This window comes from Rhodospirillales bacterium, assembly GCA_016712595.1.
Taxonomy (GTDB): Bacteria; Pseudomonadota; Alphaproteobacteria; order Rhodospirillales; family Defluviicoccaceae; genus Defluviicoccus.
Genome location: JADJQT010000001.1, coordinates 2329734 through 2387404, shown reverse-complemented (window position 1 = coordinate 2387404; position 57671 = coordinate 2329734). Strand labels below are relative to the sequence as shown.

The 57671-nt window shown below is 64.5% G+C and carries 51 protein-coding genes and 4 pseudogenes (2 of these 55 cut by a window edge); 33 read left to right on the top strand and 22 right to left on the bottom strand.

Features of this window, described 5'->3' with window-relative positions:
* The 7 genes and pseudogenes from IPK66_10755 to IPK66_10725 form a co-directional block, all read left to right on the top strand.
* Positions 1-2257: the 3' portion of an EAL domain-containing protein gene (locus tag IPK66_10755; GenBank protein MBK8175713.1), read on the top strand. Its footprint begins 380 nt before the window's first position; 2257 of the gene's 2637 nt are visible here — the last part of the coding sequence; its start codon lies beyond the left edge, outside the window; the stop codon is at positions 2255-2257.
* Positions 2258-2603: 346 nt separating this feature from the next.
* A complete protein-coding gene (locus IPK66_10750) occupies positions 2604-2855 on the top strand; it encodes a helix-turn-helix domain-containing protein (GenBank protein ID MBK8175712.1) in 252 nt (83 codons plus the stop codon).
* Entirely contained in the window at positions 2852-3040 is a 189-nt protein-coding gene (locus tag IPK66_10745; GenBank protein ID MBK8175711.1) for a hypothetical protein, read from the top strand. The genes IPK66_10750 and IPK66_10745 overlap by 4 nt, the downstream gene beginning before the upstream one ends.
* A gap of 162 nt (positions 3041-3202) precedes the next feature.
* The gene (locus IPK66_10740; protein MBK8175710.1) at positions 3203-3655 is read left to right on the top strand and encodes a transposase; all 453 of its coding nucleotides are present in this window, start codon (positions 3203-3205) and stop codon (positions 3653-3655) included.
* A 109-nt stretch (positions 3656-3764) separates the two neighbouring features.
* A complete protein-coding gene (locus IPK66_10735; GenBank protein ID MBK8175709.1) occupies positions 3765-4226 on the top strand; it encodes a transposase in 462 nt (153 codons plus the stop codon).
* Positions 4223-4569 (top strand): annotated as a pseudogene (tnpB, locus tag IPK66_10730) (IS66 family insertion sequence element accessory protein TnpB). Before IPK66_10735 ends, tnpB begins: the two are co-directional and overlap by 4 nt.
* Before the next feature lie 44 nt (positions 4570-4613).
* Positions 4614-5924, top strand: a pseudogene (locus IPK66_10725) (IS66 family transposase).
* A gap of 102 nt (positions 5925-6026) precedes the next feature.
* Here IPK66_10725 and IPK66_10720 read toward each other — a convergent pair.
* The 6 genes and pseudogenes from IPK66_10720 to ppk2 form a co-directional block, all read right to left on the bottom strand.
* The gene (locus IPK66_10720; protein MBK8175708.1) at positions 6027-7127 is read right to left on the bottom strand and encodes an IS1595 family transposase; all 1101 of its coding nucleotides are present in this window, start codon (positions 7125-7127) and stop codon (positions 6027-6029) included.
* A 245-nt stretch (positions 7128-7372) separates the two neighbouring features.
* Positions 7373-7507 (bottom strand): annotated as a pseudogene (locus IPK66_10715) (IS630 family transposase).
* Between the two features lie 139 nt (positions 7508-7646).
* Positions 7647-7985, bottom strand: a complete 339-nt coding sequence (locus IPK66_10710) for an exosortase system-associated protein, TIGR04073 family (GenBank protein ID MBK8175707.1) — start codon at positions 7983-7985, stop codon at positions 7647-7649.
* Positions 7986-8100: 115 nt separating this feature from the next.
* Complete coding sequence (locus IPK66_10705) at positions 8101-9057, bottom strand: DUF1311 domain-containing protein (GenBank protein ID MBK8175706.1); 957 nt, start codon at positions 9055-9057, stop codon at positions 8101-8103.
* 67 nt (positions 9058-9124) lie between these two features.
* Positions 9125-9846: pseudogene (locus IPK66_10700) on the bottom strand (helix-turn-helix domain-containing protein).
* A gap of 258 nt (positions 9847-10104) precedes the next feature.
* Positions 10105-11019: a polyphosphate kinase 2 gene (gene ppk2 / locus IPK66_10695; GenBank protein ID MBK8175705.1), complete on the bottom strand. Its 915-nt coding sequence runs from the start codon at positions 11017-11019 to the stop codon at positions 10105-10107.
* A 380-nt stretch (positions 11020-11399) separates the two neighbouring features.
* Here ppk2 and IPK66_10690 point away from each other — a divergent pair, with 380 nt between their 5' ends.
* The 3 genes from IPK66_10690 to hemB all read left to right on the top strand — a co-directional run bounded on the left by IPK66_10690 (position 11400) and on the right by hemB (position 14087).
* Entirely contained in the window at positions 11400-11576 is a 177-nt protein-coding gene (locus IPK66_10690; GenBank protein ID MBK8175704.1) for a hypothetical protein, read from the top strand.
* A gap of 205 nt (positions 11577-11781) precedes the next feature.
* On the top strand, positions 11782-13059 hold the full coding sequence (locus tag IPK66_10685; protein ID MBK8175703.1) for a PLP-dependent transferase: 1278 nt from the start codon (positions 11782-11784) through the stop codon (positions 13057-13059).
* Positions 13059-14087 (top strand): porphobilinogen synthase, encoded by a 1029-nt coding sequence (hemB, locus tag IPK66_10680; GenBank protein ID MBK8175702.1) that lies wholly within the window; start codon positions 13059-13061, stop codon positions 14085-14087. The genes IPK66_10685 and hemB overlap by 1 nt, the downstream gene beginning before the upstream one ends.
* A 78-nt stretch (positions 14088-14165) precedes the next feature.
* Here the strand turns inward: hemB and IPK66_10675 are convergent, their stop codons facing one another.
* Together IPK66_10675 and IPK66_10670 are read right to left on the bottom strand one after the other, a co-directional pair.
* Complete coding sequence (locus tag IPK66_10675; protein MBK8175701.1) at positions 14166-14630, bottom strand: chemotaxis protein CheW; 465 nt, start codon at positions 14628-14630, stop codon at positions 14166-14168.
* A 104-nt stretch (positions 14631-14734) separates the two neighbouring features.
* Positions 14735-15586 (bottom strand): alpha/beta hydrolase, encoded by an 852-nt coding sequence (locus tag IPK66_10670; protein MBK8175700.1) that lies wholly within the window; start codon positions 15584-15586, stop codon positions 14735-14737.
* A 244-nt stretch (positions 15587-15830) separates the two neighbouring features.
* Between IPK66_10670 and IPK66_10665 the strand changes: the two genes are divergently transcribed.
* Entirely contained in the window at positions 15831-18251 is a 2421-nt protein-coding gene (locus IPK66_10665) for a penicillin acylase family protein (GenBank protein ID MBK8175699.1), read from the top strand.
* A 31-nt stretch (positions 18252-18282) separates the two neighbouring features.
* Here the strand turns inward: IPK66_10665 and IPK66_10660 are convergent, their stop codons facing one another.
* Positions 18283-18528: a hypothetical protein gene (locus tag IPK66_10660; protein ID MBK8175698.1), complete on the bottom strand. Its 246-nt coding sequence runs from the start codon at positions 18526-18528 to the stop codon at positions 18283-18285.
* Positions 18525-19034: a flavin reductase family protein gene (locus IPK66_10655; GenBank protein ID MBK8175697.1), complete on the bottom strand. Its 510-nt coding sequence runs from the start codon at positions 19032-19034 to the stop codon at positions 18525-18527. Before IPK66_10655 ends, IPK66_10660 begins: the two co-directional genes overlap by 4 nt.
* Before the next feature lie 192 nt (positions 19035-19226).
* Here IPK66_10655 and motA point away from each other — a divergent pair, with 192 nt between their 5' ends.
* The 4 genes from motA to IPK66_10635 all read left to right on the top strand — a co-directional run bounded on the left by motA (position 19227) and on the right by IPK66_10635 (position 23122).
* Positions 19227-20090: a flagellar motor stator protein MotA gene (gene motA, locus IPK66_10650; GenBank protein ID MBK8175696.1), complete on the top strand. Its 864-nt coding sequence runs from the start codon at positions 19227-19229 to the stop codon at positions 20088-20090.
* A 10-nt stretch (positions 20091-20100) separates the two neighbouring features.
* Entirely contained in the window at positions 20101-20985 is an 885-nt protein-coding gene (gene motB / locus IPK66_10645) for a flagellar motor protein MotB (protein MBK8175695.1), read from the top strand.
* 101 nt (positions 20986-21086) lie between these two features.
* Positions 21087-21848: an arginyltransferase gene (locus IPK66_10640; GenBank protein ID MBK8175694.1), complete on the top strand. Its 762-nt coding sequence runs from the start codon at positions 21087-21089 to the stop codon at positions 21846-21848.
* 161 nt (positions 21849-22009) lie between these two features.
* Positions 22010-23122 (top strand): TRAP transporter substrate-binding protein, encoded by a 1113-nt coding sequence (locus IPK66_10635; GenBank protein ID MBK8175693.1) that lies wholly within the window; start codon positions 22010-22012, stop codon positions 23120-23122.
* Between the two features lie 43 nt (positions 23123-23165).
* Here the strand turns inward: IPK66_10635 and IPK66_10630 are convergent, their stop codons facing one another.
* The 4 genes from IPK66_10630 to IPK66_10615 all read right to left on the bottom strand — a co-directional run bounded on the left by IPK66_10630 (position 23166) and on the right by IPK66_10615 (position 27239).
* A complete protein-coding gene (locus IPK66_10630; protein ID MBK8175692.1) occupies positions 23166-24824 on the bottom strand; it encodes a TRAP transporter large permease subunit in 1659 nt (552 codons plus the stop codon).
* Positions 24824-25378, bottom strand: coding sequence for a TRAP transporter small permease subunit (locus IPK66_10625; GenBank protein ID MBK8175691.1), 555 nt, complete (start codon positions 25376-25378; stop codon positions 24824-24826). Before IPK66_10625 ends, IPK66_10630 begins: the two co-directional genes overlap by 1 nt.
* A gap of 31 nt (positions 25379-25409) precedes the next feature.
* Positions 25410-26162: a hypothetical protein gene (locus IPK66_10620; GenBank protein ID MBK8175690.1), complete on the bottom strand. Its 753-nt coding sequence runs from the start codon at positions 26160-26162 to the stop codon at positions 25410-25412.
* 177 nt (positions 26163-26339) lie between these two features.
* Positions 26340-27239 (bottom strand): transporter, encoded by a 900-nt coding sequence (locus tag IPK66_10615; GenBank protein MBK8175689.1) that lies wholly within the window; start codon positions 27237-27239, stop codon positions 26340-26342.
* Between the two features lie 304 nt (positions 27240-27543).
* On the opposite strand from IPK66_10615, the gene IPK66_10610 reads away from it, so the two are divergent.
* Positions 27544-28527: a helix-turn-helix domain-containing protein gene (locus IPK66_10610; GenBank protein MBK8175688.1), complete on the top strand. Its 984-nt coding sequence runs from the start codon at positions 27544-27546 to the stop codon at positions 28525-28527.
* Here the strand turns inward: IPK66_10610 and parC are convergent.
* Entirely contained in the window at positions 28524-30755 is a 2232-nt protein-coding gene (gene parC / locus IPK66_10605) for a DNA topoisomerase IV subunit A (protein ID MBK8175687.1), read from the bottom strand. The genes IPK66_10610 and parC overlap by 4 nt on opposite strands.
* Before the next feature lie 4 nt (positions 30756-30759).
* Positions 30760-31530: a DNA repair protein RecO gene (recO, locus tag IPK66_10600; protein MBK8175686.1), complete on the bottom strand. Its 771-nt coding sequence runs from the start codon at positions 31528-31530 to the stop codon at positions 30760-30762.
* Positions 31531-31804: 274 nt separating this feature from the next.
* Between recO and IPK66_10595 the strand changes: the two genes are divergently transcribed.
* Entirely contained in the window at positions 31805-32032 is a 228-nt protein-coding gene (locus IPK66_10595; protein MBK8175685.1) for a hypothetical protein, read from the top strand.
* A gap of 92 nt (positions 32033-32124) precedes the next feature.
* On the opposite strand, the gene era is transcribed toward IPK66_10595, so the two are convergent.
* The 5 genes from era to IPK66_10570 form a co-directional block, all read right to left on the bottom strand.
* Positions 32125-33099, bottom strand: coding sequence for a GTPase Era (gene era, locus IPK66_10590; protein ID MBK8175684.1), 975 nt, complete (start codon positions 33097-33099; stop codon positions 32125-32127).
* Positions 33089-33805: a ribonuclease III gene (rnc, locus tag IPK66_10585; GenBank protein ID MBK8175683.1), complete on the bottom strand. Its 717-nt coding sequence runs from the start codon at positions 33803-33805 to the stop codon at positions 33089-33091. Before rnc ends, era begins: the two co-directional genes overlap by 11 nt.
* Positions 33802-34536, bottom strand: a complete 735-nt coding sequence (lepB, locus tag IPK66_10580; protein MBK8175682.1) for a signal peptidase I — start codon at positions 34534-34536, stop codon at positions 33802-33804. The genes rnc and lepB overlap by 4 nt, the downstream gene beginning before the upstream one ends.
* Before the next feature lie 87 nt (positions 34537-34623).
* Positions 34624-35052 carry a holo-ACP synthase gene (locus IPK66_10575; GenBank protein ID MBK8175681.1) on the bottom strand — a complete coding sequence of 143 codons (429 nt, stop codon included), beginning with the start codon at positions 35050-35052 and terminating at the stop codon, positions 34624-34626.
* Complete coding sequence (locus tag IPK66_10570) at positions 35049-35813, bottom strand: pyridoxine 5'-phosphate synthase (GenBank protein ID MBK8175680.1); 765 nt, start codon at positions 35811-35813, stop codon at positions 35049-35051. The genes IPK66_10575 and IPK66_10570 overlap by 4 nt, the downstream gene beginning before the upstream one ends.
* Positions 35814-35892: 79 nt before the next feature.
* On the opposite strand from IPK66_10570, the gene IPK66_10565 reads away from it, so the two are divergent.
* The 3 genes from IPK66_10565 to IPK66_10555 all read left to right on the top strand — a co-directional run bounded on the left by IPK66_10565 (position 35893) and on the right by IPK66_10555 (position 38718).
* Positions 35893-36780 (top strand): LysR family transcriptional regulator, encoded by an 888-nt coding sequence (locus tag IPK66_10565; GenBank protein ID MBK8175679.1) that lies wholly within the window; start codon positions 35893-35895, stop codon positions 36778-36780.
* A gap of 109 nt (positions 36781-36889) precedes the next feature.
* Positions 36890-37492: a glutathione S-transferase N-terminal domain-containing protein gene (locus IPK66_10560; GenBank protein ID MBK8175678.1), complete on the top strand. Its 603-nt coding sequence runs from the start codon at positions 36890-36892 to the stop codon at positions 37490-37492.
* Positions 37493-37521: 29 nt separating this feature from the next.
* Complete coding sequence (locus IPK66_10555) at positions 37522-38718, top strand: YbfB/YjiJ family MFS transporter (GenBank protein MBK8175677.1); 1197 nt, start codon at positions 37522-37524, stop codon at positions 38716-38718.
* A 38-nt stretch (positions 38719-38756) separates the two neighbouring features.
* Here the strand turns inward: IPK66_10555 and IPK66_10550 are convergent, their stop codons facing one another.
* Positions 38757-40103: a glycoside hydrolase family 5 protein gene (locus tag IPK66_10550; GenBank protein ID MBK8175676.1), complete on the bottom strand. Its 1347-nt coding sequence runs from the start codon at positions 40101-40103 to the stop codon at positions 38757-38759.
* A gap of 353 nt (positions 40104-40456) precedes the next feature.
* On the opposite strand from IPK66_10550, the gene IPK66_10545 reads away from it, so the two are divergent.
* The 13 genes from IPK66_10545 to IPK66_10485 form a co-directional block, all read left to right on the top strand.
* On the top strand, positions 40457-41557 hold the full coding sequence (locus IPK66_10545) for a GNAT family N-acetyltransferase/peptidase C39 family protein (protein ID MBK8175675.1): 1101 nt from the start codon (positions 40457-40459) through the stop codon (positions 41555-41557).
* Positions 41557-43224: a RimK family protein gene (locus IPK66_10540; GenBank protein MBK8175674.1), complete on the top strand. Its 1668-nt coding sequence runs from the start codon at positions 41557-41559 to the stop codon at positions 43222-43224. The genes IPK66_10545 and IPK66_10540 overlap by 1 nt, the downstream gene beginning before the upstream one ends.
* Before the next feature lie 504 nt (positions 43225-43728).
* On the top strand, positions 43729-45783 hold the full coding sequence (locus IPK66_10535; GenBank protein ID MBK8175673.1) for an AGE family epimerase/isomerase: 2055 nt from the start codon (positions 43729-43731) through the stop codon (positions 45781-45783).
* Between the two features lie 51 nt (positions 45784-45834).
* A complete protein-coding gene (locus tag IPK66_10530; protein ID MBK8175672.1) occupies positions 45835-47379 on the top strand; it encodes a thiamine biosynthesis protein ThiJ in 1545 nt (514 codons plus the stop codon).
* Between the two features lie 154 nt (positions 47380-47533).
* Entirely contained in the window at positions 47534-49213 is a 1680-nt protein-coding gene (locus IPK66_10525) for a thiamine pyrophosphate-binding protein (GenBank protein ID MBK8175671.1), read from the top strand.
* A gap of 121 nt (positions 49214-49334) precedes the next feature.
* Positions 49335-50228 (top strand): alpha/beta hydrolase, encoded by an 894-nt coding sequence (locus IPK66_10520; protein MBK8175670.1) that lies wholly within the window; start codon positions 49335-49337, stop codon positions 50226-50228.
* 64 nt (positions 50229-50292) lie between these two features.
* A complete protein-coding gene (locus tag IPK66_10515) occupies positions 50293-51870 on the top strand; it encodes a GMC family oxidoreductase N-terminal domain-containing protein (GenBank protein ID MBK8175669.1) in 1578 nt (525 codons plus the stop codon).
* Between the two features lie 48 nt (positions 51871-51918).
* On the top strand, positions 51919-52650 hold the full coding sequence (locus tag IPK66_10510) for an EthD family reductase (protein ID MBK8175668.1): 732 nt from the start codon (positions 51919-51921) through the stop codon (positions 52648-52650).
* A gap of 70 nt (positions 52651-52720) precedes the next feature.
* Positions 52721-53053 carry a Nif11-like leader peptide family natural product precursor gene (locus IPK66_10505; protein MBK8175667.1) on the top strand — a complete coding sequence of 111 codons (333 nt, stop codon included), beginning with the start codon at positions 52721-52723 and terminating at the stop codon, positions 53051-53053.
* Positions 53050-53403, top strand: coding sequence for a hypothetical protein (locus IPK66_10500; protein MBK8175666.1), 354 nt, complete (start codon positions 53050-53052; stop codon positions 53401-53403). The genes IPK66_10505 and IPK66_10500 overlap by 4 nt, the downstream gene beginning before the upstream one ends.
* 74 nt (positions 53404-53477) lie before the next feature.
* Positions 53478-55055 carry a GMC family oxidoreductase N-terminal domain-containing protein gene (locus IPK66_10495; protein MBK8175665.1) on the top strand — a complete coding sequence of 526 codons (1578 nt, stop codon included), beginning with the start codon at positions 53478-53480 and terminating at the stop codon, positions 55053-55055.
* A gap of 70 nt (positions 55056-55125) precedes the next feature.
* On the top strand, positions 55126-56127 hold the full coding sequence (locus IPK66_10490; GenBank protein ID MBK8175664.1) for an alpha/beta fold hydrolase: 1002 nt from the start codon (positions 55126-55128) through the stop codon (positions 56125-56127).
* A 62-nt stretch (positions 56128-56189) separates the two neighbouring features.
* Positions 56190-57671, top strand: partial view of an alpha amylase C-terminal domain-containing protein gene (locus tag IPK66_10485; protein MBK8175663.1) — the 5' portion only. It continues 978 nt past the right edge of the window; only the first 1482 of its 2460 coding nucleotides appear in the window; its start codon is at positions 56190-56192; its stop codon lies off the right edge, out of view.

Below are 57671 nucleotides of genomic sequence, written 5' to 3'. Positions count from 1 at the left end.
GATTGACTTGTTCATAAATTTTAATAATGTTTATTATATCAGAAAGGCAATGACTATATGGGGAAATGCAGAACCTATTGTTACAAAGTTGTTTAAAATTTCTGATGAGTTGCATAATGAAATTGAGTCAGAATCACCGTCGCAAAAAAAAATAGACGATCTATTAAAATCAGTTTACATCATTAACCAGGAACTAACGGCACTTGAAGATGATTTCTCCTATACTCTTGGCGAAGGTTCGCGATGGCTCGAGGGGTTCGTTTTAAAACTTCTTTTTTCTATCGCTATTACCGTTGAGACGACAGGTCTGATTCTGACGATATCCGTAAGCCGGAACATTCAAAAAGGACTGACAGAAATCATCCGCGCGGCAAATTCTTTCGCGAAGGGAGACTATGGAACACGGGCAAGAGTGTTCTCCCAAGATGAAATCGGTGTTGTCGCCGACGCATTCAACCAGATGTCGGGCGAGTTACAGTCACGCGTTAGTGAGCTTGCCGAGGTTAATCAGCAGCTCAGACAGCAGATCGTTGAACGGGAGCGCACAGAAGCAAAGCTAAGACGGACCTTTGCCTTGCTCGGCCAGCACGTCAACAATACGCCGCTCGGTGTGATCGAATGGGAGCAGGAAAGCTCCTCCGACGATGCGCCACGCGTGCACCGCTGGTCCGGACGATCGCAGGCGATCTTCGGCTGGACCAGCGCTGAAGTCTCCGAGCGCTCAGCGGAGGCGTTCGGCCTTTTCTTCGAAGGGGACGCCGAGCGCGCGGCGGATGCGCGACGCGATCTGACCGAGGGACGATGCCCGCGCAACACCCTCAGCCTTCGCTGCTATACCAAGCAGCGGCGGGTCCTGCATTGCCAGTGGTACAACTCGGTACTCCACCTCAAGGAAAGCGGCAAGATCACCATCTTGTCATTGATCGAGGATGTCACCGAACAGGTCGCGGCGCTGGAGAACGTCCACCGCCTCGCACACCATGACATCCTCACCGGGCTACCGAATCGCTCGATGCTGCACGACCGCCTGGGGCAGGCTCTGGCCGGCGCGCGACGGCATCGGCAGGGCGTCGCGGTGATGATGATCGACCTCGATCACTTCAAAAACGTCAATGACGCCCTCGGCCATACGATCGGTGACCAACTGTTGAAGGGGGTCGCCGCCCGCCTGTGCAGCCGCCTTCGCGCCAGTGATACGCTCGCCCGTGTCGGCGGGGACGAGTTCGTTCTGATCCAGCCCGATCTCGTCGACCAGAAGGGCGCCTCGATCATGGCGCACAAACTCATCGACGCGCTGGCCGAGCCGTTTTTCGTCGATGGCAACCGTTTGCACGCCGGCATCAGTGTCGGAATTACCATATTCCCCCACGACGGCGCGGAACCGGACGGTCTACTGCGCAACGCAGACATGGCCCTTTACCGCGCCAAGCGCGACGGGCGTGGCCAGTACCGGCACTATTCCCCCGATATGGACGTCGAGCTCAAGGCCAGCCGCAGCATCGAGAACGGTCTGCGCCAAGCGATCGAGCACGGCAGCCTTACGCTGCACTATCAGCCGACCTTTGGCCTCAACGACGGGCGCATGCAAGGAGTCGAGGCACTGATCCGCTGGCCCCATCCCCGCGGCGGCTTCGTCCCGCCCGCGAACTTCATTCCGGTTGCCGAGATGTCCGGGCTGATCGTTCCGCTCGGCGAGTGGATTTTGCGCCAAGCCTGCCATCAGGCTCAGGTCTGGAGAGCGGATGGGCGACGGTTGCGGGTCGCGGTCAATCTTTCCGCCGTCCAGCTTCGTCAGCCGGATTTCGCCTCCCTGATCGAGCGCGTACTCGGTGAAAGCGGCCTTGCCGGCCCGGCGCTCGAACTCGAGGTTACTGAAAGTGTCTTTCTCGATCCTTCCAAATCGGCCATCACCAGGGCGCTGTACGAGGTCGCTGAGTTGGGCGTCGGCCTTGCCATCGACGATTTCGGCACTGGCTATTCCAGCCTCGGGTATCTGAAGCGCTTTCCGTTCACCCGCATCAAGATCGACGCGTCGTTCGTGCGCGATATCGGTGCCGAGGCCGACGCCGACGCCATTGTCACGGCGATTATCGCCCTCGGCCGCGGCCTCGACAAAGCGGTCACCGCCGAAGGCGTCGAGACGGACCTCCAGCTCAACTTTCTTCGCGCCCACGCCTGCGACGAGGCCCAGGGCTACCTCCTCGCCCAACCGCAGCCGGCGCACGAAATCGCGGAGGAGACGCGCGTCAGCGCCTGAAAAGCCGTTTTCGCGCACACGCGCATTTCCGTGAGCCTTCAGCGGACGACACGAACTCCGGTGAACGGCAGGGCCTTGCGCAGGAAAGATCGATGGCTCGGCCAAAGCGGAAGGAACATTATTCGCACTTGCCGAGATACCAGCTCGCCATGCCGATCAGCACCGCGCAGGCGACACGGACAGAAATTTCGTTTCCGGTTCCGTGATCGAGATGACCGACCGAAAAGAGCGCGGGGCCCACCAAGGCGAAAATGGACCTGCGGGACAACCGCCCTAAGCAGGATTCCCTTGGGCGATCCACATATGGCAGGCTCTGGTGGAGGGATCACTGGATTTTGGTGTTGTCATGGCGGGTCGTCCTCGGGTGGTGGCGACGGCGGAGCAGTGCGAGGAGTTGCGTGCGCTGGCCGGTTCGCCGGATCGGGCGGAAGCGGATCGGGCGCGGTCGATTTTGTTGTCGCTGCAGGGTTGGTCGAGCGCTCGGATTGCCGAAGCGTTTTCGGTCGAGCCGAACAGCGTGCGCCATTGGCGCTGGACGTTCGGTCGCGAGGGGTGGCGGGCCTGCGCGCCCGCAAGGCACCGGGGCCGGAGCCGGTGAAGGCGCGGGCGGCGCTGGCGGTGGTCTCGGCAGTGCTGACGGACGAGGTTGCCGATCGGCGGAACTGGACGCTGCCGCGGTTGCAGAACGAGATCGAGCGGCGCACCGGCGAGCGGATTTCCAAGTCGCGGCTGAGCGTGGTGATGCGCAAAAAGGGGGCTGGCGGCGACCCCGGCACACGCTGAAGGGGCGGCAGGACGCCCAGGCCGGTCGATCGCTCCGGCCTGCGGCTTCGTCTGCTGAAGCAGCAGGCCCAGGCCGGCGACATCGTGCTGCTGTTCGAAGACGAGTCCGAGGCGCTCACCCATCCTTATCTCGCGCATGTGTAGGCCGGGCGCGGCGCCGACCTGCGCGTCGCAGCGCCCGGCCAAGCGCGCAAGGTGGCGATGATCGGCGCGCTCGACTTCGCGGCCGGCACGCTGGTCGTCGAGACCAGCCGGAGCAAGCGAAGCAGCGATTTCATCGCTCTGCTGACGCGGCTCGACGAGCTCCATGGCCCGCGCCCCGGCCGACCGACGAAGCCGGTCGTGCTCGTCATCGACAACGGTCCCATTCATACCAGCAAGGCGTCGCGTGCCGCCCTCGCCGCGCGGCCATGGCTGTGCGTCGAATGGCTGCCGAGGTACGCCCCCGAGTTGAACGACATCGAACATGCTTGGCGTGACCTGAAGCGGCATTTCCTCGCCCATCAGACCTTCCGAGACCTCGACCATCTCGACCGCGCCATCCATGCTGCCGTCACTGACCTCAACAACGAACGCCAATCCAAAACGTGTGCAAACCTACGAATCGCTGCTTAGCTCCAAATCCGAGCCAAATGGTACGCATCCGGTGATGGCCGCCTTGTGGTGAGGCGGGATTTTGTGCGGCATTTGGCTCGGATTTGGAGCTAGCGGCAGCGCAAGATCGATGTCTTATCGTCAGGGTGAGGTACTGGGACGGGTCGAGCGGCGGCGTCGGTTCTCGCTCGGGCAGAAGCTTGCGGTTCTGGCGGAGGCGTCGGCGCCGGGAGTGGTGATCTCGGCGGTGGCGCGGCGGCATGGGCTGCTGCCGGCACAGGTGTTCAAATGGCGGCGTCTGGCGGCGCTGGTCGTGATCGACATCCCCGGTGCTTCGGAATTGCCATCGTTCGTCGCCGTCGAGGTCGCGGAAGACGCGGTCGCGAACGAGGTGGCGGCGACGGAGGCCGTCGCGGCGGGGCCTGCGGGCAGGGCTGCGGGTGTGCCGGCGATGATGCCGCCCGCGAAGCCTGGGCAAGGCCGGTCGGGGGTGATCGAGATCGAACTCGGCGCGGGTCGCTGTGTCCGCGTGGTTGGCGATTTCGACGCCGAGGCGCTGCGGCGGGTTCTGGACGTTTTGGATCGGCGATGATTGCCGTTCCGACCGGCGCCCGGGTGTGGCTGGCGACCGGACACACCGACATGCGGCGCGGCTTCGATGGGCTGGCGCTGCAGGTGCAGGAAAGGCTGAAGCAGGACCCGCACTGTGGTCATTTGTTCGTCTTCCGTGGAAGACGCGGTGACCTTTGAAGATCCTTTGGCACGACGGCCAGGGCCTGTGCCTGTTCGCCAAACGTCTCGAACGCGGTCGGTTTCTGTGGCCGTCGGCGGCCGATGGAACGGTGACGATCACGCCGGCGCAGCTCGCGTATCTGCTCGAGGGCATAGACTGGAGGATGCCGCGGCGAACCTGGCGTCCGATCGCCGCCGGATGAGATAACAGCTTACAAAGGCGTGAGAATCTGATTCAGTTCGGGTCGTGATGACGACGCCCGAGCCGCTGCCCGCCGACCTCGCCGAAGCGCACGCGATGATCATCGCCGAGCGCGCGGCCCGGTGTGCTGCCGAGGCCGAAGCGGCGATCGCGAAGCAGACGAAGCGGGTTCTCGACCTGGAAATCGAGCGCCTCAAGCTGGAGATCGCCCGGCTGCGCCGGCAACGGTTCGGCACGTCGTCCGAGCGCAGCGCCCGGCTGGAGCAGCTGGAGCTGGCGCTGACCGAGCTGCAGGAGACCGTCGCCCAGGCCGATGCCGCGGCCGAGCTGCGGGCGGCGGAACGGAGCCCGACCCCGGCGCGCAGCGCCGCGACGCCACGCAAGCCGGCGCGCCGGCGGTTGCCGGAACACTTGCCGCGCACCCGCGTCGTGTATCCCGCGCCGGCGACGTGTCCCTGCTGCCGCTGACCGCGGCGATCGAGGCGCACGTCCGCGCCGCCGCCCGCATCCACGCCGACGAAACGCCGGTGCCGGTGCTGGCGAAGGGCAAGACGAAGGAAGGTCGGCTGTGGACCGTCGTCCGCGACGACCGGCCGTTCGGCGGTCCCCACCTGGACGGAACAGGCCCGCCGGCCGCCGTCTTCTTTTATTCGCCCGACCGCAGCGGCGTGCACGCCGAACGCTTCCTCGCGGGCTGGATCGGCATCATGCAGGCGGACGCCTTCTCCGGCTTCGGCCGGCTGTACAAGACCGATCGCCGGCCTGGCCCGATCACCGAGGCCGGCTGTTGGGCACATGGCCGCCGCGGCTTCTTTGAGCTGGCGGAGCTGCAGCAGGGGCCGATCGCCATCGAGGCGGTCAAGCGGATCGACGCGCTGTTCGCGATCGAGCGCGAGATCAACGGCGCCTCGGCCGAGCAGCGTCTGGCCGTCCGCAACCAGCGATCCCGCCCGCTGATCCTCGACCTCGAAGCCTGGCTCCGCGACCAGAACGCGAGGCTGTCGGCGAAGTCGAAGACGGCAAAAGCCATCGACTACCTGCTGAAGCGCTGGACCGCCTTCACCTGCTTCCTCGACGACGGCAGGGTTTGCCTCTCGAACAACGCCGCGGAACGCGCGTTGCGTGGCATCGCCGTCGGCAGACGCAACTGGACCTTCGCCGGCTCGGACGAGGGCGGTCGTCGCGCGGCGGCGGCGATGTACACCCCTGATCGAGACGGCGAAGCTGAACGGCATCGATCCCCGCGCCTGGTTGGCCTCCGTCCTCGCCCGCCTTCCCGGCCACCCCACCAGCCGCATCCACGAGCTGCTGCCCTGGAACTGGCAGGCACCAGAGCCAATCAGCACCGCCGCATAGCCGCTCACAACTGCGCCGGTCCGGCAACCCACTCCAGCCGCGGCCCTCGCCGGATGGGTACAGATCGGTTGCCGCGCCGGTCGCCACTGGCCAACGCCGCGTTTATAAGCAAAACGCAGCGATTGGCGATTTGATCGAGATGCTGCCGTTGCGGGTTCGGCGGAGTTGGCGGCCGACGGCGGTTCTGAGGACCGCAACGAGTTGCATAGCAGGCGGGATGCGGTCCCAGAGGGTTCGAACGTGCTCCCGTCCACGGGGTGACCGGCGGGTGGTCTGGCCCGCGACGACGCGCTGTGACCACCGGAAGCCCATCTCGTGGAAGTAGAGGTCGGCGTGCTCCGGACTGATATGATGGAACACGCCGGCGACGGTACGGCGGACGCGGGAATTGAACCCCTCGACGGAATTGGCGTGGACCGTGCCGCGCGCATATTCGCGCTTGGCATGCTGAACCGTATCGTGCGCTGCGAAGCTCTGGCCGACGGCGGCAAAGGTGCTCCACGCATCGCTCATCAGATGGGTCGCGGCCACGTCGATCTCCTTCTCGAGGACTCGTTCGGTCTCGACGGCAGAGAGGTCGACCACCACCGAGGCCCGTGCGCCACCCGCGACCGTCCCGATCTCCGCGTCACGCGGTCGTTCGACCACCGCGAGGACGCACGCCTTGGTCGTCCGCTTCTGGCCTTTCCGGCCACGGCCGACCGGCGGTGTGTCCCGCTGTTTGCGCGGACGGCCGCCAAGATAAAATTCGTCGATCTCGACCGTTCCCTCCAGCTGGGTCTCGCGCGCCATCATCAGCCGCAGGGCGTGCCCCATGCGCCAAGCCGTGGGTTGGCTCACGCCGAGGGCCTCGGCCAGGCGCACCGACGACAGCCCCTTATCGGATTGCAGGGTCAGCCACAGCGCCTTCAACCAAGTGGCGAGCGGCAGCTTGGTAGAGTGCAGCGGCGTTCGTGTCGTCACCGTGAACTGGAACCGGCAACTGCCGTTCGAGCACTGGTAGAGACCGGGTCTCGCCCGCCAATTCCCCATATCCCGCCCGGCGAGCGCGATCGAACGTCGGTATCCACACGCCGGACAGACCCGCCCGGTCGGCCAGATCATGCTTTCCATCAGGCGGCGGCAGCGCTCGTCGCTGAACGCTCGCACCATGTCATCGACCGTCCTGATCCCAGCCAGCGTCGATCGAACCAAATCTGACATCGCCACCACCCGACTATCGCGAACGTCACTAGAATCAGCCAGAAAGCAGCTTTGTTCAACGATTTTGCTGCGTTTTGTTTGTAAACGCGGCCAACGCCAAGGCGCTTCACTCATGACGCAGGGGCTTCGATCGGGTCGCTCTTGGCAGCCGGCTTCCCGCGCCCGCTCGGTGACCGACACACCAGCCCGCAGCCCGGGTTAAGTTGCAGGGCGGGTCTTCGAGCGGATTCCGTTCAGTTTGGATCTTAGCCGGACGAGGAGAAGTAGCTGGCGCATTCGTTGGGCTGGAAGATGTCGACGAGTTTGCCGATGAGGTTCCAGAGTCCTGAGACGGTTCGCCCCGCTGCCTTGCGCAGCATGGCCTTGAGCCGGGCGATGGCCGGGCGGCCCTGCCCGATCGCGTCGCCGTTGAGAGCTTAGCCCATCGCCCCGACAATCAGCAGTGTGCGCGTCCGCGCAAGCCGTTCGACCATAAGTGGGGCACTTGCGCCGCGCCAGTGTCCGCGCCCTAAAGCCGCGTTACTCGAAGTAATCCCACGGGTATTCGGGGTGAAGGATGGGGCGGTAGCCGGACGGGGCTGGAAACGGCGCGGAGACGAGTTCGTAGACGCCGATGAGCTCGCGGGCGACGATCATGCCGAGACCCTTGGCGAGACCGATCGGCACGCCGATGGCGCCTTGTTCGTTCGTCTCCTTGACAACGTTGCCCGGCAGTTCCATGAAGCCGCAAGTGATGCCGGCTATGCCGCGGCCGAACTTGCGGGCCGCGGTCTGAGCCTCGGCCGGTGCGATGAGCGCGATGGTGAGCGAGGCAGCGAGAGCGAGGGACACGGCAAGGATCAAGGCTTGTGAGCGCATCGCGATCGACCTTTGGCGTTAACGTGGCGATGTGGACCGGCGGGCGAACGTCCGTCTATGGTGTGCTCTTGAGTACGCGCGATGACATGCGGGCCACCGCGCGCCGGTGCAAGTCTTACTTCTGCGAGAACGGCCGGTAGCCGTCGGGCAGCGAGTAGGCGAAGGGCGCATCACCGAAGTTGGCGACGATCAGTTCACCGTCGAGCATCGCGCCCATCTCGGCGCTCGAGGTAACCTCGGCGCTGTAGGGACGGCCAAGCTTGATGTCGAGGCCGCCGGAGCTACCCGGCGCGTCAGCCCAGGTGCCGTTCTGGCGGCTGTAGACCTTGCCTTGGGCGAGGTCGACGGCGACGCCGTAGACCAGCGGCGAGGCCCTGGCGGAGGTCTTGCGGATGTTGATCAGGTTGCCCAAACCGCCGCCAGACTCGCTGGCAACACCGATCCACAGGGCCGTCTCGGCCTGCTTGGCGATCGCGCCCCGGTCCATGCGCACTTCGAAGTACCACTTGCCGGTCGAATGCGTATTCGGCGAGATGATCTCGTAGCGGGCGTTATCGGCGAGATCATCCTCCCCCTCTCCTTCCTCGTCGACCGAGGCCGACGCCAGCATGTCCTCGAGCTGGGCGACGCGGGCGCGGGTGAAGCGGACCACGCACACGGTCTTCTTGGGATCGGCGAGGATGGTGCGCATCCAGCGTTCGCGGTCACTCTCCTTGCTGTCGAGCGCGCAAGCCCGATCGCGCTGCTTCAGCCACGCCCGCTGGTCGTCGCGCAACTTCAGCTTCGTTGCATCGTCAAGTTTCCCGCGCAATTCCTGATAGGTTGCATTGATCGTCTGATCGCTGTCGCGCAGCTCCTGCTCAAGGCAGGCGGAGACGTCGGCGCTGGTCTGCGGATTGTCGCAGTCGAGCGCCAGAGCCGGGCGGCTCGTCAGCGCCGCGCCCATGACGGCAGCGACGAACGCAAAAGCGGCACAGCCAAGACCCTGGTGAATGCCCTTCTTCATTGGCGCAAGCCCCCTGTCGCGTGGTTCGGATGCGGCGACGTTGGTATCGTCCTTAGCGGATGCCAAGACTACACCCCAACCTAGTCATTCTCCAGCGCCGCGGCGGCGAGGCACGGCGATGGCTGTGCTGACCGATCAACTTCTCTCTGCCGATCGGCAGGGAGTCAAGGAAGGTTTGTATCAATATCTTGCCGTAACGCCATCGCCCTGGCGGTGCGAACCTCGTTGTATTGACGGAGCCATTTGTCCGGGTCGGCCTGTAGCTCGGCGATCGCCACCTTCGAATAGCGTCGACGAAGCTCTGCGATAGATGCAGCCGCCCCCCTTCAGCGTGCCGACGGAGAAGGTGTCCTGGGCACCGCAGTAACCGGAACAGGCGCTGTCGAACTCACTGTGCGCCTCCTTGTCGGTCTTCGCCTTCTCCAGAGCGGCGAGTTGGCTCTCGGTCAGGATCGGCCGCCCCGCGCCACCCTGGCCTCCAAGGCTTTCAGCCGCTTCGCCATGGTGGTAAGGTGGTGGCGAACCCAGATACACTGCGGACGCCGGTGAGGGGGACGCGGAGGCCCTCTTTCGCCAGCTCGTTGGCCATCCGTATGTGTCCCCAGGCCGCCTGCTCCCCAGCCAGATCGAGGATGCGCCGTTCGATCGTCTTGGCCATCCGATTCTTCGGGTTCGGCACCCTACGCGACATCTCGATCAGCGCCGCCTCACCATCCTTCTCGTATAGATCTCTGAACCGGTAAAAGCTGTCGCGGGAAAAACCCACGATCCGGCAGGCGTGGCTGACGCTGCCGAGCTGCTTCGCCAGCTCCAGCATCCGATCTTGTTGCAGATAATCTTTTCGGCTCCGGTCATCGTGTCGACTCCTCGCCCCGATACCCCATTGTCTACGCTCGGAGACGACACCCCCACCATCCCAACCTGTCAGATTTAATCTAAACGGATGCATGTCGTAGCTGCGCCGACACTGCCGATCCAAGGCTCAACGCCCGTCTTGACAAGTCGTGCGGTGTATTTGATCGACAGATAGTGGGCGGATTCAAGCGGTTGTCGCAATACTTCGACCGAGGAGAGTGCGATAAGCGCTCTCGAGGCTCGTACTTATGTACGGGATCAATATCGCTGCGGAACGTACAACTCCTGCGGCAGAACTTTTCGCTCGTACTCGGGGTTGAAAACCCGGTCCGGTAAACTGATCGGCTCATGCTGGACCTCCGCATACGGGATCTGGTCGAGCAGATGGTGAATGCAGTTCAGGCGCGCGCGTTTCTTGTCGGTGGCTTCGACGATGAACCACGGAGCCTCGGGAATGTTGGTGCGGGCGAAGGTTTCTTCCTTGGCCTTGGTATAGGCTTCCCAGCGAACGCGCGACTGAAGGTCCATCGGGCTCAGCTTCCATTGCTTGAGCGGATCGTGGATGCGCATCAAGAAACGTAACTGCTGTTCCTCGTCGGTTATCGAAAACCAGTACTTGATGAGGCGGACGCCGGACCGCACAAGCATGCGCTCGAACTCCGGCGTGTCCTGGAAGAATTGGTCGACTTGCTCCTCGGAGGCGAATCCCATCACCCGCTCGACGCCTGAGCGATTGTACCAGGACCGATCGAACAAGACGATCTCGCCACCCGCCGGCAAATGCGGCACATAACGCTGGAAATACCATTGGGTGCGTTCGCGGTCGCTCGGCTTTTGCAACGCCACCACCCGGCAAATACGGGGATTGAGTCTCTGCGTGATCCGCTTGATGACACCGCCCTTGCCGGCGGCGTCCCGGCCTTCGAAAATCACCAGGATTTTTTCGCCCTTCGCCTCGACCCAGTCCTGGAGTTTGATCAGTTCCGCCTGCAAGGTCAAAATCGCCCTAAAATAGGTCGCGCGGTCTATGCTCGGCGGATGTTTTTGTTTGTATATCCGGCGTAGCTCCATGGACAAAGCCGGCTCAGATAGTTCCAATTCGTAATCTTCGTCCAAGGCGTCTTCCAGCTCTGCCTCTAGCCACTCCTTAACGTCTCCGTCTAAATTCCCCATTATTTTTCTCCATTCCGAATGATGACCGAGGGCTCCTCGACAAGGTAAGCAGCCATGCCTGCCTCCCCCCGGCAATCCCTGCCATGCGGTGTTCTCGACGCTTCCGGCTTTGCAGGGACTCATCGTTACGCTTCCGCAGCGCGCGACGAGACGGCGCCCGATCGTTGCCGTACGCCCGTCAACCATCTCGCAGATTAGCCACGAGGTGAAACTTCGTGTCGACCACAAAGAGTCAGGAACTGACCTGCTGCCGCTTAGGGAGCTTCTGCGTATGCAGACGAGCGAGCAGACGCCGAGCACCTGCGATCTTGTTCGCCTCGATCGCGTCTGCAAGGGCAAGACGCCGCGCGACGAAGACTGGATGAGCGGGACCGATCCTGATGCGCCATCTGATTGGCGCCGAGACCCCGAAGGTGGTCACAGCCCGTGGCCGGGTGCTGCTATTCGTCGTCCACAGCGAGGAAATCTTGGCGATGCTTTTCTTCACCGTCTCTGACGCCGACGACCGCGGCGATTCCGCCCTCCTCATTGTCGCCGTCACCACCGACCCGACATGATCACGGCAGATACATCGTCAACGAGCTGAAATGGTGATCAGCCGGCCTTGCCTACGGGAGAGCCAAGCAAATGCTGGCGATTTTGGCGGGCGGCCGTGTATGGTTATAGGTGTATATCTGCTCCGCGTTCGGCTGGAGCCGTGCCAAGCGCAGGCGATAAACGAAGCGATAAACATAGAGGACAACCTTCGTGAGCCCGAAGAGGATGCATCCGGAGACAATCGCCGTGCACGGCGGATATCGCAGCGATCCTGCGACCGGCGCCGTCGCCGTGCCGATCTACCAGACCACGTCGTACCAGTTCCACGACACCCAGCACGCCGAGAACCTTTTCGCTCTGCGCGAACTCGGCAACATCTATACCCGGATCATGAATCCGACCTGCGATGTGCTGGAGACGCGGCTGACAGCGCTTGAGGGTGGCGCTGCGGCGCTGGCTTGTGCCTCCGGGCAGGCGGCCTCGACCCTCTGCATCCTCAACCTGTGCCAGGCCGGCGACAATTTCGTCAGCTCCACTGACCTTTACGGCGGCACGTGGAACCTGTTTGTGAACACGCTCGCATCCCTCGGCGTCGAAGCGCGCTTCGTCGATCCAAGCGATCCCGAGGCGTTCGTGCGCGCGAGCGACGCACGCACACGCTGCTGGTATGCGGAAACGCTGCCCAATCCCAAGCTGCAGGTCTTCCCCATCCGCGAGGTCGCCGACCTCGGCCGGGCGATCGGCGTGCCACTGATCGTCGACAATACCGCGGCGCCGGTGATCTGCCGGCCGTTCGAGCACGGCGCCGCCGTGGTGATGTATTCGACGACGAAGTTTATCGGCGGGCACGGCACGTCGATCGGCGGCGTCGTCATCGACGGCGGTAACTTCGACTGGCAGGCCCACGCCGAGCGGTTTCCGACGCTCAACCAGCCCGACCCCAGCTACCACGGCGCCGTATGGGTGGAAGCGGCCAAGCCGCTGGGGCCGATCGCCTATATCCTGCGGATGCGCGTCGTCCTTTTGCGCGATATCGGCGCCGCGATGAGCCCGTTCAACGCCTTTCAGTTCATTCAGGGCATCGAGACCCTGCCCCTGCGCATGCGCGCGCACTGCGCCAACGCCATCGCCGTCGCCAACTTTCTCGCCGAGCACAGAAAGGTCGAAACGGTGATCTTCCCGGCGCTGCAGAGTGGCGAGAAGCGCCGGCGGGCCGATGCCTACCTCACCGGCGGCTACGGCGCGCTAGTCGGCTTCGAGTTGCGCGGCGGGCGCGATGCCGGGCGCCGGTTCATCGACGCGTTGAAGCTCGTCTACCATGTCGCCAACATCGGCGATGCGCGGACGCTGGCCATTCATCCAGCCTCGACGACGCACTCGCAGCTCTCGGCGGAAGACCGCCTCGCCACTGGCGTCTCCGAAGGCTACATCCGGCTTTCCATTGGCATCGAGCATAGCGACGATATTCTGGATGATCTTCGCCAGGCCCTGGACGCCGCCTGATGCACGGGAACTTGCCACCACCACCGGCGCGCCCGCCGCTCGGCGCATTTCCTCGTACCCGGCTGCGGCGAAATCGCAAAACCGCTTGGTCACGGAGCCTTGTCGCCGAACACCGCCTCAGCCCGGCGGATCTAATCTGGCCGGTGTTCGCCGTCGACGGCGTAGGGCGGCGCGAGCCGATCGCCTCGATGCCCGGCGTCGATCGTCTGTCGTGCGACCTTCTGATCGAGGCCGTCGGCGAGGCGGCGGAGCTCGGCATTCCGGCCGTCGCCGTCTTTCCCTCGGTCGATCCGGCGCTGAAGACCCCCGATGCGCGCGAGGCGCTGAACCCCGACAATCTCGTCTGCCGCGCCGTGCGGGCCATCAAGCAGGCACTGCCGGCGATCGGCGTGATCTGCGATGTTGCCCTCGATCCGTTCAGCAGCTTCGGCCACGACGGGCTGATCAAGGACGGGCGCGTGCTGAACGACGAGACGGTCGAGGTGTTGTGCCGCCAGACGCTGGTGCAGGCTGCGGCCGGCTGCGACGTGCTGGCTCCGTCGGATATGATGGACGGCCGCGTCGCAGCGATGCGCGACGTCCTCGACGCTGCCGGCTTCATCGACGTGCAGATTATGTCCTACGCGGCGAAGTACGCCTCGGCGTTCTACGGGCCGTTTCGCGACGCGGTCGGCTCGGCCTCACAGCTCAAGGGGGATAAGAAAAGCTACCAGATGGACCCGGCGAACGCCGTCGAGGCGCTACGCGAAGTCGCGCTCGACATCGACGAGGGCGCCGACATGCTGATCGTCAAGCCCGGGCTGCCCTACCTCGATATCCTGCGCGCCGTCGCTCAGACATTCGGCATGCCGACATTCGCCTATCAGGTCAGTGGTGAGTATGCGATGCTCAAGGCCGCCGCGGCCCATGGCTGGATCGACGGCGATGCCACGCTGCTCGAAACCCTGATCGCGTTCAAGCGTGCAGGCGCGGCCGGTATCCTCACCTATACCGCCATTGAGGCGGCACGATTGCTCCGCCGCGGCTGATCCCCGCGCGCGGACGGCCCCGTCGGCGCCAGCCGACATCAAACAGTCCGGCGCGAGCCGCCATCAAGCAGCCCGGCGTTAGCCGATATCGAGCAGACGATCGACGTCGAGGACGACCATCAGGCCGTCTTCGAGGCGATAGACCCCGTCGGTCACGTCGCGCCAGGCGCAATCGAGCGTCGAGGGCTTGTCTTCACGGCGATACTGCGGCAGCTCGATGATGTCGCCGATCTGATCAACGAGCAGCGTATAGAGCTCGCCGCGAAAGTCGACGGTCACGCCCATGCTGGGCTTGCCGTCGTCCCGCTCGACCAGCCCGAGCCGGGTTCGCACGTCGACGACCGTCACGATCCGACCGCGTAGGTTGATTGCGCCCTTGATCGAGGCCGGCGCCAGCGGCACCGGCGCGATCCGCTCCGGCATCAGAATGTCCTGTACGCGGAACACCGGAACGCCAAATGTCTGACCCGCGACGTTGAAGGTGGCGAAGGTCTGCGCTTCCCCTCCCACGTCGTCATCCGCGACCGCCAGTTCCGCCGTCATCATGTTGCCCATGCGACCACTCGCTCAGAAAAACCGTGTGGGCCGGTTCTACACTGGCGATAGTTAACGTCGGCTGAACGCCAGGGGCGGCGGCGTCATCGTCCTCAGCTCAACAGCCACGCGCGAACGGCGGCGATCTGCGCCTCGTCCATCAGCATCGGCGCGTGGCCGACCCCGGGAATCTCGATCAGCTCGGCGCTCGGTCCGCGGGTAAGCATCTCCTGCGCCGTTTCGTGAAGCAGAATATCGGACTCCGCGCCGCGCAAAATCAGCACCGGACAAGAAATTGTCTCCCAAAGGCCCCACAGATCGACATCCGAATCGAACCCCTCCTTGAACGGTGCGGCGATCCCCGGATCGTAATTCAGCCGCAGGCCGCCTGTGGCCGGATCGATTCGGGCGCTGTGCTCGGCGAGATGGCGCCACTGCGCGTCGCTCAGCGCACCGAACGGCGCATTGATCGTTCGCAGGTAGGCTTCGAGGGCGGCAAGATCGGCGAATTCAGGGTCCTTGCCGACATAGGCGGAAATACGCTGCAGCGCGCCCCGGGCGATGAAGGGGCCGATATCATTGACGACGAGTCGGCGGATCGGGCTGTTCGGCTGCGCGGCCAGCATCATGCCGAGCAGGCCGCCGAGCGAGGTGCCGACCCAGTCCACCTGCTCGACATCGAGACGGGCGATCAGCGCCGCGAGATCGGCGGCATAGGTCGGCGGCCGGTACTCTGAGTGCTCGGACAACCAGTGGCTGCGTCCACGGCCAGGAAGATCGGGACAGATGATGCGGGCGTCTGCCTGTAGCGCCGCCGCCAGATGATCGAAATCGTGACCATTGCGGGTCAGGCCATGGACACAGACGATGCTCGTGCCGGCGGCGCCGTCCGTCCATTCGCTATAGACAATCTTGTGGAAGCCGTGCGCTCCCAGGCTGGAAAAACTTTTTTCGACCATGGGCATGGCGGTTTTGCGGGCTCCGTTACGATTGGCAAGGCAAGCGGTCCGGCGATCGGGCCGGCGACGTGGGCACCGCGAACGCGGCTGAGAAGATAATGGCGCGCCCGGCCGCACTGCGCCAGTCTGCTCGTACCTGTCTGTTCGCGCCAACTGCTGGCGACGGTCCATTCGCCCGCACAGGCGCGTCGCGCTCGACGCGGGAATTTCCGCTTGATCTTCGCATCATCGGCGCCGCAGAACATCGCCCATGCCTCGGTGGTCAACATGGGCGATCCGGCTGGCCGCGATGTTCGCCGTAGTCGTTGCCGCAGGGATCGCATGGCTGTTCGCCTCGGCGTGGCCGACGACCGGCGCCCGGAAGATCGCCGGGCTCACCGCGCCGGTGGAGATCCTGCGCGACGCCTGGGGGGTGCCGCATATCTTCGCGGGAAGCGGGGAGGATGCTGCCACCGCGCTCGGCTGGGCGCACGCAGAAGACCGCCTGTGGCAAATGGAGATGACGCGCCGCCTCGGCGCCGGCCGCCTCGCCGAAGTTTTCGGTGCCTCGGCGCTGCCGTCGGACCGATTTATGCGCACGCTCGGCCTCTACCGCCTGGCGAAACAGCAATTCCCCTTGCTTTCCACCGGAACCCAGCACCAGCTCACAGCCTACGCCGTCGGTGTCAATGCCGCGATCACCGCGCGGCGCTGGCGATTGCCGCCGGAATTCTTGCTGTCGGGCGTCGAACCCGAAGCCTGGACGCCGGCGGATTCGCTCGTCTGGCTCAAACTGATGGCGATGCGCCTGTCGGCCAACTATCGCGACGAGCTTCTGCGTGCCCGTCTCGCCCAGAGGCTCAGCGCCACGCAGCTGCGCGCGCTCTGGCCGGACGATCCTCCCCTCGACCCCCGCGCGCCCCTCGGCGCCGCATCGCCCCTCGATCCAAACGTCCTCGGTCGCCTCGCCCTCCTCACGGCCGGCCCGCCCGGCCAGCCCCAGGGTGCCTCGAACGCCTGGGTCATTGCCGGCGCGCGCACCACGAGCGGGCTGCCCATTCTCGCCAACGATCCGCACCTCGCCTTCCAGTTGCCGCTACCCTGGACTCTCGCCCGGATCACGACTCCCGACGGCACCCACACCGGAGCCACGGCCCCCGGTTTTCCCGCAATCATCCTCGGACACAACGATCGCATCGCCTGGGGGATTACCAGCTCCGATATCGATGTCGAAGACGTGTTCGTCGAGCGCACCCGTCCCGGCGATCCTGGACACTACGACGCCCCGCAGGGCCCTCTTGCCTTCCAGGTGAGCGAAGAGGTGATCAAAGTCGCAGGCGGCGAGCCGGAGCGGCTGATCGTGCGGCGCTCGCGCCATGGCCCGGTGCTGTCCGATTTGGGGGTCAGCGTCCCTGAGCCAGCGGAAACACCAGCGAGCGACGGCGGCTCGTCCGGCGCACCGCTCGCCGTGGCGCTCGCCGCGACTTGGCTCGCCGAGGACGACCGCACGCCCGATGCCCTCCTCGCCGTCGGGAACGCGCGCAACTGGGACGAATTCCGCGCCGCCGCCGGGCTGGCGACAGCGCCGCAACAGAACGTGTTCTACGCTGACGTCGACGGTCATATCGGTTTTATCGCCGCCGGACGCATTCCGTTACGCCGCAACGGCGATGGCCGGATGCCGGTACCGGGATGGACGGGCGACTATGACTGGGACGGATTTCTGCCGTTCGAGGCCCAGCCGCAGGCGGTTGATCCGACGGCAGGCGTCCTGTTCAACGCCAACAACCGCCCGATGATCGAGGTTAGCCCGAGGTCCGCCGGCTACTGGCTGATCCACGGGTCCTGGGACGACGGCTTTCGTGCCCGGCGCATCCAGGACCTGCTCGCCGAAGCGCCTCCGCAAAGCCTCGATGCCGTCGCGGCGATGCAGATCGATGCCGTATCCTTGTCGGCGCGCGCACTGTTGCCGCGTATGTTGAGCGCGCTGCCGCATCCGGAGCGCCACGCCGTCATGCTCGATCTGCTGCGCCGCTGGAGCGGCGCGATGGACCGCTCGCGTCCGGAGCCGCTGATCTTCACCGCCTGGCTGCGCGAACTGGTGCAAGAGCTGACCGCCGATGCCCTTGGCCCCGAATTCGAGCGCTATTGGGCGGATCGCCCGCGCTTCGTCGAGGCGAGCTTGACGGGCGAGAACGGCTGGTGCGCTGCCCTTGCCGCATCCGGCGGCTTTGATTGCCGCGCGCGCGTCCAGGCGGCCCTCGATCGGGCGATCGATGGCCTGCGCGCGACGCTCGGCGACGACGTGCGTGCCTGGCAGTGGGGAGAGCTGCATCGCGCCCGCTTCGATCACCCGTTCTGGCAGCACGTCCCGCTCATCGGCGGTTTCGCCAGCCGGAGCATCGCCGACGATGGCGGCAACGATACGATCAATCGCGCGGCGATGCGCTTTTCCGATCGGCAAGATCCCTATGCCGCCGTTCACGGCGCGGGGTTTCGCGGTGTCTATGATCTTGGCGATCTGAGCCGCAGCCGCTTCGTCCTCGCCGCCGGCCAGTCCGGCAACCCACTATCGGCGCACTACCGTGACCAGATGCCGATGTGGCGCGATGGCGACGGCGTGTGTCTTGATCAATCTTTGGATTCCCTGCGGTCTCGCGCCTCTTCGCGCCTGGTATTGCACCCGGAATAATCCTGGACACCGCCCGCGAAACCCGCGCCGTTCAGCCGGTGGGCATGTCCAAGGTGAGGGCGCGCATGACCAGCGCGCTGTCGATTACTCCCCGCGAGGCGATTTTCAGTCCGGCGCTGTGCCCGTAGCATTCTGGCCCCGCGTCACTCCAGCGAACGAAACCAGCGGCGAGCACCGGCGCGGGCGCGAAGAGTTGTGCGACGTAGCGATGCATGAACTCCCGTGGAAACAGCACCGCGGCGTCGCCGGCCGGCGCACGAAGGATGATGTATTTCACGACTCGGCAATGACCGGCGGGAGCGCGGCGGAATCGATCCGTTCGTACGCTCCGCGAAAGCGCAGCAAGGGCCGCATGTTGTGCTCGAGGTGGACGTGCTCGACCCGGCCGACGACGATGTGGTGGTCCCCCTCGTCATGCAACGACGAGCGGGTGCATTCGAGGCTGGCAAGACACCCCTTGAGACGAAAGCAGCCGTTGGCGCCGATTGTCCCCTCGACGCCGACGAACTTGTCCTCCCGCCGCGAGGCGAAGGCGTCCGACAGGTGTGCTTGCGTTTCGCTCAGGACATTAACGGTGAAATGCCGGCCGGCGAGCCAGGCGGCGATGTTGGCGCTCTGCTTACCGATGCAAAACAGCACCAGCGGCGGATGCAGGGACAGGGACGAAAAGGCACTGATTGTCACGCCGGCCGGCCGGCCATCCTTGCCGACCGTGGTCACGACGCACACACCGGACGCGAAACGGGCAAGCGCTTCGCGGAAGGTATTGGGATTGACGCTCACGAAAGCTCCCCGGTCATCTCGGCGCAAAAAGCGCGCGTGAGATTAACACGTAAATAACCATCGGCTGCTAGCGTATCGCTCGGCTGCCCTTCCAGAACCGTCGAACGGAGCAGATCGGAAGCAGACGATGGCGAAGCTGTCTACGTAGGAGCACACGTTCAGGTCCGTCAAGCAACGAAATGAGTTGAGCCAATGCTTTGTATCGTCGGATTGATTATTGTCCTCGGGTGTGTCGTCGGCGGATATATCGGCGCCGGCGGACATCTTGAGGTGCTTTTCCAGCCGTTCGAATTCATCATCATCTTCGGTGCCGCGATTGGCTCGTTCGTCGTGTCAAACCCGATGTCGATCATCAAGGGGACGATGAAATCCTTCGGCACCCTACTGAAAGGCTCGAAGCTGAAGAAGGACAGCTACATCGAGCTGCTGTCGATGCTGTTCGCCACGTTCAAGCTGTCGAAATCCAAAGGGGACCTCGCGCTCGAATCGCACATCGACAAGCCTGAAGAGAGCGCTCTGTTTCAGGGCTATCCCGGCTTCGCCAAGGATCACCACGCCGTCGAGTTCTTATGCGACAACCTGCGACTGCTGACGATGGGAACGTGTGCGCCGCATGAGCTTGAAGCGGTGATGGACGCCGAACTCGATGCGCACCATGCCGACAACCACGCAATCTCGGGCGCGTTGCAGAACGTTTCCGATGCCATGCCGGCTCTCGGAATTGTCGCCGCGGTGCTCGGCGTCATCCATACCATGGGCTCGATCACCGAGCCGCCCGAGGTCCTGGGTCACCTGATCGGTGGCGCGCTGGTCGGAACGTTCAGTGGCATCTTGATGTCCTACGGCATCGTCGCACCGATGGCCAAGTCGGTGGAGAATACGCATACCGCCGATGGATTTTACATGATGTGCATCAAGACGGCGCTCATCGGCCACGTGCAGGGCTACGCGCCGCAGGTCTCTGTAGAATTCGCCCGCAAGATCCTGCCTGGAGCGGTCCGCCCGTCGTTCGCCGACATGGACGCCGCCTTCCAGACCGTCCAGCTTCCGTCCTGAGGACCACACCATGGCGGAAAAGGGCGGCTCGGTCGTCATCAAACGGATTAAGAAGGGCGGGCACGGTCACCACGGTGGCGCCTGGAAGGTGGCGTACGCCGATTTCGTCACGGCGATGATGGCGTTTTTCTTACTGTTATGGCTGCTTAACGCCGTGCCGAAGGAAACATTGAGCGGCATTTCACAGTACTTCGCACCGATCTCGACCAAATCGAAGACCAGTGGCGGTGTCGGTATGCTATCCGGCAGGACGATCAAGAACATCGCCGTCCCGCAACCCGACGTTCCGATCACCCCTCAGGTCAGCGATAGTGCGACCGCGCAAGTCGAGCTGAAAGACACTGATGACGAGAACGACCAACCGCTGGAGCTGAGCAAGAAAGAGCTCAATGAGCAATGGAAAAAGCACGAAGAACAGCAGTTCAAGGAGGCCGAGCGTCAACTGCACGATGCGATCGGCGAAGATCCCGATCTGCGCGGGCTGTCGAAAAGCCTGGTGGTTGACGATACGCCGGAGGGGTTGCGCATTCAGATTATCGACCAGGAAGGCCTGCCGATGTTTCCCCGGGGCGATTCGCAGATGTTCGCCCATACCCGCAAGGTGCTCGAACTGGTCGCCAAGGTGATCATGCGCATGCCGCAGGACATCGACATCACCGGCCATACCGATGCCACCCGCTACCAAACCGAATCCGGGTATTCCAACTGGGAGCTTTCGGCGGATCGGGCGAATGCCGCCCGTAGAGCCCTGCTGCAATATGGCGTGCCGGAAGACCGCATCGCCCGGGTGATCGGCAAAGCGGCGACCGATCCTTTGATCGCTGGCGATCCGTCGGCGCCGGGCAATCGGCGGCTCTCGGTGGTCCTGCTGCGCGGGACTGGCGAAAAGCGATAATTTGACGAAATTGCGACGCAGTCGTCGTTCGTTCGTTCAAACGGACGCCGATCGGTGTTATTTTATCCGGGTCGTGTCGCTTTTCAGGTTCGATCGCCATCATGAAACACCGGCTGATGCCGAGTGCCCGCTTCTTTTTCGTCACGGCACCACTGCCGTGCCCTTACCTGCCCGGCCGGTTTGAACGACGACTGGTCACCGAGTTAGCCGGCCGGCAAACCAGCGGCTTCCACGATGCCCTTTCGCGGGCCGGATTTCGGCGCAGTCATGGCATTGCCTATGTTCCCGTCTGCCGGGGATGCAACGCCTGCGCCGCCGTCCGCGTTCTCGCCGGCTCGTTCTCTCCGAACCGGACTCAGCGGCGAATCGACAGGCGCAACGCCGATCTGAGCGTCACCGAGGTTCCGGCCCGCGCGACGCACGAGCAATTCGCCTTGTTTCGCTCCTACCAGCAAGACAGGCACACGGGCGGCGAGATGTCGCGAATGGATTTCTGTGACTTCCAGACCCTGGTGGAAGACACGCCCGTTGATACGGTGATCCACGAGGTGCGCGGGCCGGACGGCACCCTGCTTGGCGCCTGCCTGACCGACCGCATGACCGACGGCTTTTCCGCCGTCTACTCGTTCTTTGATTCACGCAGCGAGCGTAGCAGCTTGGGCAGCTTTATGATCCTGTGGCTGATCAAGCGCGCGCAGACCTTGAGTTTACCTTACGTCTATCTCGGCTTCTGGGTCGCGGACTGCGCCAAGATGGCCTACAAATCCCGCTTTCAGCCGCTTGAGGCATACACGTCCGGCGGATGGCAATTGCTTGACGTAAACGATCCCAAAAGCACCCGCCCGTTCCGCATAAACGCTTAGGCACCGCGGCATTCGCCTTGCCATTGTGTGGGCAAGCGGCTTGCGGTATTCGGTTTTATCACTGAACGCAGCAAAGAGCCGGCGACACCGGTCGCGGGATTCGACGCCGCCCTACCCCCTCCCGCCGCCGAACTGCCGGACCGTCACGGAGGCTTCGCCCGATGCATCGCCGCCACTTCCTCAAGGGTACCGCAGTCGCCGGAGCGGCCGGCGCCGCCACAACCACCTTCGCCGCGCCGGCGATTTCGCAAGGGCGGATCGAATGGCGGATGGTCACAACCTGGCCAAAAAACTTTCCCGGCCTCGGGACCGGCGCGGAATTGCTGGCGCAGTTGATTACCAAGGCCAGCGAGGGAAGGCTGAGCGTTAGGGTCTTTGGCGGCGGCGAACTGGTTCCTCCCTTCGAAGCGATGGATGCCGTCGCCAGCGGCTCGGTCGAGATGGGGCACGGCTCACCCTACTATTGGAAAGGCAAGATCGCCGCGGTGCAGTTCCTGACGACATTTCCGTTCGGACTCCTCGCCGCAGAACAAAACGCATGGTTCCGCTATGGCGACGGACAGGCGATCGCCGATGAACTCTATCGCCAGATGGGCTGCAAATTCTTCCCCAGCGGCAACACCGGAACCCAGATGGGTGGATGGTTCAATAAGGAAATCAATAGCCTCGAGGATTACAAGGGATTGAAGATGCGCATTCCCGGTCTCGGGGGTGAGGTGGTGAAGGCGGCGGGCGGCAACGTCGTCAACCTGCCGGGCGCGGAGATCCCGCCGGCGCTGCAATCCGGCGCCGTCGATGCGGTGGAGTGGGTCGGCCCGTACAACGACCTCGCGTTCGGCCTCTATAAAAGCGCGAAGTACTATTACTATCCCGGCTGGCACGAACCCGGCTCGACTCTCGATAATTTCATCAATCTCGCCGCATGGGAAAAGCTCCCCGCCGACCTGCAGGCCATCGTCGAAGCCGCCAACGCCGCCGTCAACGGCTGGGTGCTGAGCGAGTTCGTCGCCCGCAACAACACCGCCTTGCAGACGCTGATCCATGATCACGGGGTCGCACTGCGCAAGTTCCCGGATCCTGTGCTGGAAGGGCTCGGCAAATTGTCGGGCGAGGTCCTCGCCGATCTCGCCGGCAAGGACGAGGCGAGCCGCAAGGTCATGGACAGCCTGCTCCGCTTCCGAGCCAACGCCATGGCATGGACCAACCTTTCGGAGTCCGCGTTTTCCCAGGCCCGCGCCCTGCCCTATCCGTTCGCCAAGGCCAACGCCGGATAACGCCGGCAACCGGCCTCACCGGCCTGCGGGCGATCAGCGGCCGTCAGCGAAACAGCACCCGCGGCAGCCAGGTGACCAGTTGCGGAAACAGCGCCACAATCGCAAGACCGGCGAGCTGGATGCACACGAATGGAACGACCCCTCTATAGATATGCAAAGTTGTAATTGATGGTGGCGCCACGCCACGCAGATAGAAAAGGGCGAAGCCGAACGGCGGGGTGAGAAAGCTCGTTTGCAGGTTGATGGCGATCATTATCCCGAACCACAGGGGATCAATCCCCTGCTGGAGTAAGATCGGGCCGACGATCGGTACGACGACGAAGATGATCTCGATGAAGTCGAGAAAGAAGCCGAGAACGAACATCACTGCCATGACCGCGACCATCGCCCCGGCGGCGCCGCCCGGCAGGCCGTTCAGCACCTCGGCGACCACCCGGTCACCGCCGAGACCGCGAAACACCAAGGAGAAAACCGAGGCACCGAGCAGGATGACGAACACCATGCTGCTGATCGACGTGGTCGAGCGCATCACCTCGGCGAGGATGCCGGCCTCGTACACCCGCGCGAGGGCGACGAGCAATCCCCGCAGCACCACGGCCGACAGGGCCACGGCGAGTACGAACGCGGCGACGTCCGGCCACGGCAGCACCTCGCGCCCCATGCGCAAATCGAATAGCATATGCAGCACGATCTGGGCGCACAGGGCGAATCCGGCGGCGGTGATCGATCGCTGCGAGCCGTTGTCGAGACGGCGGCCGATGAACAGCAGCAGCGCCCACGGCCGCGACCAGAAAAACCGATGCACCGTCCGGACCGCCTCGTCCCCCTTCGACCGCCCAACGACGCGGGACGACAGGAGCAGCGCGCCGATGCAACCCACCGCCGCCGCTTCCGTCGGCGTGGCGATACCGGCCAGGATCGAGCCCAGCACCGCGAACATCAGCGCCGCCGGCGGTAGCAGCGCGTCAACGACACGCCGCCCCAGCCCCTCAACGGTTGCGGACTTGCTGACCAGAGCCGGACTTGCGGCCGGATCAACGATCGCCTTGATGAGAACCCACGTCATGTAGAGGCCGACCAGCAGCATTCCCGGCAGGATCGCGCCGGCGAACAGATCGATCACCGACAGCGGTGCCGGCGCCCAGTTGCCGGTCGCTCGCTGCGCCTCGGCGTAGGCGCCCTGCAGCATGTCACCCAGCAGAACGAGAACCACGGACGGCGGGATGATCTGGCCGAGGGTGCCGGAGGCGCAGATGACACCGCAGGCAAGCCGCGGGTCGTACTTCGCCTTGATCATCGATGGCAGGCTGAGCAGGCCCATGGTCACGACGGTAGCACCGACGATACCGGTCGACGCCGCCAGAACCATGCCGACGAAAATCACCGAAAGGGCAAGCCCGCCGCGCATGCGCCCGAACAATAGCCCCATTGTCTCAAGGAGTTGCTCGGCGATCTTCGCCCGCTCCAGCATTACGCCCATAAAGACGAACATCGGCACCGCGACCAGGACCTCGTTGACCATGATGCCGAAGTACCGCGAGGCAAGGCCACCCAGGAGGCGCAGATCGAAGTCGTGCGCGAGATTGCCAAGAAGGGCGAAGGCAAGGCCGGTGCCGGCGAGGCTGAACGCCACAGGAAAACCCAGGATCAACACGCCGCAGGCGACGACGAACATCAACAGGCTCAGCCCCTCGACGCCCATCAGCGTAGAGTATCCTTGGCTTTCGCCGTGCCGGCATTGTCCGCTTCCCCCGAGAGCAGCGTCAGCAGGGAGCGGGCGGCGAGCGAGAGCCCCTGCAAGCCGAGCAGCGCGCAAAAAACGAGAATGATCGTCTTGAGCAGGAAAAGTCCCGGCAGACCGCCCGCCTCGCGTGACGCCTCAAGCGCCATCCATGAAGAGCGGACATAAGGCATTGCGCCCACCCAGACGGTAATCAGCATCGGTGCCAGCAGGACACAGACGCCCGACAGGTCGACCCACGCCTTGAACCGTGGCGACGCCTCCCGATAGAAGATATCGACGCGCACGTGGCCATCGTGCAGCAGCGTATAGCCGGCGCCCAGCATAAACACCGCGCCATGCATCCAGACGTAGGATTCCTGCAGCCAGACAAAGCCGACGCTGAAGACATAGCGAAGGACGACGACGAGAAAAGCGATTAGGACCATCGCCAGCGTCAACCAGGCAACGGCGCGACCGATCCGCTCGTTCAGCGCATCGACGCACCGGGCAAAGACGTCAAGCGCCCTCAGCATCGCCGGGTCGCGACGCCACCATGCCGCGTCTTCACCACGTCCAGCGCAAGCCGGCTTCGGCGCCGCCGTCGGCGATCGGAACGAGGAACGCCGTGAGTCGTGAGCGGTCGACCTGCCCTGCGTACTGTTGCTTGTAGGATTGCCAGTCGTCCGCCGGCTCCCAAGGCTGCGACCAGATCTGAATTTCGCCGCCGATCACGCCGGTGACGAAAGCAATGATCCCGTCGGAGCGTTTGCCGGCCAAGCCGATGATGAGCCCTGCCGCGGCATTGACGCCGACGTTGCCGGCGTGCTGAACGACCGCGTAGCGTTCGTCGGCGCGATCGGCGTTGCGATGGAGCTGGGTTTCAGCGGCACGCAGCTTAACGATTTTTTCCTGTCGGGACGAATCCGGCAGATCGCTGATCGGATCGGCGCCATGTCGCGCCTCAAGCGGACGCAGCAACAGGTCGGCGACGCCGATGGCACCGAGACCGGCCTGCACGCCGTTGTTGATGCGATCGTCCTTATGGTTACTGAGGCCGGCCTGGATGCCAAGGATGGCGGCGCTGCCGCCGTTGATCGTCATCCAACTCCAGTACCACACCTGCCCGTGGAGGCGGTTGTCATCAAGGCGCTGCTCGATGTACGCGATGCGCTGGTCGATCGCCCAGTCGGAGAGCGCCGTATCCGTCGGCGTGATCGGGCCGCCCTCGGGGAACTCCAAAGGCACTTCAGCGGCCCGCGCCGGGCTAGTCCCTCCTGGCGCAGACATCGCCGCGAAGGTACCGGCCAGCACGGCCACCGCATGTATCCAACCCTTCCGCATTTGAGGACCTTCTCGCCAGAGATTGTTCTCACTAAACACTGACTGGTCACGCGAAAAGGCCGTTCACATCCGCAGACTCGCGGCCACTGCCTCTGTGGCTTCGTTGCCACAGAGGAGGGTACGCGGCGGAGGGCATGATGTCGATAGGAGCGGCTAGAACACCTTCAAGATGCGGAAGTGCAGACCGAAAGTGTCCTGGAATCCGCCTTCGCTCCATACGTCGGTGCGCATCTGGGTCTCGAATTGCAAATCGGGCGTGAACCAATATTGGGTGGCCAAGCGGAGCTGCTGCGCTTGCGTTTGCGCCTTGGGGTCGGTTGTGCCAGAGATCCTCGTGTATCCGCCCCAGGTGGCCGAATAGCCAGGAGCCACATTCCACTCGGGCGTGATGTAGTAGCGGAGCCATGTCTGGAATTGGTATGAGGGATCCTGCTTCAATTTGTCATGACCGGGCCCGTACGAGTCGTTGTCACCATAGATGGTGGTATCGAAGTAGAAGTCGGCCGCCCAATTCTCGTCGAAATGCTCATTGTAGCCGAGCTGGATGGCGCCCTTCCAGCGGTTCTCGCCCGTGTTCAGCGCATTATTCTTGCTGTAATTGCCTACTGGAAGCCAGAGGAATGGGGTGATGCCGAACCAGCGCTTCTTCTCCTGATTATTGATGATCCAAAATGTGCTAGCGAGGATCATGTCGTAGAAGCCGCTGGCATCGTCCAGAGTGGCTCCCCCCAACTTGGCATTATCCTGCCAACCGTAGATCAAAAAGAACTGCGGGTCGGCGGTAATGCCGAAGATATCGACAAAGTGTACCGGACGAAGAATCCCCGTCTGTGTGTTCAGGCGGCTGTCCGAGACTTTGTCGCCGGAGCGGTCGTGGAACTGATCGTACCAGTCAAATAGACCATAGCCGATCAGTAAGCTGGTGCCGGGCGGTGCCGCTTCGTACTCGCCAGGATCGACGTCGACCGCCATGGCGTCCGGAGTTGCCATCGCCAGCAGCGCCGCACAAATCGCTCCTGCAGCGAACTTCCTGCCGAAGAGACAATTCAGCATCTGTTGTTCCTCCCCATATATTGTGTTTTGCGATGTATTATCGTTATTTAGAAATCGCTTCCTTTTGTCGTTCAATTGATAAAAGTGAATAATAACGTGCTCAGACGGCGTACTCTTGTCTGAGCGCGTCATCGGGTTGGATGACACGGACATGGAGCTTCGTACTTTCGTCGAACGCGAAGGACTTATACTTTCGTATGACTTTTTCCGGCGCATTAAGGCGTGTACAGAATTAGCTTGAACGGAAGCCGTTGCCGGGCGCGATGGCATCTACCGGATGCGTCGGGGTTGGCGGAGGACACGGATGCCCACGCCGGTACAACTGATCGCCAGCAGCGAGGTCGCGATGCTCTCGGGTGTCGTTGCCCATTCGCCCACGGCGCTCCTTTTGCCGCGCGAAAGCCTGCCCGAGGCCCACGCGCCACGCGAACGCCAGGCCGCTTCCGGCGCCAAGCGACCGATGCGACGCATGGTCGCCGATGGGTCGGGTTCGGTTTTGCCCGATCCTCGCCACGCCGGGCCGTGCTGCGTATTGATCCTGCAGGTCGAGGGGACGAAAACCATCGCCTGCGGCGATAGCGAAATCGCGTGCCGGCCGGGCGATCTCCTGCTGGTCGACTCCAGTGCAGCGATTACTCAATCCCCGGCGGGACGCTCACGGCAGATGGGTGTGCTGATGCCGCGCCTTGCGCTCCGCTCGTACGTCACAGCCGATCTCGTCACCGATGGCAGACCCGCAGCAAGGTTGATTGACGGTCGCTCAGCGATGGGTCGTATCCTGCGGGGACTGTTCGTCGCCGTCGCCGATGCCGCCGACGCCCTTCCCGGCTGTCAGGTGGAAATTGTTCGCGAGACACTCGCCGGATTGGCCGTGGCGGCGCTCGATGCGGAACAGCGCCGTCGCTCGCGCCGCCCGAGACGGACACAGTCGGCGCAGCGTCGCTGGCATGGCGTGCAGCAGCAGATCGCGTATCGTCTGAGCGACCCTGCGCTCAGCCCGGCGCAGGTCGCGGGCGCTTTGGGGATCTCGACACGCCACTTGCATCGGGTGTTTCGTGGCGCGGGAACGGCGTTCGGTCCCTACGTGCGTGCACAACGGCTTGAACGGTGCCGGGCCGAACTCGCCGACCCTGGCTGCGATAGCGAACCGGTCACCGAGATCGCCTTCCGCTGGGGCTTTTGCGACTCGTCACACTTCAGCCGCTGCTTCAAGGCGTCCTTCGGCCTGACCGCCCGCGACTTCCGCGCCCTCGCCCGGGTGAGGCGCCGCGAGGGCGAACTGACCTAGCCGTTGAAGCGGCCATTTGCCGGAAAGCCGCGCGGCACGGTATGGCCGACCTGCCCCCGCTTGCCGAGAAACGGGCGCAGGTCGGTTTCCGTCCGCGTCCCGCGCGCCGTCTGCCAGGAAAGGCCGTCGGCGAGGGCGAAGGTCGTCAGGTCGGCGAGGATTCCGTCGCGGTAGCGTTGCAATAGAACCCCCTTGCCGCGCCCCATGACCGGGAGTTCGGCGAGGGCGAAAACCAGCAGGCGGCGATTGCTGCCGACAACGGCCACGGCATCGTCACTCGCGCCGATCGGATGAGCGAAAGCGGTGCGATCCTCGCCGTCGGTGACGAGCACGACCTTGCCGGCGCGCGTCTGCGCCAGCACCTCCGCTTCGGCGACGACGAATCCCCTGCCCGCGGCGGAGGCGACAAGCAACCGACCAGCCTCGCGATGCGTGCGCAGCGCGATCGGCTCGAACGGATGCGGCAGATCGATCAGCAGGCGCAGCGGCTCGCCAAAACCGCGGCCACCCGGCAGCCGGTCGCAGCCGAGGGTATAGAGGCGCCCGTTGCCGCCGACGATCAACAGCCGGTCGGTCGTCATCGCATGGACGACGAACAACCCGGCGTCGCCCTCCTTGTAGCGGATTGCCGCAAGATCGGCGAGGTGCTCGGGGATCGCGCGCAACCAGCCCTTTTCCGAGCACACGATGGTGATCGGCTGGGCCGCCGGCTGGACCCGGGCGGGCGGGGCCACCGGCTGCGGCGCATCGGCAATTCCCGTGCGCCGGCGGCCGAGTTCCGTCTCGCCACTGAAACGCCGGCCGATATCGCGCACCTCGGCGGCGATCTTCCGCCACGTCTTCTTCTCGCTCGCCAGCAGGGTATCGAGCCCGGCGCGCTCGGCGAGGAGCCCCTCTTGCTCTTTGAGCAAAGTGATCTCCTCGAGTTTGCGGAGTTGGCGCAGGCGCATGTTGAGGATCGCATCCGCCTGGGTTTCCGTCAGCTCGAAGCGGGCAATCAGCGCCGCTTTCGGATCATCCTCCTCGCGGACGATGCGAATGACCTCATCGAGGTTGAGATGAACGAGCAGAAAGCCGGCCAGGAGTTCCAATCGCTGCTCGATCTTTCCCCGGCGGAACAGACTGCGCCGGTGCAGCACCACGCGCCGATGATCGAGCCACGCGCGCAGCAGCGACTTGAGATCGAGAACGCGAGGGGTGAGGCCGTCGGCGAGCACGTTCATGTTGACGGCGATGCGCACCTCGAGGTCGGACTGCCGGAACAGGTCGGCCATGATCGCCTCGGCGTCTACCGATCGCCCCCGCGGCTTCAGCACGATGCGCACCGCCTCAGTCGATTCGTCTCGGATATCAGCGAGGTAGGGCAGCTTGCGCTCGCCGAGCAGATCGGCCAGCCGTTCGATCAGTTTCGCCTTCTGCACCTGATAGGGGATTTCGCTGACGATGATCAGCGAGGCACCACCCTCGCCTTTTTCGACCTGCCAGCGGGCCCGTAGCCGCAACGAGCCGCGGCCGGTCCGGAAGACCTCGGCGCGGGTGGCGAAATCCTCGACCAGCACGCCGCCGGTGGGGAAATCGGGCCCGGGAAGCAGCGCGGTCAGATCGTCGATCGTCGCATCCGGATGATCGATCAGATGCACGGCGGCGGCGCAGATCTCGCCGGCATTGTGCGGTGGAATGCTCGTCGCCATGCCGACGGCAATCCCTGCGGCACCATTGGCGAGAAGATTGGGAAAGCCCGCCGGCATCACCACCGGCTCCTCGTCCTCGCCGTCGTAGGTCGGCCGGAAGTCGACCGCATCCTCGTCGAGGCCGTCCATCAGCGCTTCGGCGACGGCGGTCAGCCGCGCCTCGGTGTAGCGCATCGCCGCCGGTCCATCGCCGTCGATGTTGCCGAAGTTGCCCTGCCCCTCGACTAGCGGATAGCGCACCGCGAAATCCTGGGCGAGCCGCACGAGCGTATCATAGACGGCGACGTCGCCGTGCGGGTGATAGCGGCCGATGACGTCGCCGACGACACGCGCGCACTTCTTGAACCCGGAGGCGGGATCGAGACGGAGCTGGCGCATAGCGTAGAGCAGGCGCCGGTGCACCGGCTTCAGGCCGTCGCGCGCATCCGGCAACGAACGGCCGACGATCGTCGAGACGGCGTAGGTCAGGTAGCGCTCGGTCAGCGCGTCGGCGAGCGAGACGTCCTCGACGCGGCCCGCGGAAGGACTCTGCACCATTGGGCTAGCTCCTCGCGTCCGTGGGCATCGTCGGCGTGACGACCGGGCCGTCCGATCGGCGCGCCAGTTCCTGCACCAGGCGGCCGCGCGCCGCCGGCAGACCCTGGACGCGATCGCCGAAGACGAAGCGCCGCAGAAACGAGCCGGTCAGCGCGAGGCCCGATGCTACGTCAGCGATCGAGGCTGCCGATGCCGGCTCAACGAGGAACGCCGGCAGAGGCAGCAGGCGTTCCCTCCAAGCGGCGCCCGCCGTCGCCGTCACCGCGCGGCCGGTGCGCGGCGAGACGAACGCGAGCCCGTCCGTCGCACCCGTCAGGGCGCAGCGCGACAGATCGAGACCGTAACCCAGTTTACCCAGCAGAAACGCCTCCCATCGAACATAGGCACAGGCCCAGTCACCGTCGGTCTCGACCCCTTCCAGCAGCGCATCGAGCGCGGCAAACAGCTCGGGGAACGGCTCGCGCTCCGGCAACGCCTCTTCGGTGATCGCACAGGCGGAGACCACCGCGGCGAGGCGCAGGCGATCGGTGAGAACCGCCGGGGCAAGGCTGTGGCCGAGCTCGCAGTCGAGCGCGCCGAGCTGGTCGACAAGGCGGCCGCGCCAGCGGGCGACGACGCGGTTTCCTGCCTGCAAGGTGCCGCGAGCGCGGCGCGAGACGCCGCCGCGCACCAAGCCGGCATGGCGACCGTGAGCGCGCGTCAGCAGCGAGGCAATGGCCGCCGTATCACCATGCGGACGTGCGCTCAAAACGATGGCCTCCCCGCTCCATTCCATTGCCGTATCAATCGCTCCTGCCTGCCCGTGCCCGCTCGTCACGTTCGCTATTGTGCCTAAATTCTATGCACTCCAAAAGTCTGCACAGACATTCTCCCTTTGGTCATAACCCCTTGAAGACTCCGCAACTCTCGAGGCTGCCAGCGTCTTCGCCAAGTGCTGGCCCGCCTTGTGCATAAGCGCTACAGTGCGAGCCGTTTTGGACCGCCCCTGACAAAATGGCCGCCGCCAAAACAATCGCATCACAGGTCACCACAGGTAAGAGGAAGGTTCCGTGAGTGTTCACGACATCATGATCACCGAACCGCATCCGTCTCGCCGAGGATATTTTCATCGTCTGTACGCGCGTGTGCAGATCTTGAGTAGCGGAGAGCATTGGGTGTGGAGACAAATCGATGAGAACGGAGTACCGCTGACCGACGTCGAACGGTTTTTTGACAGCGAAGACGCCGCGCTCAGCGATGCCGTCGAACGGCTGAACGGGGTAGCCGTCGCCTTCTGACCCCGGTTGAACGGCGGGGCGCTGATCGTCCTCGCCGTTTCTGGGGCCGTTCCCTGGGCCACATCCCGGGGCCGTTGTGCGGCCGGCGTCGATCAGCCGGACGGCTTTCGTGGCGGAAACGCGAGGCCGTGCAGGCGAAAAAATCCCGGATCATCGCGCCATTTCTGGCGAATCTTGACGAACAGGAACAAGTGCACGCGGCAGTCGAGAATCTCCTCGATCTCGCGACGGGCGAGTTGTCCCACCTGCTTGATCCGCTGCCCGCCCTTGCCGATGACAATACCGCGCTGGGCTTCACGTTCGACGTAAATCACCTGCTCCAGCCGGATGCTGCCATCGGCGTTTTCCGTCCATGTCTCCGTCTCGACGGCGATCGAGTACGGAAGTTCCTGCTGGAGCTGCCAGAACAGCTTCTCTCGAGTGATTTCCGCCGCCAGCATTCGCGTCGGCATATCCGACGCCTGATCTTCCGGATAGAGCCATGGACCTTCGGGAACTGCCGAGGCAAGCCAATCGGCAACGTCGCCCACGCCATCGCCGGTCAGCGCCGAAACCATGAATACACGGGTAAAAACGCCGGTGGCGTCGAGGTCCCGGGTCAGCGCCAACAGGCGTGCCTTGTCGACCGCATCGATCTTGTTCAGCAGCAGAACCGCACGGCGGCTGTGTTGGCGGAGCCAAGCGACGACAAAGTCGGTTCCCTCCTGGGTTTTCCGGGTCGCGTCGACGACCAGCGCGATGCCATCGGCGCCGCGGGCGCCCTCCCACGCGGCCTCGACCATCGCCTGATCAAGGCGCCGGGAACCGCCCTGGCGTGGCTGGAACAGGCCGGGCGTATCGACGAGCAGAACCTGGCTCGCCCCGACGAGCGCGATGCCGAGCACGCGCGAGCGCGTCGTCTGCACCTTCGGCGAGACGATGGTAACCTTGGTCCCGACGAGCCGGTTGACCAGTGTCGACTTGCCGACGTTGGGCGCGCCGAGAATGGCGATGAAACCGCAGCGACGCACACCGCTGGCGCAGGCCCTGTCCAGGTCTTCGCTCGCTGCCTTGTCTTCACTCGTCATTGCGCAGGCTGACCTTCAACAGCAGCGCCTCGGCCGCCGCGCGTTCCGCCGCCCGTTTCGACGAGCCGGTGGCGCTGACCGGCTCGACGCCGTCGACGCGGACCTCGACACAAAACAGCGGAGCGTGCGGCGGTCCGCTGCGCGAGGCCTCGCGGTAGTGCGGCAAGGCGCGACCCTTGGCCTGTGCCCACTCCTGCAGCAGCGTCTTCGCGTCCTTGGGCGGCGCGGTATCACGCTCGACCAGTGGCAACCACAGACGTTCGACCACCGACTTCGCCGCGCCAAAGCCGCCATCGAGATAGATCGCGGCGATCAACGCTTCGCAGGCATCGGCGATCAGGCCGGGGTTGTGCCGCCCGCCGGCCTCCTCCTCGCCGCGCGACAGACGCAGACAATCGGCGAACGCCAATTCGCCCGCGACCTCGACCAGTGCGTCGCGGCGAACGAGCGCGGCATGCCGGCGGGCGAGCGCGCCGACTTCCTCGCCGGGGAACTTGCGATATAGCAGTTCGGCGACAACCAGACCGAGGACTCTGTCCCCAAGGAATTCCATCCGCTCGTTGCAATGCCGCCGACCGCTGCCGTCACCCTGGAAGCTTGAGTGCGTCATCGCCTCTTCCAAAAAGCGGCGGTGGACAAAGGTATAGTCCAGGCGCTCCTGCAGCTCGAGCAGACGGCGGGCGTGAGCAGGGCGGCACTCGTTCATTCGATGATCTGGAACAAGCGATCGAAACGCACGGTCTTGTACCAGTCCCAAAACGCCAGGGCCTCACCGTCGACGGAGAAAAAGATGACCCGGGCACGGCCGATGAGATTTTCGAACGGAACATACCCGACCTCGCTCAAGAAGCGACTGTCGCGCGAACTGTCCCGGTTGTCCCCCATCATGAAGTAGCTGCCTTCGGGAACGGTATAGACGCCGGTATTATCGAAGGGGCCGCTGTCGCTGATCTCAATGATCGGATGCTGGCGCCCGTTCGGCAGGGTTTCGATGTAGCGATGATAGGTTTGCGCCAGCGCCAGGCCGCTGTGAGCGATGAACTGGCCCGCCGGCTCGCGCTTGACCGGTTCGTCGTTGATGTAAAGCAGCCCGTTCTTGAGCTGGATCCGATCGCCGGGCAGTCCGATCACCCGCTTGATGTAGTCGGTGGTGTTGTCCGTCGGCAGCTTGAAGACAACCACGTCCCCCCGCTCCGGCTGGTCGGCGAGCAGACGCCCGGAGAACAATGGCATGCCGAATGGCAGCGAGTAGCGGCTGTAGCCGTAGGAATATTTCGAAACGAACAGATAATCGCCGACGAGAAGCGTGGGAATCATCGAGCCGGAGGGTATGCTGAACGGCTCAAACAGGAACGTGCGCACGACCACGGCGATGACCACCGCGTAAACGACGGTTTTGACGAGTTCCCAGAACCCGTTCGATTTGTTCGAGGCCATATGCCGATCTTTTTGTTCGAGATGATGACGAACCGCAGGGGACGTCTGCTTGTGCAGCGCGATCAAGCCATTCGTCGCCCATCGATGTCAAGGAATCGTCGCTGCGATGTCGCGCAATCGATGCGTGTGCGCCGAGATCACCACGATCGCATGGGCGAACGGGTATTCGTCGGTGAGCGAAAGTTCGATCGCCGCGGCGTGGCCGTCCGGCATCAGGGCGGCAAGCCGCCGGGCCGCGCCGCCGCTCAATCGCAGGAACGGCTTGCCGGATGCAAGGTTGTCAACCTCCATGTCGCGCCAGGCAACGCCCTGGCGAAAGCCGGTGCCGAGCGCCTTCGCGCATGCCTCCTTCGCCGCGTAGCGCTGGCTGTAACGCGCGGCACGATGGATGTGCCCGTCGCAACGCCGCCGCTCGATCTCGGTGAATACCCGCCGGCAAAAACGATCACCCCAGCGTTCGAGCGTCCGTTCCACCCGGCGAATGTCGAGAAGGTCAGTGCCGACGCCGATAATCACCGCACCCCGCCTGGCCCGTGACCGGCACCACCGTGCCGCGCCGCGTCCATCGCCGCCCGCATCCGCGCGATGCTTTCCTCAAGGCCGCAGAAGATCGCCTCGCCGATCAGAAAATGGCCGATGTTCAGCTCGACGATCTCGGTGATTGCCGCGACCGGCCCGACCGTTTCGTAATCAAGTCCGTGGCCAGCATGGCATTCGATGCCGAAGCCGTGCGCGTGTCTAGCTGCCGATTGAAGGCGGGAGAGCTCCGCCGCTTTCGCGTTAGCGCCGGCATGACACCAAGCGCCGGTGTGAAACTCGACCGCATGCGCGCCCATCGCCACGGCGGTTTCGACCTGAGCCAGAGATGGCTCGACGAACAGCGTCACCCGAATGCCCGCGCGCGCCAGGGCACCGACGAACGGCGCCAGGTGCACGGCGCCGCCAACCGCGTCGAGCCCGCCTTCGGTCGTGCGCTCCTGGCGATGCTCGGGCACGAGGCAGACGGCGTGAGGACAATGGTCGAGTGCAATCCGCAACATATCGTCCGTCGCCGCCATCTCGAGATTCAGCGGCGCCGGGACTTCATGGCGCAGCCGGAAGATGTCGTCGTCGGAGATATGCCGGCGGTCCTCGCGCAGGTGAGCGGTAATGCCGTCAGCGCCGGCGCGGACGGCTAGCAACGCGGCGCGGACCGGGTCCGGGTGCCGTCCGCCGCGCGCGTTGCGGATGGTCGCGACGTGGTCAATGTTGACGCCGAGGCGAAGATGCGGGTTCATGCGTCTGCCTATTGGCGAAGCCGGAGACGATGTCAAGTCTGCGACTGTTTCCGGCCGTTGCGCGTGGAGCATGCATGCGATGGATGCGGCGGACCTCAAGGTCTTCGAGGCGGTGGCGCGGTCCGGTGGAATGAGCCGGGCGGCGAGCGAATTGAACACCGTGCAATCGAACGTCACCGCGCGAATTCGCCACCTCGAGCAGGACCTCGCCACCAGCCTTTTCTATCGCTCGAACCGTGGTGTATCGCTCACACCGGCCGGGCGGCGGCTGCTCCCCTATGCTCAGCGCGTCGCCCGCCTTCTCGACGAGGCGCGGCGGGCGACACATGATGACGGCACGCCGCGCGGCCCGCTGGTCATCGGCTCGCTGGAGACGACGGCGGCGATGCGTCTGTCGACGTTTCTCTCCGTCTACGTCGCCCGCTTTCCCGAGGTCGACGTCGCGCTGAAGACCGGGACCAGCGGCGAGCTGATCGATCTGGTGCTGAGCGAGCGCATCGAAGGCGCCTTCGTCTGCGGACCGGTGCACCACCCCGACCTCGTCGAGGAACGCATGTTCCGCGAAGAACTGGTCGTGCTCACTGCCCCCGGCGTTGCCTCCCTCACCGCGGCTCTCGCCTGCCCCGGCGTGCGCATCATCGTCATGCGCGCCGGCTGCTCCTACCGGCTGTCGCTGGAGGCGCTGCTGGCGCACCGGGGAATCGTCGGCATCCGCCACCTGGAGTTCGCCAGCTTGGAGTCGATTCTCGCCTGTGTCGGGGCCGGGCTTGGCATCACCATGCTGCCGAAGGCGCTGGTCGAGCGGACGCTGAGAGACAAGCCGTTCGCGGTGCACCCGCTCGCGCCGGACGAGCGCATTGTCGAGACGATGTTCGTCCGCCGCCGCGACGGTTTCGCGTCAAGCGCCCTTGAGGCCTTCCTCAACCTTGCCCGCGCATCTGGCATCGTGGCCGCCGCCGCCGAATAGGCGGCTTTCCATCGCTATTTCAGATCGCCGTGATCAGATCTGTTCGTTTTGCCTGCTCGCGGAACGGCGCTAGCCTCGATGCGTCTGTCAAGCCGGAGACGTCTCGCTCATGCTGCTTTATTATTTGTCGCCCTCGCCCTATGCGCGCAAGGTGAGGATTGTCGCGCGAGAGCGGGCGCTGCTTGCGCTCATCGACGAGGTTGCCGCCGATCCGTGGGCCGAACCGACCGACCTCGTTGCCGCCAATCCGCTTGGCCGCATTCCCTGCTTGGTCACCGATGACGGCTGGCCGCTGTTCGACAGCCCGGTGATCTGCGCCTACCTCGACGCCCATCCACAGGCCGGCGGTGCGCAACTGATTCCCGCTGGCGATAACGGCTGGCGGGTAAGACGCGCCGAAGCACTCGCCGACGGGGTCATGGACCTTGGTGTCCTGCTTGCCGTCGAAAAGCGCAAGCCCGAAAGCGAACGCTCGCCGACCATGGCGGGACGCTGGCGCCGTCAGCTCGCCCGCGCCGTGGGAACGCTCCTGACCGAGGTCGAGGATCTGGGCAATGCCGTGAGCCTCGGTCATTTCGCTGCCGCCTGCGCCCTTGGTTATCTCGACTTCCGGCATCCCGACATTGACTGGCGCACCGGCAACGACGGCCTCGCCGCCTGGTACGCCGGGTTTGCCACGCACCCCAGTCTCGCCGCGACCGCGCCGCAGTGACCGCGCCGCTCGCGCTCGCCGGCGGCGGCATGCTGGCGCTGGCCGCCGGGCTCGGCATCGGCCGCTTTGTCTATACGCCGATTCTTCCGGTGATGGCGGGTGAGCTCGGGCTGAGCGGCAGCGCCGCCGGGCTCATCGCCTCTGTCAACCTGTTCGGCTATCTGTGCGGCGCGTTTGCCGCTGCCTCAGCACGTCTGCATGGATCGCGACCGTCCCGATCCCGTCGGGCCTGGGTGCTGGGCGCCCTTGCCGTCAACGTGCTCACCATGGCGGCGATGGCGGCCGGCGACGGCATGCCGCTGTTTCTGCTCTTGCGTTTCGCCGGCGGGGTGGCAAGCGCGTTCATCCTGATCTTCGGCTCGGCCCTTGTGTTCGACGAACTCGCCCGATCCGGAGCCCTCTCCGCTCGCCCGGGGCTTCCCGCCATCCTGTTCGCCGGTGTCGGTGTCGGCATCACCCTCTCGGCGGCGCTGATCGCCGCCCTGATCGAGGCCGGCGCCTCCTGGCGCGTTCTGTGGCTCGCGGCCTCGGCGCTCGCCGCGGCGGCCTCGATCGCCGCCATCCAGCTGTTACCGGCCGGTACGCCGCTCGCGCCGCAAGCCTCTTCCCCTGGCAGCGCGGCGCACAGTGGCGCAAAGCCATTCATCCGGCTGGTCGCGGCATACGGGCTGTTCGGTATCGGCTACATCATCACCGCGACGTTCCTCGTCGCTATCGTCCGGGCCGCGCCGTCGGCGGCAGTGGCGGCGCTCGAACCGCTCGTCTGGGGAATCGTTGGCCTCGCGGCCGTTCCGTCCGTTGCGTTTTGGGGCTGGATCGCGCGATGCTGCGGCGCACCTGCCGCGTTCGCCCTCGCCTGCCTTGCCGAGGCCGTGGGCGTCGCCGCGAGCGTGCTCGGGCCGAGCGCATACGCCATCGTGCTGGCCGCTCTGCTCTTGGGCGGGACTTTCATGGGAATTACCGCGATCGGACTGATGATGGCGCGGAGCCTGGCCGGTGAGGATCCCCAGCGGGCGATCGCGGCGGTGACCGTCGCCTTCAGCATCGGCCAGATCATCGGTCCGGCGTTCGCCGGCTTCGTTCACGACCGCACCGGCTCGTTTCTCATACCCTCGCTCGTGGCCGCGGCGGCGCTGACGGGCGCGGCGATCATCGTTTGCCTGCCCCGGCCGATCCTATCCAACCCTAATCGCGCTCCGTTCCCGCCCAGATCTTTTGCCCGCTGACAGATCGCCACCGTCGCCGCGATCGCGATGGCGCCACGTCATTGCGGTGCGACGAGCGGCCGCGCGCGCTGTTCGAGGCCGACGTCGGCCACGACCTGCATGAGGCCGAGCGCGGTCAGGTACTCACTATTCACCCGGCAGTGTTCGAACTTGATGTTGTTCAGGTAAGTCTCGACCGCCTTGGCGATCACCACCCGCGCCGGACGCTGGGCACGGACATGCTCGATCGTCGCCACGGGACGCGCAGCGAACGTCGAAATCGCCTCCCATTCGGCGCTCGGCGACACCGAAACCACCGCAGCAGACGTATCGAGGCCCTTGTACGGCCAGAATGCCCAGCCGATGTCATGACGCTCGAGCAACACGCGCATCGCCTTGATCCACGCGTTGCTGGCCTCGCCGGACTCCCCCATGAAGAGGGGCACGTCGTATTTGTTGCGGAACTCGATGTACGGTTGAATGGCATCGGGGGTCGGTTCGACCCAGTACTTATGGAAGCTGTAGACCAGCTTGTCATCGAACGGAGGGCCGAAGACGGAAAAGTCCGAGCCCCAACGGGTGCCCTCAATAATGATCAGATGGTTCGGATCGACCTCGCGAATGGCGGCGGTGATACGCTTGAAGAGAGGCTCGAGCTTGGGATTGAGCGCGGCAACATTCAGGTAGTCAGCGATCGGCTCGTTCAGAAGGTCGTAACCAAGCACCGCCGTCTCGCCCTTATAGCGCTCGGCGAGCGCGCGCCAGAGGCGGACCGTCAGATCCTGGCTGGCTGCGTCCTCATAGACATAAGGATAGCCCCAACTGTCATCCATCACCGAGCCGGTCTGTCCGCCGGGTGCCGCGTGCAGATCGAGGATGGCGTAAAGCCCCGCCTCGCGGCACCATCCGATCACTTGGTCAAGCAGGCGGTAGCCGACGCCCTCAAGCGCCGGCGGCAGGCCACTGCCGACGAACAGACGGTAGCTGAAGGGGATCCGCACCGCGTTAAATCCGCTATCCTTGATGAATTGGATGTCGTCGCGCGTGACGTACGAATCGCGAAACCGTCGCCAGAACCGACGTGTCTCAAGATCTCCCATCAACTGATTGAGAATCATGGTGATCGCCCTGGCCGAGCGCGCACCCTCGAAATCGAACAAATACCCCTCGGGGACAAGCCAGTTTGCAAGGTTGATCCCCTTGATCCGCAGCGGCTGCCCGTCCGGGGCAATCAGTGCCCGTCCCTTGACCGAGACGAACGGCGAGAATGCGGGCTTGAGCGATTCGCCGATGTCGGTGGCGGAATGATCGTTCTCTGGCGCGTTGCCGTCGCTGAGCAAGGGCGCGCTCGCGGCGTGCGTCTCGACGCCGGTTCCGCCAAAAAGCAGACTCGCGATAAGACACACAATAACCATCTTTAGCGACATTCTACGCGGTAACGTCATGATTTTCCTTCGTGCTGCCGGTTGTGGCACGAGCGTAGTGGTGTGAATCCCATTCGGCTGTCCTGATCGGGGCAAGTGGGGCTTTTGTGCGCTGGCTCCTCCGAGGCCCCCCCTCGAGGCGGGATGGTGTGTATGCCCGACCGGGAACCTTGGTCGTTATACCACGACCAGTCCCGGCGTCTGTGATGTTGCACCCCCTGCCCGCGCTGTTCCGGCTGTTATGTGGTCGGATCAGGTCAAAGTCGACGTCCGCATCGACAGTGGAGTGAACGGCGCTCGACAGGCGGGCACGGAACGTCCAGAACAGCGGGGTCATGATCCGCTCCGCGACCGCCGATGATCTTCCGGCGCTCATCGACATCGAGAACCGGGCCTTTGTCTCCGACCGCATCTCGCGGCGGGCATTCCGCTATCTGTTGTCGAAGGCGAACGCCGAGACGCTCGTCGAGCAAACGGATGCGGGGGCCGTGCGCGGCTACGCCATCATTCTGTTCAATCGCGGCACTTCGCTCGCGCGACTCTACTCGATCGCTGTCGACCCGGCATGTCATCGGCAGGGGGTGGGCGCCGCCCTCCTCATCGAGGCTGAGCGGGTGGCGCGCGACCACGCAGCCGCCTACATGCGCCTCGAGGTGCGCGCCGACTCGACGGTCAACCAAGCCTTCTACCGGGCGCACGGCTTTCGCGTCTTCGGCATGCAACCGCATTATTACGAAGACGATGTCACCGCCGTGCGCATGGAAAAATCCCTCGCCCTGCCGCCCGATCCGAGCCTGATTCGCGTTCCGTACTATCCGCAGACGCTCGATTTCACCTGCGGGCCGGCGGCGGTACTGATGGCGATGCGCGCCCTCGATCCTGGCGTGCCGTTCGACCAGACGACGGAAATTCGCCTGTGGCGGGAATCGACCACCGTGTTCATGACCTCCGGTCTCGGCGGCTGCAGTCCGGAAGGGCTCGCTCTCGCGGCGCAGCGACGGGGGTTTTCCGTTGAGCTTCACCTCAGCGACCGCGGTGTCCTGTTCGTCGATTCCGTCCGCAGCCAGCGCAAGCGCGAAGTGATTCGCCTGGTGCAGGCGGATTTTCGCGAGCAATTGGCCACGAGCGGCGTCACCATCGTCCTGCGACCGCTGTCTTTGACGGCGATGCGGCGGAGTTGCGAAGACGGCAAGATTCCCGTGGTACTGATCAGCTCGTATCGCTTCGATCGCGCCAAGCAGCCTCACTGGGTGGTGGTGACGGGCTTCGATGAAACCTACGTCTATCTGCACGACCCCAACGTCGACGAAGACCTCGACAAGACTCCCACGGACTGCATGCAAATCCCTGTTTTGCAAAGTGATTTCAGTAAGATGGCCCGTTACGGAAAAACGCAGCAGCAGGCCGCGCTGGTGATCGGCAAGGAGCGGATCTGATGCCCTTGCACGTGATCGTCGTCGATCGTCGCTCCGACTTTCCGTGGCCGGCGCCGAACCGTTTCGTGACGACGGCGAAGGATTTCGTCAGCGAAGGCGCCCGTCGCCTGCCGGCCTCTGCCCGCGTGGTCAACCTTTGCGGCGATCTCGGCTATCTCAGTCTCGGCTATTACGCCTCGCTGCTCGCCGAAGCGCGCGGCCACAAGGTGATTCCCTCCGTCGAGGTCGTGCTCGACCTGCACTGGAAGCGCCTGTTGCGCATTGCGTTGCCCGAGGCGAACGAACTTGTCCGCCGCACGTTTCAAGCGCCGCCGGACGCGGCTGCACCGATCAGGGCGACGATTTTCTTCGGCATTCCGGACGACGGCCGCCTGACCGTCGCCGCGCGCCGCATCTTCGAGCTGTTCCGCTGTCCGCTCTTGAGCGTCGATCTGAAGTACAAGAACGGCTGGACGATCGAATCGATCGAACCCATCTCCATTCGCGACGTTCCCGCCGATCAGAGCCCGCTGTTCGCCGAGGCTTTCGACCGCTACACGCGGACGAGCTGGCGCAAGCAGAAGACGGCGGTACCAGCCCGCTGGTCGATCGCCATCCTGCACGATCCAAAGGAGAAGCTGCCGCCATCGAGCCCGAAGGCGCTCGAACGGTTCGTGCGCGCCGGCGCCCAGCTCGGCTGCGACGTCGAACTGATCACCCGCGCCGACTACGACCGCCTTCTGGAATTCGATGCTCTGTTCATCCGCGAGACGACGGCCCTCGATAACCACACCTATCGTTTCGCCAAGAAGGCGGAATCCGAGGGTATGCCGGTGATCGACGATCCGCGCTCGATCCTGACCTGCACCAACAAGATCTATCTCGCCGAACTGCTGCAGGCGCACGAAGTGCCCTGCCCGCGCACGCTGATCCTCGATCGACGGCGAATAGGTCGCATCGAGCGTGAGCTGGGCTTTCCCGCGGTGATCAAGATCCCCGACGGCTCGTTCTCCCGCGGCGTCTTCAAAGCCGCCGACGCAGCGCAGCTGGCCGCCATCGCCGAGCAGATGTTCAAGGACACCGACCTGATCATCGCTCAGGAATACATGGAAACGCCGTTCGACTGGCGGGTGGGGGTGCTCGATCGCAAGCCGCTCTACGTCTGCCAGTACTTCATGGCTCGCGACCACTGGCAGATCGTCAAGCACGGCACCGCCGGAGAAGAACCCGAAGCGGGCTCGTGCCGGACCCTTGCCATCGATGCCGCCCCGCCGAAGGTCATCGACATCGCCACCCGTGCCGCGAGCCTCATCGGCCCAGGCCTTTACGGCGTCGATCTGAAGCAAACCGAACGGGGGGTTTTCGTCGTCGAAATCAATGACAACCCGAACATCGATACCGGCATCGAGGACGCTGTGCTACGCGATGATCTTTATCGAGCGGTGATGGGCGAACTCGTCCGCCGGCTGGAACAGCGCATGCGGCCGGGAAAGTACCGGGCGCCACCGTTCAGTCCCGTACCGAGCGAAAACGCTGCCTCGCATGCCGCCGACGGGGGCGTCGATTCCGACGCTTCCCGCCCTGCATCCCCTGCTGCATCTCCCGGTACACCGTCTGCCGCGCGACGTTCGACACGCAGCGAATCGCACGCCGCCGGCGAGGCGATACCGAACGCCGGAAATAATTGAAACAAGAAAGCCGCCGCCGTGACACGCCCCAGACACGCTTCACAGGCAGTGTAACCGGCGTCAGAGACATGCGGGATCGCGGTAGCGGAGGCGCCGGCCAGTCGGACATCGCCTCGCACCATCCCGGACCATTTGCGGAGAACCCTGCCATGCGCGTCGGTGGAAAGCGAATCCTGCCCATCAGCGAAAGTCTGGCTCTGCGGCGCGATGCCTTTCCCGGAACACCGAAGGCGAAACCCATGGTCGGTCAGCCTGACGGCATTTGCAACCGTTTTGGGGCACCGAGGCTTGCAATCTCTGTCGATGTTAGGTATAATTCGCGCCATAGAGATTAAGAAATCTCTAATCTTCTGCGCGATTTATCTATCGAGCAAATAATCACGAAATCGTGTGCGCCTATAGAACGCACATTGGTCTTGGGCGGTAGTGTAGAATTCCTTCAATCTTCGTGCGGTCGTTTCTCTACGACCGGTAAACGTCTGCCGTGGGGAGGTGGCATTTCCTATGTCGCTGAGCAGCTTTTATCAATCGCTGACCATCGCCGGTACCGTCATCGCGATCGATACGGGAAAGCCGTCGTTCTCCGTCAAGGCCCGTAGTGGTGATGTCTTTGAGGCCTTCGTCGGCTCGGAGACCTACTATACGGTCATGACCAACCTCGACCAGCAGGGTCGGGACCGGGTTCCAGACCCCGAGGGGGTCTCTCGAGATAACTCCGTCGTCTTCCAATTGCAGAAATACGCCGTTGTCGGACGTCCGGTGTCGGTCGGCGGTGTCTATCAGGAGAACGGCGGGCATTCGCGCTTCGAAGCGCGGACGGTCTATCTGCTGCACTCCGATCCGCAGCGCTATCTCTTCGAAGAGACACACTGGTGGCTGTCGCAGGTCACACAAATGGCCGATCGCATCCTCGATCACCTGTTCGATGCGCGACGCAGCTACACCATCGATGATTTTTCCAAGTTCTATCGCACCAACCTTAATATCCTCGGTCAACACACCGACGATACGGTGCAGGAATGCGCGGTACTTTCCCGCCTCCTTTACGATCTCTCCTCCGCATACCTGATGACCGGCGCCGAACGCTACTTCCTGGCAGCGAAGGCGGCGATGAACTACATTCGCGAAGCCTTCCGCAGTCTGAGCCACGACGGCGAATACTGCTTCTGGGCCTACGGCCGCCGACGCAATCAGGAAGGCGAGAAGGGCGAGACGCTGCTCTTCGCCTCGCACGGGCCCGACGACGTCGGCACTATTCCGCTCTATGAGCAAATTTATGCCCTCGCCGGCCTTACCCAGTACTACCGCATTACCCAGGACTGGGAGGTGCTGGAAGACATCCGCCGCACGGTGAACAGCTTCCAAGCCTACTACTGGGATCCGCCGGCAGCGACCGAGAAAGGCTTCGCCGGCACCGGCGGCTACTATTCGCACCTCGATCCGGCGACGATGCGTCCCGACGACCCATCGATGGGCGACAACTGTGCCCAGAAGAACTGGAACTCGGTCGGCGACCATATTCCCGCCTACATGGTCAACCTGATCCTGACCCTCGATCCGCTGCCGCAGGGATCAGCCCGCGGGATGCTGGAAGAACTGTTCAAGAGGTGCATCGGCATCCTCGAGGAAACGTCGTCGCTGATTTGCGAGAAGTTCCCCGATCCGCAATCCGACTACGTCAACGAGCGCTTCCATGCCGACTGGACGCCGATCCATGACTACCGCTGGCAGCAGAACCGGGCGGTGGTCGGCCACAACCTGAAGATCGCCTGGAACCTGACGCGCTGCGCCTATTATTTCCAGCTCCAGGCGAAGCGGGCGCGCGACGGCGGGCGCGGCAACGATGCCACCGGCTACGACAAGCGCTCGCAGACGTGCCTCGACGTCGCCCGGCGCCTCGCCGACCGCATGGGCGAGGTCGGCCTCGACAAGATCCGCGGCGGCATCTTCGACTGCGTCTACCGCGAGCCGACCGGCGGCATGCCGACCCAGTTCGCATTGGGTGCCACCAAAGATTTCTGGCAGCAAGAGCAGGGCATCCTCGCCTACCTCATCCTGCATGGCGCCACGACCAACGATAAGCAATACCTGGAGCTGGCGCGCGAAAGTCAGACATTCTGGAACCTGTTCTTTCTCGATCGCGAACGGCAGGGCTACTATTTCCGCACCACGCCGGACGGCCTGCCGATCATCGACGGCCAGTACGGCATGAAGAGCAGCCACGCCATCGGCTATCACGCCTTCGAGCTCGCCTACCTCGCCCACGTCTACACCCGTGCCTTCGTCTCCGCCGGCGGGGGCAGCGACAACAGCTTCTGCCTCTATTTCAAGGTGATCCCCAATCCCAATCTGACTTCGATCAACGTGCTGCCGGACTTCATGCCTCCCGGCAAGGTCGAGATCTGCCGTATCCGCGCCAATGGTCTGGATGTGACCGACGCCCGCAAGCCCGCAGACGTCAACAACTTCCAGATTCCGCTCACCGGTCTGACGCCATCGACCGACGGCATGATCGAACTTGCCGTTTCGTTCAAGGGACTGGGCTCGTCGACGACCTAACGCCGATGCGGCTCGCAAAGACGCTCAGACGCAATACGCAAGAGGCAGGACATGACCGATAAACCCCTTGCCGGCAAGAAGGTCGCCGTACTGGTTGAAGCCCAGTACATTCCCGGCGAGATCAAGATTTATCAGGAGCGGTTCGCCAGCTACGGCGCCACCGTCGATCTGGTATCGCGCCTGTGGGGCCAGCCCTCTCAGCGCTTTTACAGCACGGTCGAGCCGGGCGTCATCGATCAGCCGGAATGGCTGGAGGTCACCAAGGACGTCGATGCGGTCAACCTCGACGACTATGCCGCCGTCGTCGCCGCAGCGAATTATACGACCGTGCGCCTGCGCTACTCGGAGCGCGAGATCACCACCGGCAACGCCGCCGAGGTGGCACGCAACGCGCCGGCGGCGCGCTTCTTCCGCCGGGCGATGCAAAATCCGAAGATCATCAAGGGGGCGCCCTGCCACGCCCTGTGGCTGCTCACTCCCTCGCCCGACCTGCTCGCCGGACGCAAGGTGATCTGCAATCCCGTCGTCCTCGCCGACGTGATCAACGCCGGCGCCATCTACACCCCCTGCCCCGCCGGCACGCCGCAAGCCTACCAGGTGGTGATCGACCGCGACTTGGTGACCAACCCCGGCTGGCACGCCTCGGACGCACTCGTCGATGCGATCAAGGATCTGATCGTCAATCCGCCGGCGGCCGTCCAGTCCGATCCTCCGCCGGCCGTGCGTGTTACGCCTGGCGAGCGCCGCATTCTCATCGTCCTTTCGGAATGGGGCTACTGGGGCGAAGAGCTGGTCGGTCCGCTCGGCGAGTTCGACAAGGTCGGTTACAAGGTCGACTTCTGCACCCCCAACGGACGCCGGCCGAACGCCATCCCGGTGAGCTGGGACCCGACCTTCTTCGATCCACCGCTTCAGCGCCCGGTGACGTCCGACAGCATGGCGGCGCGCGTCATCGAGATGGACGATCCGTCGACGGTTCAGGGCAAGCGGCTGGAAAATCCCATTAGTCTTGCCGACTGGTTCCCGCAGCGGCCCTACTTCGCCGCGCCCACCTTCGTGCGCGGCCTAGAGGCGTACAACCGCCTCAGGGTCGATGCCGAGCGCGGAATCGAGAAATACGACGCGATGCTGATCGTCGGCGGCTCGGGGCCGGTGGTCGACCTCGTCAACAACCAGCGGGTTCATGACCTGATCCTGGCATTCCTCGCCGCCGGCAAGCCGATCGGCGCCGAGTGTTATGGCGTCGCCTGCCTCGCCTTCGCCCGCGATATGAACATGCGCGAGAGCATTATCCGCGGCAAGCACGTCACCGGCCATTGCCTGGAATACGACTACCAGGACGGCACCGCTTTCGTGCAGGCACGCGGCCAGTTCCTCGATTTCAACATGGGTCCGCCACCTTACGCGCTTGAGTTCATCCTGCGCGACGCGACCGCGCCCGGTGGCGCCTACCACGGCAACTTCGGTCATCCGACGAGCGTCATCGTCGATTATCCGTTCATCACCGGACGCTCGACACCGGATAGCATCCTGACCGGACAGAAGATGATCGAGGTCCTGGACGGCAATCCGCCGCTGCGCCGCTGGGGCTGGTAACGCTGACCCGCCGGTCGGTGAGCACAGGCATGCGACCTATCGCCAGGCGATTACCGGCCTGCGATCACTGGCCTGCGATCACCCGGTATACGATCACCGGCCACCCCCGCTCGCGGGGTGGTCCATCGTCCACGCGGAGACAGGAGCGAGCGCCATGACGAGCGCAAACGGGCACCGCAAGCTCTTGGAGCAGATCCACGCCGAGGGCGTGACTTATCTATTCGGCAATCCAGGATCGAGCGAGGAAGGCCTGCTCGACGAAATCTCCCGGTTTCCCGAGCTCCAGTATATCTTGGGCCTGCAGGAGGCGGCGACGATCTGCCTTGCCGACGGCTATGCCCAGGCGACGCAGAAACCGGCGATCGTCCAGCTTCACTGTAGTGTCGGGACCGGTAACGCCATCGGCAGCATCTATCACGCCTGGCGACGCAAGACGCCGATGGTGGTGATATCGGGCGAGTCCGGCGCCGAGTTCGATCCGCTGGAAGCGCACATGTGGGTTGACCTCGTCGGCATGACCCGCCCGGTAACCAAGTACGCGGCGCGTGCCACCCATTCGTCCAGCCTGCTGCGGTTGTTCCGCCGCTGCTACAAGATCGCCGCCACCCCGCCCTGGGGTCCTGTGTTCATGTCGATTCCGCAAGACGTGCTGGATGCCGCGAATGACGAACCGGTGATCCCCACGACCCTGCTGGAAACGCGATCAGCCCCTGATCCGGCGCTGATCGCCGATGCTGCGGCACTCCTGTCCGGCGCCGAACACCCGCTGATCATCATCGGCGACGGCGTCTCCCACGCGCGCGCCCAGGGCGAACTTGTCTGCCTCGCCGAAACCATGGGCGCTCCCGTCTGGGGCTCGATGGCCTCGGAACTGATGATGCCGCACTCGCATCCGCTCGATGCCGGCAGCATGGGGCACATGTTCGGCACGTCGAGCGGGCGGATCGTCGAAAACGCCGATGCCGTTGTCATCTGCGGCACCTATGTCTTTTCCGACGTCTTCCCCCTCGTCACCAATCCCTTCCGCGCCGATGCAAAGATCGTCCACGTCGATCTCGATACGCACGCGATCGCCAAGAACCATCCGGTGACCATGGGCCTCGTCGCCGATCCGAAGCTGACGCTCGGCCAGCTCGCCGCGGCGCTCAGCGCGTGCATGACCGACGCGCAGAAGGCGGCGGCGAAAGATCGCATCGCGGTGGCGGCCAAGGCTAAGGAGGAGGCGCACGCCCGCGCCGTGGAGCAGGACCGGGCGCGGCGCGATGCCAGCCCGATGTACATGGCCGCCTTCGCTGAACCGCTGGCCGCAGCGCTGCCGAAGGACGCGATCGTCTTCGACGAGGCGCTCACTCATTCACCCGAACTGCAGCGCTACTGGCGGCCGGACGAGCCCGGAAGCTTCTTCTATACGCCCGGCGGCACCCTCGGTGTCGGCATCCCCGGTGCGGTCGGTCTCAAGCTGGCCCATCCCCAGCGCACGGTCGTCGGCTTCACCGGCGACGGCGGGGCGATGTATACCTATCAGGCGCTGTGGACTGCGGCGCACTACCGCATCGGCGCCAAGTTTGTCGTCTGCAACAACCGCAGCTATCGCCTGCTGAAGCAGAACCTCGTCGCCTACTGGCACGACCGCGCGGTCAATCCGCCGAACTTTCCGCCGCCATTCGACATCCATGAGCCGGGCATCGACTACGTCGCCATTGCCGCCGGCCTCGGCGTTCCGGGCGTGCGCGTATCCACCCCGGACACGGTTCCGGGGGCGATCCGTGCCATGCTCGATCACGACGGCCCGTTCCTGATCGAGCTGACCTTGGAGGACGGCGTGCCGCGCTAAGCCCGCGCACCGTAAAAGGCAAAACACTCAGGCAGAGAGACAAAACCCATCGCATCGAAAAGCGGTAGCGCATCGGAGCGGCAATCAGCCCGATGCCGGCGCCGCGCCGGAGGAGCAGGTCATGCATACGAACACGCTCTATAACGGCCGGGAGTGGAACGTCGAGCTCGATCGGCGAGCCAAGGTGAACAACGCCGATCTGCGTTATACCGTGCTGGGTGAGGGCGAGCCCGTCTTCTGCATTCACGGCACCAGCATCGCGGACAGCCTGATTACGCCGTTGCGTTTCTATCCGCCGCTGTTCGAGGACTACCAGCTCATCACCTACTACCGCGCCGGATATAACGGCAGCACTCTGGAAAAGAGCGCGCTCAGCATCGAAGAGGGCGCCGAGCACGTCAAACAGATGCTCGATCACCTCGGCATCGCCAAGGCGCACATCCTCGCCTTCTCCTTCGGCGGCGTCATCGCCTTTCAGTTCCTGCTCTCGTATCCCGAACGGGCGCACTCGGCGATCCTGCTCGAGCCGTATCTGCCGCGCGAGGAACCCGCGGCGGTGCAGGCGAACATCGACGCCTACAATCAGGCTATGGTGTTCTACAACGCTGGCGAAAAGCTGCGCGCCGCCCAGCGCTACATGGAACTCGTCTGCGGCCCGAGCTTCCTCGGCTCCGTCGACATGACCAATCCGCTCGACGTCTGGCAACGAGTCGAGGCGTGCGTGGACACGACGTTCAACGTCGACTTCGCGGCGATCAACAACTGGGGTTTCCGCATGTCGCAGGCCGACAGCATGGTCTCGCGCAAGCCGCAGATGCCGATCCTCGCGGCGATGGGCCTGGACAGCGAAGCGGCGATGCCCGGCTTTCGCGAAACCCAGCGGTTCTTGATGAGCTGGCTGCCGCAGGCCGAGCGTTGCGCGATCATGAACGCCACCCATGGCATGCAGAGCATGAACCCGCTTGCCGTCGGCGAAGGCATCTACGCGTTTTTGAAGCGGCATCCGATGTCCTGAACCGGCACGGAGCCCGGACCGTCTGAACCTCAACGTCTGAATCTGAGTGCATCGAGGAGTCGAGATGTCCAACGGCCGCGTCGATTACATCGTGATCGGAGCCGGAACCGCCGGCTGCATCGTCGCCGCCCGCCTGGCCGAGGAACCGGGCGCACAGGTAACCTTGCTCGAATTCGGCGGCATGGATACCAATCCGGCGATCTACGCCCGCGATATGAACGCCATGTTCAGTCTGTGGGCGCCGCAGGGTGCCGAGAACTGGGGCTACACCACGACGCCGCAGGAGGGGCTCGGCGGGCGCAGCATCGAGATCGCCCGTGGCAAGGTGCTGGGCGGCTGTAGCGCGGTCAACGCCATGATCTACATCCGCGGCAACCGGCGCGATTTCGATACCTGGAGCGCGCTGGGCAATCGCGGCTGGAGCTACGACGAGGTCCTGCACTACTTCAAGAAATCCGAGCGCTACCATGGCCCGGCCTCGCCCTATCACGGTGATCGCGGGCCTCTGCCGATCATCGACTACCGGACGCCGTCGGCCGTCGGCCACGCCTTCATCGAGGCGGCGGCGACGCTGGGAGCCGGCCAGACCTACAATGACTTCAACGGCGCGGCGCAGGAGGCGGGCGCGGGCTTTTACCAGTCGACGCGCACGACCGCGGGCGTCAGGGCCACCGCCGCCTCGGCGTTCATCCGTCCGCTGATCGGACGCGAGGGTTTCCAGCTGCTGACCGGCGTGCGTGTAACCCGGCTGATCGTCGAGAACGGACGGGCGCGCGGCGTCGAATATGCCGGACCAAACGGCGTCGTCACCCTCGGGGCCGAGCGCGAGGTGATCCTTTGCGCCGGCGCCTTCGAGACACCGAAGCTGATGATGCTCTCCGGCCTCGGTCCCGCCGAGCAACTCAAGCGCCACGGCATCCGGGTGATCGCAGACCTGCCCGGTGTCGGCCAGAACCTGCAGGACCACATGCTGCTCGGGGTTGGTTATGAGAGCCTCGCGCCGCTCGATCCACCGGAGATGCTGGCCGAGGCCGGCCTCTTCCACTGGACGCGAACAAGCGCGGAGCAGACGTCGCCGGACCTGCAGTACTTCTTCGGCCCCGTCCAGTTCGTCGCCGACGAATACCGGACGGACGGACCCGGCTTTACCTTCGCGCCGATCGTCTCCCAGCCGCTCAGCCGCGGGACGGTCAGCCTCGCTTCGGCAGATCCCGCCGCCAACGCCGTCGTCGATCCCTGCTACCTCAGCCGGGACGAGGACGTTGCCGTGTTCGAGTACGGCATCCGCTATGCCCGCGAAATGGTGCACACCAGCGCCTTCGACGGTCTGCGCGGCCGCGAGCTCGCTCCCGGCGACGCGATCACCAACTCGGAGGATCTGCGAACCTATATCCGCCGCGTCTGCTCGACCGTCTGGCATCCGATCGGCACCTGCAAGATGGGCACCGACGCCGCGGCGGTGGTCGATGGACAGCTTCGCGTGCGGGGCATCGAGGGCCTGCGCATCGCCGATGCCGCGGCGATGCCCAAGCTGGTCAACGGCAACCCCAACGCTGCGATCATGATGATCGCCGAGAAGGCGGCCGACATGATCCGCAGCGCGCGGAGCACCGTCGCTGACGCCGCGGTCGCAACCGCCTGATCACGGGACATCCTTGGCTCAGAGTGCGACGCAAAGAGGGCAATCGTCATGATCCATCAGTTCATCTTCGCCCACCCGCGGCCGGGCATGTCGGAAGAGGCGTTCCAGCGCTACTGGGTGGAAATCCACGCCGTGCGCTATGCCAGCCGCATCCCGCAGATCCGCCGCTACCTGGTCGATACCCGCATTCCGCTACCGGGGGAGAGCGGCGAGCCGATGTGGAGCGGCGTCGCCGAGATCTGGCTCGCCAATGTCGAAGAACAGCTCGCCTCACTGCAGACGCCGGAGTTTCTGCTGGGAGCGCGGGCGGACGAGCCCAACTGGGCGGCCTTCTGGCTGACGCGGGGGCTCGATACTTACGCCCATGTCCTCCTGCCCGGGCCACCCGAGACGCGCGACAGCAAGATGGTCAAGCTGCTGCTCCTGTCCAAGCGCCGCGAGGGCCTGCCGCTCGAGGCATTCCGCGAATACTGCCTCGGCACCCACGCCGCCAAGGTCATGCACGTGCCCGGCCTGCGCCGCTACGTCCAGGGCCACGTCGTCGATGGCTTCTATTCGGTCGGCGAGGCGGTACTCGACTGCGTCGAGCAGCTCTGGTTCGATGACCTCGACGCGCTGCTCGCCGCCAACCGCTCGATGGAACACCAGATCGTTCGCGCCGACTACCGGCTGTTCACCGAGGAGCGCTACCTGCACGAGATGATCGTCCGCGAGAACTGGATCATCGGCCCGGCCGAGCGGCCGTACGTGCCCGGCGTGCCGGCGCCGGCGCTCGACTGAACCGGTGCACGGCTGAAGCGTCCAGCCTGAATTGTCTGATTGAACCGATGGCCAGGGGGAGATGCGGGTTATGTCGCTGGAAAGTGTCCTGACGTTCTTTCGCGCCGCGCGTGATGATGCGGGCCTTCTCGCCCGCTACGATCAACGCACGCTGAGCGAACTGGTATTTCACGCCAAGAACGACGGCTTCGATTTTAGCGCCTGGGACCTGGCAGAAGTTTCGGGACGCATCGAGGCCAGCGTCATCCTTGCCAAGGACCGGGATCCGTTCGACGGCTCGGCCCGGCTGTGGCGGCGGATGTGGGGGCGTTATCATCTCGGCTACCTCGTCGAACAAGTCCGCCGGCACTCGGACGACGAGCTGACCGCGCTGATCGCGACGCGCCAGGAGGCCGCATCATGAGCGCGCGCAACCTGATCACCTTCCTGCGCACCGTCGCCATCCGCGCCGACGTCCTCGACGCGCTGAAGCGGCTCGGCAAGGACGAGGTCATCGCCACCGCCGCCGCCTACGGTCTGCCGTTCAGCGAAGCGGAGTTCGACCGCGTCATCTGGGACCTGGAAATCCGCCTCGCCGAAAAGCGCGGCGAGGCGTTCGATGCCCACTTCCCGCTTTGGGAGACGATGTGGGGCCGGCACTACTTCGACTATCTCGTCGTCGACATGATGCCCAGCCTCAGCGACGCGGACATCAGTGCGGTTCTGGCAACCTACGCAACGACGGGCACAACTGCGGCCACAACGACGGCTTAAGCGCCGCCGCCGTGCCGCGCGCATGACGCGGGCGGCGGGCGACGCCGAAGGCCGCGGCTGACAAGGAGCGATCCATGGCAGACACTTACGATTTCGTCATTGTCGGCTCGGGCGCGGGCGGCTCGACCCTCGCCTACCGACTGTCTGAGATGGCCGGGGCGTCGATCCTGGTATTGGAAGCCGGGACCGGCGATCTGCCCGAGGCGGTCGAGGTGCCGTGGCGGTGGAACGAGTTGCTGCTGACCGAGATCGACTGGGCCTACCAGAGTGTCCCGCAACCGGGACTCAACAACCGGCAGGTGTATTCGGCCGCCGGACGTGCCACCGGCGGCGGCTCGTGCGTCTATCACATGATGCACGTGCGCGCCCGACCCGCCGATCTCGACAACTGGGCCTACGACGGCTGCGCCGGCTGGTCGTTCAACGAGTGCCTGCCGTATTTCCAGCGCTCGGAAAACCAGCTCGACAACACCAATCCGACCGCCGGCAAGAGCGGGCCGATGACGGTGATCAACGCCAAGGACATGGGCAACCCGACCTCGCAGGTGTTCCTCGACGCCTGCGCCGAGCTCGGCTATCCCGTCGTCGAGGATTTCAACCGCACGCCCTTCGGCGCCGCTTGGCACCACGTCGACATCAAGGACGGGCGGCGCGGCGGCGTGCTCACCTCGTACCTCCGCCCCGCCCTCGCCCGCGGCAACGTCACCCTCAAGACCCACACCTACGTAACCAAGCTGCTGCTCGACGGCACGCGCTGCACCGGCGTGCAGTACGTCGAGAACGGCCAGCCGGTCGAGGTGAACGCCAGCCATGAGGTCATCGTCTGCGGCGGCGCGATCGAAACGCCGAAGCTGCTGCAGCTCTCCGGCATCGGCAACGCCGAAGCCTTGGGCCGGCTCGGCATCTCCACCGTCGTCGACCTGCCGGGCGTGGGCGAGAACTTCCACGACCACCCGCTGGTCATCGGCCCGTTCGGCCGCATGGCCGAGCCCGGCACCGATCCGCGCGGCAACATGACCGAGGTCGGCCTGTTCTGGGGATCGCAGCCGAACCTGCTCGTCCCCGACCTCGAGATCTGCCTCGTGCATCGCGCGCCGTTCGGCGATCAGTTCTTCGCCAACGTCGTCAACCGCTTGCAGACCGGCCAGCCGATCACGCCGGTCACCCAGCTCGTCGATCCGCACGTGATCTTGAGCCTGCCCGGCCTCGTCCAGCCGCTCTCGCGCGGCTATGTGCGCCTGCGCAGCGCCGATCCCACGGTCGCGCCGGACATCAGCTGCAATTACGGCGCCGAGCCATTCGATATCGATCGCATCGTCACCATGGTGAAGATCGGCCGCGACATCTATCGCACCCGCGCCTTCCAGCCGCTGGGCCTGGTCGAGATCGGCCCCGGCCCCGACGTCGTCACCGATGACCAGCTTCGGGTGTGGGTGACGGAAAACGTCGGCTCCTACTATCACTTCGTCGGCTCGTGCAAGATGGGGGTTGATCGCATGGCCGTGGTCGATCCGGAACTGCGCGTGCGCGGCATCGAGAACCTGCGCATCGCCGACGGCTCGGTGATGCCGACGATCCCCAGCGGCAATCCACATACGACGATCGTGATGATCGGCGAGCGCGCGGCCGACTTCATCAAAGCCAGGCACTGATCCGCATCCGGATGGCGAAGCGGCCGGCACGCCGCTCCGCGGTTCGATCCGCAACAAGGAGGCCAACGCCATGGACACCTTCGAGCTCGGCAATTTCCGGCTGACGTCGGGCTATACGATTCCCAACGCCAAGCTGGCCTATACCACCCACGGCACCCTGAACGCGGCGAAGGACAACTGCGTCGTCTTTCCCAACTTCCTCGGCGGCAACGACGCGGCGCTCGAGATCTATATCGGCGACGGTCTGGGTCTCGATCCGGCCAAGTACTTCATCGTCCTGCCGGGCCAGTTCGGTAACGGCTTTACCTCCTCGCCCTCCAATACCCCCGCCCCCTTCGATCGCGGCGCCTTTCCCCAGACGACGATCGCCGACGACGTCATCGCCCAGCACCGGCTGTTGACCGAGCACTTCGGCATCGAGCAGGTCGCCCTTGTCCTCGGCTGGTCGGTCGGCGCGCTGCAGACCTACGAGTGGGCGGTGCGCTTCGCACCGATGGTCAAGCGCATGGCCTCGATCGCCGGCGCGCCACAGCCCTCGCCGTGGACGCTGCACTGGCTGCGCACGGTGATCGAAGAGCCGATCGTCACTGATCCGGCCTGGAACAACGGCTTTTATGCCCAGGCGACGGATGTGCAGGCCGGGCTGCGCCGACAGGGGCACTGCATGGCGCTGACCCTGCCTCCCCTCTCCTACTACCACGGCGATATCCTCCAGCGCCTCGGCTTCGGCTCGGTCCAGGACTTCGTTCGCGGCTTCTTCGAGGGCTTCATGATCGGCCAGGATCCCAACAACCTGCTGATCCAGGCGCGCAAGGCACTGCTCGCCGATCCCAGCGGCGGAACGGGTGACATGGCGGCGGCGCTCGGCAAGATCACGGCGAAAACATATATCGCCGCGTTCAACGGTGACGTGATGTTTCCGCCGCAGGACTGCGTCATCGACGCGCAGCGCATCCCCGGCGCCCAGTACCGGGAGATCACCAGCACGTCGGGCCACCTCACCACGTTCGGCTTGTTCCCGGAAGACCACCAGGCGGTCGACGCCGCCATTCGCGAGGCACTCGCGCTTTAGGCCAAAGCGAAATCCGGCTCGCGTCGGGAGGTTCGCTTGCGATTCCATCACGGAGGACTGTCATGGCGTTGATACCCGTGCATTTCGAATACCGGACCGGGCTGCGCGACACACTCTTCCTCGGCGCCCGGCTGACCGGCAGCTGGAACGGCCAGGGGCTTCTGTCCGATCAGTGGGCAAGCATGCCGATGCAAGCGTTCACCGCTGACGACGGCTGCCCCGCCTTTCGCCTGCTCGTTCGCCTCGACGACAGCCAGATCGGCCGGACGTTCCAGTGGGGCGTGGTGCTGTCGACGCAACAGAACCCCGAGGTGTGGGGTATCACCAGCGAGATCGACGATCCGGCGTCGACCACGCGCAACCGCAGCTTCGTGCTCAGCGGTGCCGATCAGATCGTCACTTACTACCTGACCCATTGCCGGCGCCTTGGCGCCAACAAGCAGTTCGCCGACGGTGTGGCGCAACCGGGCATTCGCTTCGCCGTTTGGGCGCCGAACGCGCGCAACGTCGAGCTTGTCCGCGGCGAGGTCGCTGGCGGCTACATCTGGAACGACGGTCGTGGCGTCACCGCCGCGATTCCCATGCACCACGTCGAGGACGGCGTTTGGGCAACGGATATCGACGACGCGCCGGAGCTCTCCGATTTCGCCCGTTTCGATCATACGCCCTATATGTTCCGCATCACCAAGGACGACGGGCAGGTCGCCTATCGCACCGATCTCTATTCGCGCTGCCAGCTCGGCAGCGGCCGCATTGATCCCGAGACCAACCCGCAAGGCTGGAGCGGCCGGCGCCAGGACCTCGACGGCGCCAAGAGCTGCTCTGTCGTCGTCGATCCGGAGCAAGTGGTCGAGCCATTTCGCCAGCTCGACGCGCAAGGCCAGCCGGTCTGGCCGGAAACCCAGTGGCAGAGCGACGCGGCGTTCTGGGCGGACGAGTTTCGCGCCGATCGGCCGATGCCGACGCGGCTCGACGAGCTCGTCATCTATGAACTGCACGTCGACGGCCTCGGTGCCGGGCGCAATCCGCGCGGCATGCTCGACGACGCCATGCAGATGCTCGATTACCTCGCCGACCTCGGCATCACCGCCGTCGAGCTGATGCCGTTCTCCGAGTACGAGGGCTGGGCCGGCTGGGGCTACGGCACCTCGCATTACCTTGCGATCGAATATGCCGGTGGCGGGCGCGACCAGTTCAAGCACTTCGTCAAGGCCTGCCACCAGCGCGGCATCGCGGTGATCTTCGACGTCGTCTACAACCACTTCACCCATGACGGCGAGCGGGCCGAATGGGCCTACGATTCGAATACGCCCGAGAGCAACATCTACTTCTGGTACGAGGGGCGCGCCTCGGACTACCCCAACGCCAACCCGCCGGGCAGCGGCGGCTTCATCGACAACATGTCGACCGGCTACGCGCCGCGGTTCTGGGACGAGATGGTGCGCAAGATGTTCATCTCCAGCGCCGCCGCCCTAATGAGCGAATTCCACGTCGACGGCTTCCGCGTCGACCAGACGACCTCGATCCATTCCTACGCGGTGCTG

Excerpts from the sequence above, each read along its gene's own strand:
- IPK66_10720 (MBK8175708.1), bottom strand. The coding sequence starts at position 7,127 with ATGTCAGATTTGGTTCGATCGACGCTGGCTGGGATCAGGACGGTCGAT.
- lepB (MBK8175682.1), bottom strand. The coding sequence starts at position 34,536 with ATGGCCTCGAACAAATCGAACGGGTTCTGGGAACTCGTCAAAACCGTC.
- IPK66_10505 (MBK8175667.1), top strand. The coding sequence starts at position 52,721 with ATGTCGCTGGAAAGTGTCCTGACGTTCTTTCGCGCCGCGCGTGATGAT.
- IPK66_10615 (MBK8175689.1), bottom strand. The coding sequence starts at position 27,239 with ATGCTGAATTGTCTCTTCGGCAGGAAGTTCGCTGCAGGAGCGATTTGT.
- IPK66_10490 (MBK8175664.1), top strand. The coding sequence starts at position 55,126 with ATGGACACCTTCGAGCTCGGCAATTTCCGGCTGACGTCGGGCTATACG.
- rnc (MBK8175683.1), bottom strand. The coding sequence starts at position 33,805 with ATGAACGAGTGCCGCCCTGCTCACGCCCGCCGTCTGCTCGAGCTGCAG.
- IPK66_10555 (MBK8175677.1), top strand. The coding sequence starts at position 37,522 with ATGCTGGCGCTGGCCGCCGGGCTCGGCATCGGCCGCTTTGTCTATACG.
- IPK66_10710 (MBK8175707.1), bottom strand. The coding sequence starts at position 7,985 with ATGCGCTCACAAGCCTTGATCCTTGCCGTGTCCCTCGCTCTCGCTGCC.
- IPK66_10520 (MBK8175670.1), top strand. The coding sequence starts at position 49,335 with ATGCATACGAACACGCTCTATAACGGCCGGGAGTGGAACGTCGAGCTC.
- IPK66_10625 (MBK8175691.1), bottom strand. The coding sequence starts at position 25,378 with ATGCTGAGGGCGCTTGACGTCTTTGCCCGGTGCGTCGATGCGCTGAAC.
- IPK66_10530 (MBK8175672.1), top strand. The coding sequence starts at position 45,835 with ATGACCGATAAACCCCTTGCCGGCAAGAAGGTCGCCGTACTGGTTGAA.
- IPK66_10610 (MBK8175688.1), top strand. The coding sequence starts at position 27,544 with ATGCCCACGCCGGTACAACTGATCGCCAGCAGCGAGGTCGCGATGCTC.
- IPK66_10535 (MBK8175673.1), top strand. The coding sequence starts at position 43,729 with ATGTCGCTGAGCAGCTTTTATCAATCGCTGACCATCGCCGGTACCGTC.
- IPK66_10675 (MBK8175701.1), bottom strand. The coding sequence starts at position 14,630 with ATGACGGCGGAACTGGCGGTCGCGGATGACGACGTGGGAGGGGAAGCG.
- motA (MBK8175696.1), top strand. The coding sequence starts at position 19,227 with ATGCTTTGTATCGTCGGATTGATTATTGTCCTCGGGTGTGTCGTCGGC.
- IPK66_10570 (MBK8175680.1), bottom strand. The coding sequence starts at position 35,813 with ATGAACCCGCATCTTCGCCTCGGCGTCAACATTGACCACGTCGCGACC.
- motB (MBK8175695.1), top strand. The coding sequence starts at position 20,101 with ATGGCGGAAAAGGGCGGCTCGGTCGTCATCAAACGGATTAAGAAGGGC.
- IPK66_10685 (MBK8175703.1), top strand. The coding sequence starts at position 11,782 with ATGCATCCGGAGACAATCGCCGTGCACGGCGGATATCGCAGCGATCCT.
- IPK66_10515 (MBK8175669.1), top strand. The coding sequence starts at position 50,293 with ATGTCCAACGGCCGCGTCGATTACATCGTGATCGGAGCCGGAACCGCC.
- IPK66_10690 (MBK8175704.1), top strand. The coding sequence starts at position 11,400 with ATGCGCCATCTGATTGGCGCCGAGACCCCGAAGGTGGTCACAGCCCGT.
- IPK66_10640 (MBK8175694.1), top strand. The coding sequence starts at position 21,087 with ATGAAACACCGGCTGATGCCGAGTGCCCGCTTCTTTTTCGTCACGGCA.
- IPK66_10545 (MBK8175675.1), top strand. The coding sequence starts at position 40,457 with ATGATCCGCTCCGCGACCGCCGATGATCTTCCGGCGCTCATCGACATC.
- hemB (MBK8175702.1), top strand. The coding sequence starts at position 13,059 with ATGCACGGGAACTTGCCACCACCACCGGCGCGCCCGCCGCTCGGCGCA.
- IPK66_10495 (MBK8175665.1), top strand. The coding sequence starts at position 53,478 with ATGGCAGACACTTACGATTTCGTCATTGTCGGCTCGGGCGCGGGCGGC.
- IPK66_10630 (MBK8175692.1), bottom strand. The coding sequence starts at position 24,824 with ATGGGCGTCGAGGGGCTGAGCCTGTTGATGTTCGTCGTCGCCTGCGGC.
- IPK66_10525 (MBK8175671.1), top strand. The coding sequence starts at position 47,534 with ATGACGAGCGCAAACGGGCACCGCAAGCTCTTGGAGCAGATCCACGCC.
- IPK66_10560 (MBK8175678.1), top strand. The coding sequence starts at position 36,890 with ATGCTGCTTTATTATTTGTCGCCCTCGCCCTATGCGCGCAAGGTGAGG.
- IPK66_10735 (MBK8175709.1), top strand. The coding sequence starts at position 3,765 with ATGTCTTATCGTCAGGGTGAGGTACTGGGACGGGTCGAGCGGCGGCGT.
- IPK66_10670 (MBK8175700.1), bottom strand. The coding sequence starts at position 15,586 with ATGCCCATGGTCGAAAAAAGTTTTTCCAGCCTGGGAGCGCACGGCTTC.
- IPK66_10750 (MBK8175712.1), top strand. The coding sequence starts at position 2,604 with ATGGCGGGTCGTCCTCGGGTGGTGGCGACGGCGGAGCAGTGCGAGGAG.
- IPK66_10565 (MBK8175679.1), top strand. The coding sequence starts at position 35,893 with ATGGATGCGGCGGACCTCAAGGTCTTCGAGGCGGTGGCGCGGTCCGGT.
- IPK66_10540 (MBK8175674.1), top strand. The coding sequence starts at position 41,557 with ATGCCCTTGCACGTGATCGTCGTCGATCGTCGCTCCGACTTTCCGTGG.
- recO (MBK8175686.1), bottom strand. The coding sequence starts at position 31,530 with ATGGAATGGAGCGGGGAGGCCATCGTTTTGAGCGCACGTCCGCATGGT.
- IPK66_10635 (MBK8175693.1), top strand. The coding sequence starts at position 22,010 with ATGCATCGCCGCCACTTCCTCAAGGGTACCGCAGTCGCCGGAGCGGCC.
- IPK66_10665 (MBK8175699.1), top strand. The coding sequence starts at position 15,831 with ATGCCTCGGTGGTCAACATGGGCGATCCGGCTGGCCGCGATGTTCGCC.
- ppk2 (MBK8175705.1), bottom strand. The coding sequence starts at position 11,019 with ATGGGGAATTTAGACGGAGACGTTAAGGAGTGGCTAGAGGCAGAGCTG.
- parC (MBK8175687.1), bottom strand. The coding sequence starts at position 30,755 with ATGGTGCAGAGTCCTTCCGCGGGCCGCGTCGAGGACGTCTCGCTCGCC.
- IPK66_10500 (MBK8175666.1), top strand. The coding sequence starts at position 53,050 with ATGAGCGCGCGCAACCTGATCACCTTCCTGCGCACCGTCGCCATCCGC.
- era (MBK8175684.1), bottom strand. The coding sequence starts at position 33,099 with ATGACGAGTGAAGACAAGGCAGCGAGCGAAGACCTGGACAGGGCCTGC.
- IPK66_10510 (MBK8175668.1), top strand. The coding sequence starts at position 51,919 with ATGATCCATCAGTTCATCTTCGCCCACCCGCGGCCGGGCATGTCGGAA.